Source organism: Bacillus sp. SIMBA_031 (assembly GCF_046535225.1).
In the GTDB taxonomy this organism is placed as follows: Bacteria; Bacillota; Bacilli; order Bacillales; family Bacillaceae; genus Bacillus; species Bacillus velezensis.
On record NZ_JAWRXC010000008.1, the window covers coordinates 1 to 57,671 of the forward strand.

The following is a 57,671-nucleotide window of genomic DNA, read 5'->3' on the forward strand; positions in this document are numbered from 1 at the left end:
ACGGGAGCCGCTGGAGTAACAGGAGCGACCGGAGTAACGGGCGCAACCGGAATAACGGGAGCCACTGGTGTAACGGGCGCGACAGGAGTAACGGGCGCCGCCGGAGTAACGGGAGCAACTGGTGTAACAGGCTCCACTGGAGTAACAGGAGCGACAGGAGATACTGGGGCGACCGGAATAACCGGAGCCACGGGAGCGACCGGAGCGACCGGAGTAACAGGCGCAACTGGTATAACGGGATCAACCGGTGTAACAGGAGCGACAGGAGATACTGGATCCACTGGTGTAACGGGAGCCGCTGGAGTAACAGGAGCCACCGGAGTAACGGGCGCCACCGGAGCAACAGGCGCAACTGGTATAACGGGAGTAACTGGAGATACTGGAGCGACCGGAGTAACAGGTGCTACCGGTGTAACCGGGGATACTGGAGTAACAGGAGCGACGGGAATAACGGGAGCCACCGGGGTAACAGGCGCAACCGGAGTAACCGGCGCCACTGGAGTAACAGGAGCAACCGGTGTAACGGGAGTAACCGGAGCTACTGGAGCGACGGGAATAACGGGAGCCACTGGAGTAACCGGAACGACCGGAGTAACCGGCGCAACTGGGATAACCGGCGCAACCGGAGTTACAGGAGCCACCGGTGTAACGGGAGTAACCGGGGATACTGGAGTAACCGGAGTAACGGGGGTAACCGGGGATACTGGAGCGACCGGAATAACAGGAGCAACCGGGATCACCGGCTCGACCGGAGTAACCGGCGCAACTGGGATAACGGGAGCAACCGGAGTAACCGGGGTAACCGGAGCAGGCGCGATCATTCCTTATGCTTCAGGTCTTCCAACTGCCGTGACGACCATTGCCGGCGGATTAATCGGAACGGTGAGCCTTGTCGGGTTCGGCAATTCTGTGACGGGCGTCAATGTCGGAGGGGGAGGTGCAATTGATCTTACCGGGGCCGGAGGAACTCTGCTGAACTTTGCTTTTTCTGCTCCGAGAAGCGGAACCATTACATCAATTGCCGCCTATTTCAGTACAACCGCAGCATTGTCGCTTGTCGGCTCGACTGTTACGATAACCGCACAATTATACAGTTCCACTGTGCCGAACAATACGTTCACGCCGATCCCCGGAGCATCCGTCACTTTAGCTCCTCCCCTCACCGGCATATTGTCAATCGGCAGCATCAGCAACGGAATCACGACAGGGCTGAACATTGCGGTAACTCCTCAAACCCGGCTGTTAATGGTATTCTCTGCCACTGCGACAGGCCTTTCGCTTATTAATACAGTGGCGGGATATGCAAGCGCGGGAGTTACGATTTCTTAAGTGAAAACGGCCAGACTGGTGCGTATCATTTAAGCTTGGAGAAGATATCACTTTTTCTTCAAGCTTTTTTGTTTTTACTTTTTGGGTAAATAAAGGCTGACGGGAATTTCCCGACAGCCGGCAGAAGTATTTACAAGCCTTCTGAAGTTAATCAGTATCTTAATGAAGACGTTTTTAGTGAGTTCGAATCATCTGTTGTGCCGGGAGTGTGAATCATCATCGAAACAGCGGTGCCCTCATCCGGGGTGCTGGTGATCGTCAATTCGCTTCCGCAAAAATGCTTCAGCCGCCGATTGATATTTTTCAGGCCGACACTGCGATTAACATCAGAAGACAAAATATCTTTCTGTATGTTCGGCATGATGCCGGTTCCATTATCCTCCACTTTGATTAAATATGTGTTTTCGCCTTGTTTTTTCGCTGTCAGCTTTATCCGTCCGCCGCCTCTTTTCTTACTGATCCCGTGATGAACGGCGTTTTCCACCAATGGCTGTATCATTAAAGGCGGAAGGGGGAAGTCAATGTCCTGTTCAATATCAAAAAGGATATCAAGCCGTTTGCCGAAGCGTGTTTTTTCTATAGAAAGATATGACGTAATGATAGAAAGTTCGTTTCTGAATGAGCTGATGTCCGAAGTGTTTTGAAAATCAAAACTCATCCTTAAATAGTTTGTAAATGCAGCAGTCGTTTCCCGTGCTTTTTCAATATCCAAATGGCTGAGCGCGATGATCGTATTTAATACATTGTAAAGAAAATGAGGCTTAATCTGCGACTGAAGAAACGCCATTTCTAAATTTGTGGCTTGGTGAGCCGTATGCTTCATCAAAATTAAATTTTTAATACGCGCGGTGAATTCAGAGTAATGATAAGGCTTTTGTAAGATGTCGTTTGCTCCGGCATGAAACGCCTTGTATTTGTCATGGCTGATAATGGCTGCTGTAACGATAAGAACCGGCAGATCGACCATGCTGAATCTTTCGCGGATGTTTGTGCAGACTTCAAAACCCGTCATGTCGGGCATCATCAAGTCTAATATGACCAAGTCAAGCTTCGAGGAAGAGACAGCTTGAAGCGCCTCTTTTCCGCTTTTTACTGCGATTACGTTATAAGGAACACCTTCCAGCATATCCGTTAAAATTTTCAAACTCTCGATGTTATCGTCGACGATCAGAATCGTCGGAGCATCGATTTTTTCTGAGTGATAAGGCGTGACCAGCGAAATATCCGACATTCTCTGTCCGGGCTGTGATTTAGGAAGTTCGGTCTTTGCTTCCGGTAAAGAATCAATTTGAGCGGCGGGTAACGTAAAATGAAAGGCTGATCCTTGCGCCGCCGCTGACTCCGCCCAGATGTCCCCGTTTTGGAGCTTGACGAGCTGTTTCACAATACTTAAACCTAAACCCGTTCCATCTTCTTCCGTCCCTCCCGCTTGCTGAAAAGAATCAAAAATGGTTTCAAGATCAGCCTCAGGAATGCCGCTGCCGGTATCGGCCACCGTGATTTGAATCATTTTGTCATTCAGGCTTTCAGCAGAAAGAATAATATTCCCCTCGGATGTGTACTTGATTGCGTTTTCAATAAGATTGGTTAAGATTTGCCGGAATCGGTTTTCATCTGCAAGCACCAAAGGGAGGCCGTCCGGCACATGATTAAGAATGGCAAGTTTTTTATGTTTGGATAAAAGCCGGTAGAAGTTCATCTCACTGCATATGACGGCATGCACATCGACGGGAACCGGACGAATTTGCAGCATACCCTGCTTCATTTTTTCCAAATCAAGAATATCATTTACGAGATCAGAAAGTCTGTAGCCCATACGGATGATCAGCTGCATATTTTCTTTCTCTTCCTCTATCGTCTTCTTTTTTCTGCCGGCTACAAGGGTTTGGCATATATTAATAATGCTGTTCAGCGGCGTCTTGAATTCGTGTGAAGTTTTGGCGATAAATTCATCTTTCAGTTGGTCCATTTTGACTAATTTCCGTGAGAGGACTTCATTGTCCCGGAAAGCTCCGGCGAATTGCTGCGCCATCAGAAGAACCACCGCCAATAAAGCGATGACTGTCGGCAATGAATAGAGCGAATTAAAAGAAAAAGCCGTTTTGCCGCTGTAAGCTGAAATGGTCGTAAGAATCACAAAAGCGCTCATCGAGACGGATGCGAGTGTAAGGTACGTGCTTCCTTTTATTTTTCTTATGGCGGCAATCGTAAAAATATATGTAATATAAAACAGAGTCGTAACGGCAAGCACAGAATGTAAAATGTATGAGAGATGGTCAATGAAACTTCCGGACATAAAATCAGTGATCAAGATGGTCCCGGATAAAGCGGTTAAAATGGTGATCGTCGTTTTTGAGACAATTTCTCTGTATGCATAAAAGAGATAAAGAAAAACCGCTATGCTGACAAGCACGGTTGAGATGATACGCAAGGAATTCAGCAATGAAAATGAAATAGACGGAAAGAGGAGAAAGATAATTCTTTCTTTCCCGATCATAAGAATAATGGCAGAAAAAAGCAGACACATCACGGAAAAGAACAATAAATGTTTATCCTTTGTCCGTTGCAGAAAAAAGCCGAGAAAATATAAACCGGTAATGAAAAAAGCCGTAATCATAATGGAATCATTGAAAAAGGAAATTTGATTCTCGCGTATAATTTGTTCCTGAGTCCCAAACGTTATCGGTTTTGCGATCCCCCAGCCGGGAACTTTTCCGAAATTCGAAAAATGCAGGACAAGTTCATTGTCACCCTTGCGAAGCGTGAAAAAGCTGCTGTACGGTTTGTTCTGCGCCTTGAAATCAGCTTTTTCTGAAGGATTGCCGCTCTGTCCGATTACTTTTCCATTAAGATAAAGGCGGTTTGAACTGTAGATAAAAGATGTGCTGATCCCCAGAACCTGATTGTCTTCATTTGAGCGGATTGTCAGTTTGTACGTTCCGTAATCCACGTCGGCCGTTTTTCCGAACAGCTTCACATTGACGGGGACATCAACGAGTACAGGATTTTTTCCTTTTGCTGAATGAAGAGCCTGCGGTGACAGCATCTGATTTGGATAAAGAATCCATTTCCCGTTCAGCTGGACATTTCCATCCTTTTGAAAATCCCACTTTTCCAGATTGATCACGCCCTGTTCCGCTTGAGGGAGGGATGATCCTGAAAAATAATTCAGGACCATAAAAATCATAAAGAAAGCGGCATAGCCGCAAATAATCGAAATCGAAATAAATTTTTCTTTCACATCATTACTCCTTTATCCCATTCAGGGGCATTCTATTATCCTTTGTAATGTATAAATATTGTAATCACAAACGTTATAATACAACAAGAGAAAGAAAAAGAATCCAACTATATAGGGCATTAGGCATGGTATAATTGAAATTATTTTCAGATATATCTATATTGACGGGTGGGATGCGGTTTGAAAGCGTTAATTGTGGATGATGAGGAACTGGCATTGCTTCATTTTAATCGTATGCTTGAGCGGACAAACGCCTTTCAATCTATTATAACGTTTCAAGATCCGGCGGAAGTTCTGGAGCATTCGGAGCTTTCAGCAGCTGATGCGGTGTTTCTTGACATTGAAATGCCCGGGATAAACGGTATTGAGCTTGCTGAATCGATTCAGGAGCTCAATGAAAATATCCAAGTTATTTTTATCACCGCTTATAATGAATTCGCGATCAAAGCGTTTGAATTAAATGCTGTCGATTATCTTTTAAAACCGGTTGACAATACCCGGCTGCTGACAACTGTTGAGCGAATCCGAATGAATAAAAAACTCAGGACGGCAGAAGAGAATACCGGGACGGATTATGTTATACAATGTTTTGGGAACCTGGACTTTTATCAATCGGTAAATGGTGTCAAAACATACATAACAGTCAAGTGGAGAACATCCAAAGCCCGTGAACTGTATGCATTTTTACTTCTTAATCAAGGGCGCACAGTCAGTAAAGACATGCTGATGGAAATGTTTTGGCCTGCTTATGATATATCGAAAGCAAGCACCCAGCTCTATTCGACAATATATCAGATACGGAAATTAATCGGTCAGCTGCCCTTCAGCCAATCAATAGAAAATACCGATATAGGATACATTCTCCGGCTTTCCGGGGTAAAGGTTGATACAGTTGAATGGGAAAAAACATTAAAAGAGGCTCCTCCGCTCAGCGCAGCTGCACTAACCCGGCACATGAACATTATCATGTCATATGAGAACCATTATCTCATGGAGAATGGCTATCTGTGGGCAGAGCCGGAAAAAGCGCGTCTTGCCTATCAGTGGCTCAGCAAAGCGTACGAACTGATTGGTTTTCTCATCCAAGAGAAGAACGATCATCAAGCGATGGACATTTGCCTGCAGGTTGAGAAAATAGAGCCCGGTGACGATAAAATTATACAATACAAACTGCAGTTATTTAATAAACTGGGAAAGGTAGAAGAGGCGATAAAGGAATACGAACGCTATAAACAATTAAAAGATAAAATCAATTGACGATTGAATGACCGGACCGGCTGATGCCGGTCTTTTTTTGTGCGCTATTTCTGAAATGATCCCATGTACAGAATTTGTATAGGCCGATTTCATACAATGTAGTTTGGTTCGGATAAGGAGAATCCCATGCTTACCGGCTTGTTCGAACGTAAGTCTATATAAAAGGGGAGGAATAAGACTTGGGAGTGAGGAACTTTTCGTTCAGCCCGAAAAAAAGCAAAAGGCTGAGGCCGGCATTGATTTCATGCTTCACGCTGTTTTTCATCTTCAGCCAGGTTGTCAGCTTTACTCCGATCGCAGCCGCTTCCGGATCACAACAAAGCGAGAGCGGGTTCTTTGATTCAGTTGCAGTCAAAGACGGCAGACAGCAGACTGTTGACGGGTCAAAAGGGAGTGAGCCCGCTTTAGCACCGGGGGATAAAGTGACACTGACATACGAATGGTCACTAAAAAACAAGGAAGATGCAAGTGACCGGAATATCACCTTAAAGATTCCGGAAAGTTTTACATTAGATAACGATGCCGAAGGTGAGCTGACATCAGCTGATCGGGTGATCGGTATATATAAAGCTGAAGCAAAAAGCAGCACGCTGGAAGTGAAAGTGAACGATGCTGAAGCGGATGCCGGGGATGCCAAAAGCTCCATTACACTGTCGGCGAAGTTTACTCCCGACATAGCAGATGAGACGAAAATGGCAAAAGCTCTTTTTCAACTGGATGCCGGCAAGACCCAGCAGGTGTTAATACCTGTGAAGAAAGACGGAACAACGGATTCCGAAACAGAAAAAAACACCTCTTCAACACCTGCTGAACCTCAGGAAAAGACAGAGAAAAAGTCAGCACCTGCGGACGGCGGGGAGAAAGCAGAACAGACAACGAAATCAAAACCTTCTGCTAAACGCAGTCAATCAAAAATGGTGGTTTCAAGCAAATCTGCCGCTAAAAGCCTTCAATCAGGCGGAAGTCAGATTACGCAAAATATTTTAACTGATGTGAAATTGACGGATGAAAAAGGAAAACCATATGACAAAAACAACCCTGCGAATACGAACTCTCCGGCAAATATCACCATTCAATGGGCGATTCCGAATGAGCTGGGAAAAACAATAAACGACGGTGATCGATATGAATTTGATCTGCCTAAAGAATTTATCATGCATAATGACATTACGAACCAGCCATTGACCGACGGCGATAGTACGTACGGAACTTTTTCCATTAATACGAGCGGCCATGTCATCATGACGTTTAACGGCGAGGTAAAAGAAGATACTAACGTCAAGGGGTCATTGTATGTAAACACCCAATTCAATCAGAAAGAAATAAAAGGATCAACCACACAAAAGATTAAGTTTCCGGTTAACTCTGATACGCCGGACGTAACGGTTTATTTTAAACCGAATGTCAATAAAACCATTGAGAAATCAGGGTCATTGGATAAAGGTATTAATCCTGGAAAGGTAACGTGGACGGTTGATCTTAATAAAAAGGAAGAAGAAGTTAAACATGCGAAATTGACTGAAAGCCTTCCGGACGAATTGACTTTCCGCTCTGTGAAAGTGTATGAACTTGATGTGAATATTGACGGCTCGGTGAGTCAGGGAAATGAGATAACTTCAGGTTATACCGTTGACGAAAACGGTAATGTCACCTTCGCCGGGACAATTGATTCAGCCTACCGGCTCATATATGATACGGAAATTAAAGATGAGGCAAAGCCGGGTAAAGGCGGGAACATCACGCTGACAAACAAGGCGGCATTCAGCGGAGAAAATGCGGAGCCGATTTCTGCGGAAGCTTCCGTAACAGCGGGTTACGGAAAAATGATAGAAAAATCTTCGACAGGTTATAAAGGAGAAACCCAAACGTTCAGCTGGGCTGTTATGTACAACTACGGTGGGAAAAAGATTGATCAATCCAAAGCCGGCATCAAGGATACGTTCGGATCAGACGATCTGCATCTTGTTCCCGGTTCATTGAAAGTCCTTCCGATTACATTCAGCCAGAACGGCAGCGAACAAGAGGGCGCCCCATTAAAAGAGGGCGAGGATTATACGCTGACTGATAACGGGAACGGCTTTGACATAAAATTCAAGCAAACTGTCACAGGAGCATATAAGATCATTTATCAATCTCAAGTCAACGATGGGGTCATTATTGACAGTCCTGTCAAATACACCAACACAGCAGTGACAGATACAGGGGAATCAAAGGAAACTCCGGGAACCGCCATTCAGCAGAATCTGATTAAAAATTATTCAAACGCAGACTATGAGAAGAAGACGGTTGATTGGACAATCACAGTTAACAAAAACGGTTACACAATGAAAAACTGGACGCTGGATGATCAATTTACCAGCGGAGGCCTGGCGCTCATTGACGATTCATTTCACATGCAAGACACGACTGATAACAAAACGCTGAAAGAAGGAACAGACTATACATTAACAAAAAAATCCGGAAATCAAGGCTTTACAATAGCATTGATCGGGGATTATGCAGAAACAAACAGTCAGTTTAAGATCACGTATACGACAAAATTCAACGCTGACTTTTCAAACGAAACGATTAAGAATACGGCGGAGTCGACATGGACGGATAAAAACGGCGGCAAACGCACAAATAAGGAATCAAGCGGTTTCACACCGAACAATCAGACGTCCCATAACGGATTCAAAAACGGCTCATACAATGCCGTTTCAAAAGAAATCACATGGAAAGTCGGCATCAATTACAATGGCGAACCTTCAAAGAATCCTTATATAAAAGATACGATCACAGATGGTCAGCAATTTTTGCATGGGTCGGTTGCTGTTAAAACGTATACCATCAGCAAAAACGGTTCCATCACTGAAGGAGAGGCGCTGGATCCTTCAAAATATGAAATAGAAGAGCCGTCAGACGGCAACAAAAATACGTTAATCGTACGTCTCAAAACAGATGACGCTTTACCATACCTGATTGAATTTAAAACGTCATTAAAAGGCCAGGTCATTAAACAGAATCAATACACAAACAAAGCAGAGTACTTTAATAATGACCATGCAGACCGAACGCTGACGGGTTCAGTTTCCATCGCAAACGGAGGAAACCTGATTTCGAAAGGCGGCAAGCAGAACGGAAACAATATCGATTGGAACATTAATGTCAATGCCAGCCAATCGACACTGGATGACGTAAAAGTCAAAGACACCCCGGATGAGAATCAAATAATAGATGAAGATTCTTTTAAAGTATATCAAGCAAAATATAATGAGAACGGCGTTATGAAAGACAGCAGCGGAAATCTTATTCCGGGTGATGTGAAGCTTGAAAAAGATAAGGACTATAAACTAGATATAAAAACTGACAATGCCACCGGTGAACAATCATTTGTCCTCACCTTTACAGGCAGCTATAAACAAATCGACCGCGCGTATGTCATACAATATCGTTCTCTCATTAATATTGCCGGCAGCAGCGGTCAGGTCAGCAACAAAGTGTCGATATCAGGGACAAATGTTGAGGAGCAGACCCAAGAGAACAACAGCTCAGTGTTTGTCGCCATTTCAAGCGGCGGCGGCTCAGGATCAGGAGAGAAGGGAAGCCTGACGATATCTAAAACAGGATCAGACGGAACATCTCTTTCAGGAGCAGATTTTCAATTATGGTCTAAAGACGGCAAGCAGCTGCTGCGTACGGGCACAACAGACGATGCCGGTAAACTTACGTTTGGGAATATCCGTTACGGAACCTATGTACTGAAAGAAATAAAAGCTCCGGACGGCTACACCATCAGTGATGCTTATGTAAACGGGGTCTCCGTTGCGATTGACGGCAAATCCTCCGCAGCAGGAGCATTCTATAAAGTCATAAATCAAAAAAATAAGGTGACGCTTATCAAAAAAGACGAAAACAACAAGCCTTTGGCCGGTGCTGTATTTAAGCTTGAGAAAAAATCAAGCGACGGTACCTATACTCTGATAAAAAATAATATTGAAAGCGATAAAAATGGGAAAGTTGAGATCAACGGTTTGCCCGCCGGATACTATCGGCTGATGGAGACGAAAGCCCCATCAGGGTTTATCGTAAACACAAAAGCCATTCACTTCTCAATCGCAAAGAACGAAAAGAATCAAGTACCTGATGTTGAATTGGGATCAATGGTGAATTATAAAGGAAAAGCCGCATTAACGAAGAAAGATGCAGACGGCGGGAATCTTGAAGGCGCAGTTTTCAAAATCATCGACAGTGATGGTAAAACGGTTCAGGAAGATCTGGTTTCAGATAAGGACGGAAAAATAGAAACATCCGGCCTTGCACCCGGTCATTACGCCTTCATTGAAACGAAAGCGCCCGACGGCTATGTGTTAAATACGGAGAAAGTGGAGTTTACCATCTCAGAAACAGCGGAAGGAAAGCCGGAGTCAATTGACGCAGGAACGGCCGTCAACTATAAAGGCTCTGTCCGGCTGACGAAGGAAGATGCGGAAGGCCGAAACCTTGAAGGTGCAGTCTTCAAAATCGTCGACAGTGATGGAAACACGGTTAAAGAAGATCTGGTTTCAGATAGTAACGGAAAAGTAGAAACATCCGGCCTTGCACCCGGTCATTACGCCTTCATTGAGACGAAAGCGCCCGACGGTTATGTGTTAAATACGGAGAAAATAGAGTTTACTATCTCAGAATCGGCGGAAGGAAAGCCGAAGCCGTCTGACGCCGGCACCTTTGTCAACTATCAAGGCTCTGTCCGGCTGACGAAGGAAGATGCGGAAGGCAAGAAGCTTGAAGGCGCAGTCTTCAAAATCGTCGGCAGTGATGGAAACACGGTTAAAGAAGATCTGGTTTCAGATAAAGAAGGAAAAGTAGAAACGTCCGGTCTTGCACCGGGGCATTACGCCTTCATTGAAACGAAAGCACCCGACGGTTATGTGTTAAATACGGAGAAAAAAGAGTTTACCATCTCAGAAACAGCGGAAGGAAAGCCGAAGCCGTCTGACGCCGGCACCTTTGTCAACTATAAAGGTTCTGTCCAGCTGATCAAGAAGGATCAAGACGGAAACGTTTTAGACGGTGCAGTATTTAAAATCATTGACAGTGATGGAAAAACCGTAAGAGACGATCTGATGACAAAAGAAGGCGGCAAAATTGACGCCGGCGGTTTGGCGCCCGGAAACTATCAATTTGTTGAAACAAAAGCGCCGGATGGTTATCTGCTGTCAACAACCCCTGCGCCGTTTACGATTAAGGCTGAGAACAGCGGAAAACCGAATCAGGCTGCCCTGACTGCAGTTAACATCAAGAACAGCGTTGTTCTTACAAAATTGGATCAAGGTGACAAACGGAAAGTCCTGCAAGGTGCGAAGTTTAATCTGACAGATGCAAACGGCAAAGTGCTGAGAGAAGGTCTGACGACAGATGAGCACGGACAGATTATCGTACGGGGACTGAAAGCAGGCGAATATCAATTTATCGAAACAAAAGCGCCTGAACTTTACAGTTTGGATCAAACGCCAATATCATTCAAGATCACAAATACCGACATAAAACCAGTCGAAATCAGTGCGGAGAATACACTGACGCCTGGTGATGTCACACTGACAAAAGTGGATCATGACGATAAAAATAAGGTGCTGGAAGGTGCTGAATTCAAGATCACGGATTCTGCCGGACATCCGGTAAACACCGGCGGCAGCAAAGAACGGCCGGCGGTATGGAAGACGGATCAAAAGGGCCGGTTTACGGTGGAAGGATTAGCGCCCGGGCAGTATCAATTTATCGAAACAAAAGCGCCTGACGGCTATCAGCTGAACGAAAAACCAATTGAATTCACCATTGAAAAAGGACAGTCAAAAGCTGTTGAGGTCGTCGTTTCTAATAAGAAATTAAAAAATCCCGCACCTGGGAAAGACACACCGAATCATCAAACGAATCAAGGCGGGCATCACCCTGATACCAATGGTAAAACCAATCACTCGGATACAGGCAAAAACCTGCCGAAAACCGGTGATACGGATGGTATGATACCGGTCACGGCCGGTATTCTGCTGCTATTAGCCGGCGGAGCCGCGGCTGTTGTATCAAGAAAGAAGAAAGCAAGGAATAGATAGACGTTATCGCACCTGATCATGTAAGAATCGATCAGGTGCTTTTTTAAAAAGAGAATCATTACTCACCAAATACTCACCGCATGACGTACAAGAAAGGAATTTTCTTCATGGTTAAAAAAATGATCATTGCCGTTCTTATTTTATCCGGGCTGCTTCTCATTTCCTCTCCTCTCATGAAAGGCTGTTTGATCGCGTACCTCAGTAAAAGCCAAATTGAATCGGAATTGACCGCAGAACAAGCGCGGAAAAATAACATGAAAAAAGCGGACTATAATTTTGAATCCATTCATCCGCCCGGTTTCAGGGAAACAGTTCAGTCAAGTTTTAATCGCAAACCAAAACCGATAATCGGACGGATAACCATCAGCAGCATCGATTTAGACCTTCCGATTTTAAAAGGCACAACCAATGAAAACCTGCTGATCGGCGCGGCAACTATGCGTCCGGATCAGAAAATGGGCGAGGGAAACTACCCGTTGGCAGGCCACCATCTGAAGCAGGAGAACCTCTTGTTCGGCCCTCTTTTACACATAAAAAAAGGCGCGCAAATCGTGATGACCGACTTTAGAAAAGACTATATTTATTCTGTAACATCAAAAACCATGATTTCAGAAATAGAAGCAAACGCAATTCAGGAGACAAAAGATAAAGAGATTACATTAATCACATGCGACAAAGCGGTAAGAACCGAAGGACGCCTGGCCGTCAAAGGAAAATTGATTGATATTTCGGGTCATTCAAATATATCTCAGCCATCATAAAGAATCATTCTGTCAACTGAATATATGTCCGTTGTTAAACATCCCGAGACTGGCTTCTGTCAGTCTTTTTTTTGCGCAGCGATTATAAAAAGTTCATCCTTCTTATCTCCCTTGAGGGAAATTATACCAGACTGCACTTTTTGAAAGAAATGACAAGAGAAAAAGATCACGAAAATTCTCAAAAATGAGAAACAAAGATTTAAAAAGTGGTATGATTTTAGGAGGAAAGGACGGCTGGTGCTGTGTTGGAAGCGAAGCGGTTTTATGTCTCTCTGCAAATGAAAATCGCCGGATTAATTGCGGCTTTATTAATACTTGTCATCGGAACGCTCACAGTTATATTTGCCTTTCAGCAATTAAAGGAAGGCCAGAAGCAGGCTGAACAGCTGGCGGTGCAAACGGCAAAAACCATTTCATACATGCCTCCTGTAAAAGAGGCGTTCCGGCTTGCGGATCAAGAAGCTTTTACAAAGTTAGACGTTATTGAACAAATGAAAGAACAGGCAGGCGCGCACGCTGTCTATATTACTGATCAAAAAGGGCATGTTGCATTTCATTCGGCCCGCAGCAGCATTCCGAAAGAAAATCAAAATCTGCAAAATAAAACCGTCATGTTCGGCGGGTCTCCGGTTTCCGACGGAATGACGGCGGTCCGGGGAAGCGCCCCGATTATTCTGGAGGAAAAAAATCATAACGAAGTCGTCGGAACGGTGACAGTCGAGTTTTTACAAGATGAGATAGAAAAAGATATGAAAGCGCATCTGCGGCATTTAGGCTATTTTGCATGCTTGGTGTTTCTTATCGGCATCGGGGGAGCGGCAGCGCTCGCAAAAAGCATCCGTAAAGATACACTCGGCCTTGAACCGCATGAAATTGCAGCGCTGTACCGGGAGCGCAATGCGATGCTCCTTGCGATGAAAGAAGGGATTATCGCCGTAAACAAAGAAGGCGCGGTAACCATGATGAATTTATCTGCGGCTGATATGCTGAATCTTCCGGAACCGATGATCGGAAGGCATATAAAAGAAATCATGCCGGGCGCAAATCTCATGCCGGTTTTGGCAGGGGGAGAATTACCGCCGAACGTGGAGGTGCGTGCCGGAGATAAAGTATTTATCTTAAACGTGAAAGAAATGAAGCAGACCGGGCAAGTATACGGAGCGGTGATCAGCTTCCGCGAAAAAACGGAGCTCAAGAAACTGATTAACAAGCTGACTGAAATGAAAAAATACTCGGAGGATCTCCGGGCGCAAACGCATGAATTCTCGAATAAGCTTTACGCGATCCTCGGTCTGTTAGAGCTGGGAGAATATAATGAAGCCATTGAACTGATAAAAGAAGAGTACGCCATCCAGAATGAACAGCACGAAATCCTCTTTCAAAACATTCATTCACAGCGGGTTCAGGCCATACTATTAGGAAAAATGGGAAAGGCGTCTGAGAAGAAAGTGAAGCTTTCAATAGATGAAAACAGCTTTTTAGAATCGCTGCCGGAGCATGTGGGTTCATCCCAGCTCATTACGATCATCGGAAATCTTATTGATAACGCTTTCGAAGCCGTCGCCGAAAAAGAGAAAAAAGAGGTCGCCTTTTTTATGACCGATATCGGCAGGGATATCGTCATCGAAGTGGCGGATTCAGGAGACGGCGTGCCTCAGGAAAAAACAGAAACGATATTTGAAAAGGGCTACTCTTCAAAAGGGACGAGGAGAGGATACGGCTTAGCCAATCTGAAAGAAGCCGTCAGTGAATTGCAGGGATCGATAGAGATTTCGCAGCAAAAGAGCGGCGGTGCCGTATTTACGGTGTTTATACCGAAAGAAAGGCCAAAGGGGGAATCGGTGTGATTAACATCGCGATTGCAGAGGACGACTTTCGAATAGCGCAAATTCACGAAAAATTTATCGAACATCTTGATGGATTCAATGTCATCGGCAAAGCAATCAATGCCAAAGACACCATATCGCTGCTTGAGAAACGGCAGCCTGATCTGCTGCTTTTGGATATTTATATGCCGGATGAGCTGGGGACAGATCTGCTTCCCCTTATCCGCGGCCGTTTTCCTTCCGTTGATATCATCATTATTACGGCTTCTGCCGAAACAAGACTGCTGCAGGAAGCGCTCAGATCAGGCGTTTCTCACTATGTCATAAAGCCGGTGTCGGCACATAAATTTACAGAAGTGCTTTTGCAGTACCGGGAAAAAAGAGAATGGCTGCACTCACAGCTGGAGCTGAGCCAGTCCGTTATCGACATGTTTTTCGGAAGCGGTCAGAAAGAACAAAAACAGCTCAATGATCTTCCGACCGGGATTAATTCGATTACACTTCAAAAAATCAAAAACGCGCTCAGGGCAGCCCAAAAAGGGATGACGGCTGAAGAACTGGGCGAAAAAATGGGCGCCTCCAGAACAACGGCGCGGCGCTACGCCGAGTTTCTCGTTTCTCGGGAAGAAGCGCTCGCTGAATTAGAGTACGGCATTATCGGCAGGCCGGAACGGAAATATTATTTAGCACATGAATAAGGGATGGGAGAAATGAAGCGGTTGGGAGTGCTTCTTGTCATGCTGGCGGCGCTGGTTTCTTTTGACGGACGGCAGATGGCGGGCATCCGTTCAGCTGAAGGGCCGGTTGAAATTGTCGTCCCGGCAGCGCCTCAAGGGGGCTGGGACGTAACGGCAAAAGCTTTGCAATCGGTAATAGAGCGGAAGCAAATATTAGGCCGGCCCGTAAAGATCGTCTATAAACCCGGCGGAGGCGGAGACAGCGGCTGGAAATATGTAAACGAACGAAAAACGGATGTCATCAGTATGAATTCAAGCCTGCTGTTAAGCAATGAAATTTTGGGACAAAGCCGGCTGAAGGCAGCTGATTTTACGCCTTTGGCCATTATCGCAAAAGAGTGGCAGACCGTCGCTCTTCCGAAGGATTCAAAGATAAAAAGCGGAAAGCGGCTGCTCGGCGATATTAAAGCACATCCGGGCGGCATAAAAATCGGATTTGCGCCCGGCCTCGGAAATGATGACCAGCTCTCCTTTGCGAGAGCGGCGGAAATGGCCGGAATTTCTCCGTTTGATATCCGCTTTTTTCAATACGGGAGCAGCAATGAAGTCATTGAAGCTCTTATCAGCCACGAGATAGACGCCGCTTCAATGACCATTTCAGAAGCGAGAGACGCCTATCGGAAAGGGAAAATCACATTGGCGGCCGTTACGTCTGACAAAAGGCTCTCCGGCTTCAGCGATGTGCCGACATGGAAAGAACAGGGGGTGCCGTTTGTCTTTGCGCACTGGAGAGGCATCATGGGGCCGAAAGACATGACCGAAGGCGAGATCGCCTATTGGGATCAGGCTTTGAAACAGATTACCTCATCCGCGGAGTGGAAGCAAATGTTGAAAAAACGGGATTGGGAGAGCTTTTATAAAAACAGCAGCGGCGCAAAACGCTTTTTAGAAGAACAGACCGAGTTTTATAAAGAGATGATGAGCAGCGAAAAATAAGCCTTCCGCATATTTGCGGGGGGCTTTTGATTTATAAATGAACAAAATGAACGAAAAGGTTATAAAAAATTAAAAATCTTTAAAATCCAAAATATTTACTTCAATATCCAATTCTCATAAGATAGCAAAAAGGCGGATAAAGGGGATCGGGCCTTTAAAATGTAAGCGTATTCATAATAAGGGGGACATACTGTGTTAGCAATCTTAGGCTTTCTTATGATGCTTGTTTTTATGGTGCTGATTATGACAAAGCGGCTTTCCGTGTTAACGGCGCTCGTATTAACGCCGATCGTGTTTGCGCTGATTGCCGGGTTTTCTTTTAACCGGGTCGGCGAAATGATGATCTCCGGTATTGAACAGGTGGCGCCGATCGCAGTCATGATTATGTTTGCGATTCTTTATTTCGGCATTATGATCGATACCGGTTTATTTGATCCGATGGTGTCGCGTATTTTAAAGCTGGTTAAAGGCGACCCGCTCAAAATTGTAGTCGGAACAGCCGTCTTGACCATGCTTGTCGCACTGGACGGAGACGGCTCGACGACGTATATGATTACGACAAGCGCAATGCTGCCTTTGTATATTATGCTCGGAATCCGTCCGATTATTTTAGCGGGAATCGCCGGTGTCGGCATGGGTATCATGAATACGATCCCATGGGGCGGCGCGACGCCGCGTGCGGCGAGTGCGCTCGGCGTTGACCCGGCAGAGCTGACGGGGCCGATGCTGCCTGTCATTGCCAGCGGAATGGTGTGTATGATTGTGGTCGCTTATGTACTCGGAAGGATGGAAAGGAAACGGCTCGGGGTGATCGAATTAAAGCAGCCGTCCCATACAAATGAAACGGCTGCGGCTGCGGAAGATGAATGGAGGCGGCCGAAACTATGGTGGTTCAATTTACTGTTAACGCTTTCTTTAGTGGGATTTTTAGTGTCAGGAAAAGTGAATTTAACCGTGCTGTTCATCATTGCGTTTTGTATCGCGCTGATTGTCAACTATCCGAAGCTTAACGATCAAAGGGAGCGTATTTCAGCCCATTCGAGCAATGTGCTTGCGATCGGTTCGATGATTTTTGCCGCAGGCGTGTTTACCGGAATTTTAACGGGGACGAAGATGGTTGATGAGATGGCCATTTCCCTCGTATCGCTTATTCCGGAACAGATGGGGGGTTTTATTCCGGCGATTGTTGCCTTAACGAGCGGTATCTTTACGTTTCTGATGCCTAATGACGCCTATTTTTACGGCGTGCTGCCCATTTTATCCGAGACCGCCGTGGCGTACGGTGTAGATAAGGTGGAAATCGCCCGCGCTTCGATCATCGGCCAGCCGATTCATATGTTAAGCCCGCTCGTGCCGTCGACACATTTATTAGTCGGGCTTGCCGGGGTCACGATTGATGAACACCAGAAGTTTGCGATGAAATGGGCGGTTCTTGCCGTTATCGTCATGACGGCCTTTGCGCTCATCATCGGCGCAATCACGATTTTTTAACATAAAACACCCGGTTCGTCGCACACTAAAGGCATCAGAGGAGGTGCCATGATGAGTGATCCGTTTATGCCGCTTTTTTCAGTGAGAAGCGGCGCCGGTTTTAAAGCGGCGGACGGCGTTTACGGACTGACCGTGCAGATTGCGAATGTTTACTTTATCGAAAATCCCTCAGCTCCGCGGGAAATCATTCTGGTTGACGCGGGAATGCCTCAATCGGCGGAGATGATAACAGAAGAAATGAAACGCCGATTCAAAGAGGGGTATCAGCTGAAGGCGGTCATTTTGACACACGGCCATTTTGATCATGTCGGTGCGATTGAAGAACTGCTTGAGCTTTGGGATGTGCCGGTTTACATTCATGAAAAGGAGCTCCCGTACGTCACGGGGAAAGCGGATTATCCGCCTGCCAGGCCCGATGCGAAAAAAGGGCTTGTCGCAAAGCTGTCACCGCTGTTTCCGCGCCATACGATCCGCATTCCGTCCGTTCAGGCACTGCCTTCAGACGGTACCGTTCCGTTTCTTGAAGAATGGAAATGGGTGCATACGCCCGGTCACACCCCCGGCCATATTTCATTATTCCGGGATAAAGACCGCGTTCTGCTTGCCGGTGATGCCGTGATCACTGTTGAACAGGAATCGCTTGCGGACGTTGTCATTCAAAAACAAGAGCTTCACGGGCCGCCCGCCTATTTTACAGCGGATACGCAGACGGCGGCCGCGTCCGTTCAGAAACTGGCCGAACTGGAGCCGGAAGCGCTTTTGACGGGTCACGGAATTCCGATGACGGGAAAAAACTACCGTGAGGATTTGCTTAAACTGGCTGAAAAATTGCATTCGGTTTTGTAAAACACCTGCGAAAATCACAGGTGTTTTTTCTATGCAGTTTCCAGTATGATACAAAAAAACCATTGTGTTCACTCCTAAAAACGATACAATGGGAAACAGATGTAAATTGAAGGAGAGAGTTTTTTGAAACATACGGAAATACTTTGGGATGAGGCGAAGGATTTTATTGATGTCTGCTATCAGGAACTCGGAATGGAATCGCAAATCAACGCGCGTCTTCACGCGATAAAAGATGAGATAGATCGGACGGGAAGTTACGTCCATACGGCGGAAGAGCTTGAACACGGGGCGAAAATGGCGTGGCGCAACAGCAACCGCTGTATCGGCCGTCTGTTCTGGCAATCGCTGAACGTCATTGACCGGCGCGATGTGAACACGAAAGAAGAGGTGCGCGACGCATTATTTGAACATATTGAAATCGCCACGAACGGCGGAAAAATTAAACCGACGATTACGATTTTCCCTCCTGAGCAGAATGGCGAGAAACAAGTGGAAATCTGGAATCACCAGCTCATCCGCTATGCGGGATATGAGACTGAAAAAGGAAGAGTCGGTGATCCGGCATCATATGAACTGACGGCTGTCTGCGAAAAACTCGGCTGGCGCGGGAAGCGGACCGATTTTGATATTCTGCCGCTGCTTTTCCGGATGAAAGGGGACGGGCAGCCGGTCTGGTATGACCTGCCTCAGACGCTCGTGAAAGAAGTGCCGATCACCCATCCGGATATTGAAGAGTTTGCCGATTTAAATCTCAGATGGTACGGGGTTCCGATTATCGCCGATATGAGGCTTGAAATCGGCGGGCTGTCGTACAACGCGGCGCCTTTTAACGGATGGTATATGGGAACCGAAATCGGCGCAAGGAACCTTGCTGACGAAAAACGGTATGATATGCTCAAAAAAGCCGCTGCAGTCATGGGGATTTCCGCCAGCCTGAATACCGACCTATGGAAAGATCAGGTGCTGGTGGAACTGAATAAGGCAGTGCTCTATTCATACAAAAAACACGGTGTCAGCATTGTCGATCACCATACGGCGGCGAATCAATTTAAACGCTTCGAAGAACAGGAACAAGACGCGGGCAGAAAGCTGACGGGCGACTGGACCTGGCTGATTCCGCCGATCTCGCCGGCTTCCACCCACATTTTCCATAAATCATATGACAATACGATTGTGAAGCCGAATTATTATTATCAGGACAAGCCTTATCAGTAACTGATGGAAAAGGTGCGGTACCCTTTCAGACGGTGTGATTCTTCGATGGTTACGCCTGTGACATTTGAGAAGGGGCTGCCTTTTCTGACTGCTTCGGCAAATTGTTTTAACGACTCTTCAGGACCTTCGGCAAGGATTTCCACCCGGCCGTCATCACGGTTTTTTACCCAGCCGGCTATCTTATGTCTGTCGGCTTCCATCTGGACGAAGTAGCGAAAACCTACGCCCTGAACCCGGCCGTCTGCAATCATATGATATTGAAGCATGGAAAAACCACCTTTTTCTTACTATGATAAAGGAAAGATATGAGATTTCGCAAAGGATGTGAACGAGGTGACGCAAGACTATTCTGTCTTATCTATCAATCTCGGAAAGCCCGCAATTCATGAATTTGCCGGCAGACAAATCAATTCCGGCATCATAAAGCGGCCCGCAGATTCTCCCGTCATGCTGTATAAAACCCATTTTGACGGGGACGGGCAAGCCGACTTGAAGCATCACGGAGGTCCCGATAAAGCGGTGTGCGTGTATCCCGCCGAGCATTATTCATATTGGGAAACAACGCTCGCAAGAAAACTTCCCGCCGCCGCGTTCGGGGAGAATGTAACGGTCAAAGGACTGGCCGAACAAGACGTGTGGATCGGAGACGTCTTTCAGCTGGGGGAAGCCGTCGTTCAAGTAAGCCAGCCGCGCCAGCCCTGCGTCAAACTCGCGCTCAAATATGGCATCAAAGATATGGTGCTCCGTGTACAGCAGACGGGATTTACCGGCTTTTATTTCAGGGTGCTTGAAGAAGGATATGTCGATCCGCGTCCCGTCCTCAAGCGTCTGTCGAGAGGCAAAGAAAGCATTTCCGTCTGGTATGCGAATGAAGTGAAATATCGTGATTCCGGCAATCTGTCAGCGATTGAAGAAATACTGCGGGAAGAAGCGCTGTCAGAAAGCTGGAGGGAGTCCTTCCTTAAAAAAAGAGACAGGCTCACTAATGTATAGAAAAAAAGCCGTGCTGCACTGACAGCACGGCTGATTTACGTTATGCTTGTTTTTTTGTTTCCAGCAGATTGGCAAGGAAGTACTTTTTGAAGCTTTGAAGCTTTCTTCCTTCATAGTGGGTAATTCCTTTTTTCTTTAACTCTTCTACATACCAGCCTTTACTGCCATAATGCATGTCAGAAAACTCCTTTCTCCGCTCTCCCGCTGGGGAGGTTTCTTCAGTTTTTGCCAAACTTTTGGCATTGTAACATCTATAAAAAGACGATGAAAAGGGATAACGCAAAAACTGAGACTTTCGATTCAGAGATGTAAAGCTTTCTTACATATATATGTAAAGGGCGGTCTTTTCATGCTTAATGGCCGGTTAATTTTAACAGCACCGTTCCGAGTGTCATGATTCCGAAAACGACGCCGAAATAAATCAGCATCCCCTTCTTTTTCTTCACTCCGTAAACGGTGAGAATGATGCTTTCAATAAAGAAAATAAACCCGAAGATAATAAACCACATGTTGAAAAATGGCTCCTTTCACAGACATATGTCCAGTGTAGCACAACTCTTATAACGGAGCATAAAAAAGCCGGGCACTGTATCAGTGTCCGGCAAGTTTGACGAGAAGCTGGGCCAAATGGTGTTTTTCATTGTCATCCGCAATGTCCCACAGTTCTTGTAAGAGTTTTTCTTCCGCATTGCGGGGCTCCTCGTGTTTGGTGAGATAGTCCCCGAGGATGGCGGCGCTTTTGATGATTTTGCTGTCATCCAGACCCAGTTTTTTTCCGGCGGAAATTTTCTGATGAAGGTACGCCTTAAATTCCTCGAAATCCTCTAAAATCTGCTGTTTCGTTACGCCGTGCATGGCGTGTATTTCGTTTTCGATTTTGATTTTTTCTTTATCTTTTTTCATGCGTCTCCCTCCTTCGGGTTAGTTGTTGTATACCTGTTTGGAAGGGAGATGAAACATTACAATGCAGTTAAAATAATCGGTTTATCTTTTGTGATCACGATGGTGTGTTCCACTTGGGCGACAAGGCTTTTATCCGGCGTTTTAAACGTCCAGCCGTCTCCCGCTTCAACAATCGTTTCCGCTTTCGTGGAAATAAACGGCTCAAGCGCGATCACGGTTCCGTTTTTAAACAGCGCGTTATCAAACGGATCGTAGTAATTCATGATGTGGTTCGGCGCTTCATGGAGGTTTCTGCCGATTCCGTGGCCCGTCAGCGTTTTAATGACGGTAAATCCGTTGGAGCGGGCTTCATGATAGACGGCTCTGCCGATCTGGTTTTGGCGTTTGCCGGCTTTTGCCTGATCCAATCCTTTCTGAAATGCGGATGCTGCGCAGTTACAAAGCTTTTGCAGACGTTCATCGCCTTCTCCGAGTACAAATGAAATTCCCGTATCGGAATAAAAACCGCCGAACTCCGCCGAAATATCGATATTTACAAGATCTCCGGCTTTTAAGATTTTAGAGGCGCTCGGGATGCCGTGAGCGACTTCGTCATTTACGCTGATGCATGTCACGCCCGGGAAATCGTATTCCTTCTCCGGAGCGGAAGCGGCTCCGTGCTCGTCAAGCACCGCCTTTCCGATCAGGTCAAGATCTTTCGTGCTCATGCCGGGCTCGGCTTTTTTCTTCATTTCTTCACGCGCCAGCGCGACGATTCTGCCGATTTTTTTAAGGCCTTCTAATTCTTGATCGTTCGTTACAATCATTGTCATTCCCGCTTTCTATTTTTAATCATCTGATTCAAGCTTACCACAACTGGTTTATAAATAGAAAACCAACAAGCCTTATGTGAATAAATGAAGGAAAATTGGTATAGATCACTAGATAACTTATGTGGTATATTTAAGAAAAAAGAAGGGGGATGGGTAAAATGCTTCAATTTTTGCAAAAACTCGGAAAATCATTTATGCTTCCGATTGCCGTTCTGCCCGCCGTTGGTATTATTTTGGCCATCGGCAGAGAGGACTTATTAAATATTCCGTTCATTTACGCGGCGGGGACCGCGGTATTTGATCATCTGCCGCTGATTTTCGCGATCGGAATCGCGATCGGGATTTCCAAAGACAGCAACGGGGCCGCCGCTCTGTCGGGAGCAATTTCTTATATCATGCTGGACGCGGCTGTAAAATCAATCAATTCGACAAATAATATGGCCGTTTTCGGAGGGATTATCGCGGGGTTAATTGCGGGATACACGTATAACCGCTTTAAGGATACGAAGCTGCCCGAATATCTCGGCTTTTTCAGCGGGCGCAGGCTCGTTCCGATTGTAACGGCGCTGATTACCATTATTTTGGCGGGGATCTTCGGATTTGTGTGGCCGCCGATTCAGTCGGTGATTACGTCTTTCGGGGAATGGATGATCGGGCTTGGCGGAATCGGCGCGGGGATTTACGGGATTTTTAACCGGCTTTTGATTCCGTTCGGTCTTCATCATGTGCTGAATAATATTTTTTGGTTCCAATTTGGCGATTTTCACGGAAAAACGGGAGATCTGGCCCGCTTCTTTGCGAAGGATCCGACGGCGGGAACTTATATGACGGGATTTTTCCCGATTATGATGTTCGGGCTTCCGGCCGCATGTCTGGCAATGATTGCCGCGGCTAAGCCAAGTAAACGCAAAGCGACGGCCGGAATGATGATCGGTCTCGCGCTGACGGCATTTATTACCGGAATTACAGAGCCGATTGAATTTGCATTTATGTTTTTATCACCGCTTTTGTACGGGGTTCATGCTATATTAACCGGGTTCTCTTTATTTATCGTGAATGTTCTCGGAATCAGGTCAGGTTTTTCATTCTCGGCGGGGGCGATCGATTATCTCCTCAGCTACGGGATTGCCGAAAAACCGCTTTTGCTGCTCGTTGTCGGGCTTTGTTATGCGGTGATCTATTTTGTCGTCTTCTATATGCTCATCAAAACGTTAAACTTGAAAACGCCGGGACGGGAAGATGATGAGGAAGAGGAAGAAGTGCTTAGTGAAGATACGGCCGGTTCCGTCGAAGAACATGCCATGCTCAAGGGGCTCGGCGGCAGGCAAAACCTCGAAACGATTGATCACTGTGCGACCCGCCTCAGGCTGACCGTGCAGGATACGTCTCTCATTAATGAGGCGGCGCTTAAAAAAGCGGGAGCAAAAGGGGTTATCAAAACGGGGAATAAAACGGCGCAGGTCATTATCGGGCCGAACGTCGAATTTGTCGCGGAAGAGCTGAGAGAAGCCGTCCGCCGTGACGACCAGAAGCAGACTTGAAAAACCCGGATCACCTATGTGATCCGGATTTTTTTTTGAACATATATCAAGTTTCACATAATGTACAAAAAACAACGTTTTCTTCTATGTTAAGATTCATGTAGAACAAGTATGGAGATGATGTAAGGTGACATGGATTGCAGTTGTTTCAATTGTTGTCATAAGCCTGATTAAGATTGTGCTGACATGCCTTCCTACCGGAGCGGTGGAATGGATCCTCCGCAAGTTTGAAACCCATTCAAAGCTCAGTGACGCGTCCGCTGCCGTTTCCCTCGGCGGAAAACGTCTGGAAGGCGAAGACAAACGCCGGGTGATTGATGATTTTAACGAAGCCGTGTTTATCGAACGGCATTATATATACCCAGGGGATGAAGAGCGTTATCTTCATCCGCAAAACGGAGCCGATCCGCTTGTCATTAAGACGAGAAAAGGAAAAAAAGATGTGACGGTGTTTGTATACAGCTACGAAGACCATGTAGATGTCGTCAAACAGCAGAAAAAGAAAGTCGTCGCTTATTCAGTTCTTTCCGACAGCCTGCAAAAGCGCTCTATGGCCGCCGCCGGGAGCTGAACATAAAAAAGCCAGATCATTGATATGATCTGGCTTTTGTTTATTCTTTTTGATCATCTGCTGAGGAATCTTCACGCTTCGTATAATCGAATTGTGAAGGGTCCACTTTCTTAAAGCCTTTCGGCTGATAGAAACGAAGCAGATCGCCGTTGATGATCTTATCAGACATTTCAAGCTCAGTCTTGACGAGAGAGTCTTCTTTTTTGTCGACTTCTGAATCATCTAAAAGTCTTCCGGTTTTCGTATCGTAATACTTGCCGGACACTTTCGTATAGTTCGGCGAGATGAAGTCTCCGTTACGGAACGGAATGACTTCTCTGTGCTCTTTCGATAAGATATCTGAACCTGACATGAGATAATCTTTCGTATCGACGCCGAGCAGATGAAGAACGGTCGGCGCGACATCGACTTCACCGGCAAATTTATGATTGCGGCCGCCTTTCACGCCGGGAGCGTGGATAAAGAGCGGCACCCGCTGAAGCTGGGCATTGTCGTATTCATTGATCTCATCTTTGCCGAGCACTTTCGCCATCGCTTTATTATGGTTTTCGGAGATGCCGTAGTGGTCTCCGTACATCACGATAATCGACTTATCGTACAGGCCGTCTTTTTTCAGGTCATGAAAGAACTGTTCGATTGATTCATCCAGATAGTTCGCGGACTGGAAGTAATTATTGACGACTGAATCGCCAAAGTCTCCCGCCGGGAAGTCCGTGTCTTCTTTATCCATCCCGAACGGGAAGTGGTTTGACAGCGTAATGAACTTCGTATAGAACGGCTGCGGCAGGCTCTTTAAGAGCGGCATGGATTCTTTGAAATACGGTTTGTCTTTCATGCCGTAGTTTTTCGTGTTTTCTTCGCTCATGTCATAATAAGCGGAATCAAAAAACTTATCGATGCCTTCCGCTTTGTACATTTCGTTACGGTTCCAGAAAGTCTGCGTATTTCCGTGGAAAGCGGCAGACGTGTACTTTTTGCCTTTTAGGATCGCAGGAACGGACTGCAGCGTGTTTTGCGCTTTATTGACGAAAACCGAACCTTGCGAAAGCGGGTACAGAGAGTTCTCCATCATAAATTCCGCATCAGATGTTTTACCTTGTCCCGTTTGGTGGAAAAAGTTATCAAAGTAGAATGTTTGATTATCGTGCGCCAGTTTGTTTAAAAACGGCGTCACTTCCTTGCCGTTAATTTTGTAGTCAATGATAAAGGATTGCAGAGACTCTAATGAGACGTAGATGACGTTTTTTCCTTCGGCTTTTCCGAAGTAGACGTTGTTCGGCACGTCATAGTTGGCCTTCATATAGTTTTCCACATCCGTTACATCGCTTGAATCGGCAAGCGCGCGCTGGCTGTTTGATTTCACATTCTGCACGGCATCGTAAATCGTAAAGTTGTACGTGCCCAAGTATTTCACCAGATAGTTTCTGTCAAATGAGCGTGTCAAAAGCTCGGGACGGTCGGATTCCGCGACGGCGAGGTTGATCAGGAACATAAGCACGGCGGAAGCCAAAACGATTCTGAATGATTTCTTCGCCGGTTTTTCAGCCGGTTTTTTCATCTTAAGGGCCAAAATAATCAAAATGACGGTATCCAGGAAGTAGAAGGCGTCTGTCCATCTCATTAACGAGAACGCGCTGTCTCCGAGCTGGCCGCCGTTTGTCTTTGCCTGCATCATGACCGGGATGGTAATGAAATCATTAAAGAATCTATAATAGACGATGTTTGCAAAAAGCAAAAAAGACAATAAAAAATGAATCACAATAATGGCTGTCTGCTGTAATTTTTTCTTGAAAAGAAGCCCAAGTCCAAGAAAGAACAAGCTGGAGCTCAGCGGATTCACAAAAAGCAATATTTTCTGGATCGTGTTGTCTATGCCGAGGTTAAAGTTTAAAATATAAGCGACATATGTTTTCACCCACAATAACACGACCGCTATCAAGAAGAAGGCAAGTCCTCTTTCTTTTATAAATGTTTTCATTGTTACACTCCTTTTTTCCGATCACGGTTTACACGGAACGATAGAAAAAACGAACGTAATCAATATACCATGAAACCAGCAAATAGAAAAGGTGGAAAAGGCTCATCGGAAAAAGGGCGAAAAACGCTGTCGCAACGGCGGTTGATCTGTTGAATGACAGCTTTAAAACATATAAATGGAACAAACTGGGTCCTGTGTTTCCGTATGATCACACCCGGTTCTATTGAAAAAAGAGGTGAACAGTGATGGATATTGCCCATATCGTGGCTGAAGATAAAATCAAGCGCGCCATTAAGGATGGAGAGTTCGCCGGCATCAAAGGAATGGGAAAGCCCCTGCCGAAAGACGATGCCGCACATCTTCCGGAATCGCTCAGAATGGGCTACCGCATATTAAAAAACGCCGGGATCGCCGAGGATGAGGGCGCGCTGAAGAAAGAGCTGATGACGCTCGATTATTTGATCGCCAAGTGCCGCAATGAACAGGAGCGGGATCACTTGCGGAACAAACGGACGGAAAAACAAGTCAGACTCGACAAACTGACGGAGGAGAAAGCCATGTTCTCAAAACCCGCATCTTCTCATTATAAGGAGAAAGTGTACAGACGGCTGGGCCGCCCGTAAGCCGGCTCTTTAGATTTTTTTCTGAAAAGGAATGTGCTCCATAAGGCGCGGGTAGGAAATGTGGAGCAGGCCGTTTACGCACTGCGCCTGTAACAGGTGGGGCTCAGCCGGTTCAGGAAGCTCAATCGTCTCATCGATTTCCCCGTAATACCGGTTTTGGCAGACGCCCATGTTCTTTGGAAAAAGGGGTGTGATGTTTCCTCTGATATGCAGCCGTGTTCTTGACAGCAGCCTCAATGTCAATTCTTCTTCGTAAACGCCGGGCATTTCCACAATGACGAATGTGTGCTGTTCATCCTGATAAATATCATAAGTCAGGGTGTTTTTTTGTAAGGAGAAAAAATCTTCGGGAGATTTCCGTTTCAGGACATTGGTCCAAAAGTCGCTGGGCTTGTGCTCGTTCGTAATCTCAAGCCACTTTCTCATTTTTTCGATATCCACTTCGGCAGAACCTCCCTATATTTGATTTGCGATCGGCATTGACGGGTTGGCGATCTGATCCTGATCGCTCACGTCAGGGTCAAGATGGCCCGAATTCAAACATCCGGCGGCCGGCGAAAAATCCCCTAAAGAAAAGTTCGCGCCGACAAATTTGCTGTTGGCGGTGTGGCTGTTTTGTACGGTCTGACCGATATCGACGTTTCCGTTTTGCGTTGCTCCGTTTACTTTTATATTGACGACGTTAATTTGGTAAGGCATTCATAAAAACCCCTTTAATCTATAATGGGCGGCACCGGCGTAATATTTGCGGTATCTGCGGTTCCGATGGCTGTCTGGTCGTTGACATCAGGATCATTTAACAAGTTCTCCATCATCGATTCTATAGGTGACGTATCGCCGAATGAAGAGTTCAGTCCTTGTGATTTGTTATTTGTGGTGGGACTGTTGTATGCCGCTTCCCCAATCGTAATAGATCCGTTGCCAGAAATACTGTTAATCTTCAAATAGTACAGGTTGATAACAGTGGATGGCATCTCTTCACACCTCTTTAACTTAGTTGTACAGTACTGTATGCTTTTTGTGCTCCTGTTGTGAATTCCGCCCGGACATGTTCCCGATAAAACAAGAAGTCAAGGCCCGGTTCCGGCGGGGCTTTTTTTGTTTCAGGGTCTTTCGCAGTATATTTGTGATGAAAGCGCTATAAAAATAGATTGACGACATGTATATACATCATTACAATAGAGTCATAAACATGTATATACAAGTTCGCAAGACAAAATGAAAACGGTTACGGAGGGGTTGGCATGGGTGAGTTTAACCGGGCTGCGCGGCAGATCGCTGAAGCTGTCGGCGGAATCGAAAATATTGAGGCGGCGACTCATTGTGTGACGCGTTTGCGGTTTGCATTAATAGATGAAACCAAAGTAAACCAAAAAATGCTTGATGCAATAGACATTGTCAAAGGATCTTTTGCGGTAAACGGGCAGTTTCAAGTCGTGATCGGGCAGGGGACGGTCAACAAAGTATATGCGGAATTAGTGAAGGAAACGGGGATGGGTGAAGCGTCCAAGGATGACGTGAAGAAGGCGGCAGCGCAAAAAATGAATCCTTTACAGCGTGCTGTGAAAACGCTTGCGGACATCTTTATTCCGATCTTGCCGGCGATCGTCACGGCCGGGCTGTTAATGGGTCTGAACAACATTTTAACGGCGGAAGGCATTTTCTACAGCGCCAAATCGATTGTCCAAGTATATCCGCAATGGGCGGATCTCGCCAATATGATTAATCTGATCGCGGGGACGGCTTTCGCTTTTCTGCCGGCTTTAATCGGCTGGTCGGCAGTGAAGCGGTTCGGAGGAAGCCCGCTTTTGGGCATCGTGCTCGGGCTGATGCTGGTGCATCCTGATCTGTTAAACGCATGGGGCTACGGGGCTGCCGAGCAGAGCGGCGATATTCCGGTGTGGAACCTGTTCGGCCTTGAGGTGCAGAAAGTCGGGTATCAAGGTCAGGTGCTTCCGATTCTGCTGGCGTCTTATTTACTTGCCAGGCTTGAGCTCTTTTTGACGAAACGGACGCCGGAGGGCATTCAGCTGTTAGTCGTCGCGCCGGTGACGCTTTTGGTCATCGGTTTTCTATCCTTTGTCATCATCGGTCCGATCACCTTTGCGATCGGTAACGCGCTGACTGCGGGATTGATTGCCGTTTTCGGCCAATTCTCCGCCATCGGAGGCCTGCTGTACGGAGGGCTGTATTCGGCGCTTGTGATCACGGGGATGCACCATACGTTTCTCGCGGTCGATCTTCAATTAATCGGATCAAAGCTCGGCGGCACATTTTTATGGCCGATGCTCGCATTGTCAAATATCGCTCAAGGATCGGCGGCTTTGGCCATGATGCTGATCACAAAAGATAAAAAACAGCGGGGGCTTTCACTGACGGCCGGCATTTCCGCATATTTGGGCATTACCGAACCGGCGATTTTCGGCGTGAATCTGCGTTACAAATTTCCGTTTGTGATCGCCATGATCAGCTCGGGAATCGCGGGGATGTTCATCTCCGTCAAAGGCGTTCTCGCAAGCTCGGTCGGAGTCGGCGGCGTGCCGGGGATCTTCTCCATTATGAGTCAGTACTGGGGTCCGTTTGCGATCGGAATGCTGATCGTGCTGATTCTCCCGTTTGCGGGAACATACGGGTATGCGCGGCTGAAACGGCAAAAATAAAAAACCTGCGGGGCGCCTTCTATCAGGCTGTCCCTTTTCCCTTTCAATTCAAAACATTACAGGCGGTGAAGAAAAATGAAAACAGACAGCACACCATGGTGGAAAAAGGCAGCGGTATATCAAATTTATCCGAAGAGCTTTAATGATACGACGGGAAACGGGATCGGTGATCTGAACGGCATTATCGAGAAGCTTGATTATTTGCAGAAGCTTTTGATTGATGTCATTTGGCTTACGCCGATTTACGATTCGCCGCAGAATGACAACGGTTATGACATTCGCGATTACTGCACCATTTATGAAGAATACGGAACGATGGAGGATTTTGAACGCCTTCTCGATGAAGCGCACAAAAGAGGAATCAAGGTCGTCATGGATCTTGTCGTAAACCATACATCAGTCGAGCATCGGTGGTTCAAAGAAGCGGTCTCGTCACCCGACAGTCCGTATCGGGATTTTTACATTTGGAAAGACGGAAAGGAAGACGGCCGGGCGCCGAACAACTGGGAATCAAAATTCGGCGGTTCCGCTTGGGAGCTCGACCCGGCGTCAGGCCAGCACTATCTGCATTTATTTGATGTGTCGCAGGCCGATTTGAACTGGGAAAATGAAAAGATGAGAAAAAAGGTCTACGACATGATGCATTTTTGGTTCCGGAAAGGGATCGACGGCTTCCGGCTGGATGTGATCAACCTCATTTCTAAAGACCAATCGTTTCCTGATGCCGAGGATGGGCGTGACGGCCGCCCTTATTATACGGACGGGCCGCGCGTGCACGAATTTCTCCATGAGATGAACCGGGAAGTGTTTTCGAAATATGACAGTATGACGGTCGGGGAAATGTCCTCGACAACGGCTGACCACTGCATCCGGTACACAAACCCTGAGAATAAAGAACTCGATATGACCTTTAACTTTCATCATTTAAAAGTGGATTATCCGAATGGTGAAAAATGGGCGCTCGCTCCGTTTGATTTTCTGAAGCTGAAACGGATTTTAGCGTTTTGGCAGACGGAGATGCAAAAAGGCGGAGGCTGGAACGCATTATTCTGGTGCAACCATGACCAGCCGCGGGCCGTATCCAGATACGGAGACGACGGCGTTTACCGGACGAAATCAGCCAAAATGCTGGCGGCGGCCATTCATATGATGCAGGGCACGCCTTACATTTATCAAGGTGAGGAGATCGGCATGGGCAATCCGAAGTTCGATGACATAGGCTCATACCGCGATGTCGAATCATTGAACATGTACAAAAAGATGAAGGAAGAGGGCGTGCCCGAAAAAGACATTATTGCCATTTTAAAAGAGAAATCAAGAGACAATGCAAGAACCCCCATTCAGTGGAACAGCGGGCCGCACGGCGGTTTCACGACGGGCACGCCTTGGATTCCGTCGGCGGATGATTATCGGGACATTAACGCGGAAGCGGCTTTGCGGGACCCGGATTCAATTTTCTACCATTATCAGAAGCTCATCAAGCTCAGAAAGGAATATGACATCGTGACTGAAGGAACGTTTGAGCTGCTCGCTGAAGACGATCCGGCAGTTCTGGCGTACGTCAGACACGGCAAGGATGAAAAACTGCTGTGCATCAACAACTTCTACGGGAAAGAAGCGGACTTTACGGTTCCGCTTAAAGACACGGACGGCTGGCGGTTTACGGTGCTGCTGACGAATGATGAACCGAGGGAAGGGCGGCCGGAACGATTGACGCTCCGTCCGTATGAATCGATCGTTTATCATCTGACAAAAGCGTGATACACTAATCTGGGTGGTCAAATGAAAGTGAATAAATACATCACAATCTATAAAGATATGGTGCGGCAGATTGAAAGTGGCCAGCGGAAGGCTGAAGACGTTCTTCCGTCTGAAAATGATTTGTGCGATCAATACGGCACATCACGAGAAACCGTCCGCAAAGCGCTCAATATGCTGGCGCAAAACGGCTACATCCAGAAAATCAAAGGCAAAGGCTCCGTCATATTAGACAGAGAAAAAATGCGTTTTCCCGTCTCAGGCCTGATCAGCTTCAAAGAGCTTTCGGAAACGCTCGGAAAAGAGACGAGAACGACGGTTCACCGTCTCGGGCTGATCCTGCCTCCCTCAGAAGCCGCAAAAGAGCTTGGTACAGAAGCGGATGAAAAGGTGTGGGAAGTCGTCAGATCAAGACGGATTGACGGAGAACATATTATTTTGGACAAGGATTACTTTGTAAAAAAACACGTGCCTCTATTGACGAATGCGATTTGTGAAGATTCGATCTATGAGTATCTCGAAGGAGAGCTCGGCTTGTCCATCAGCTACGCGCAAAAGGAAATTGTCGTGGAGCCGGCGGGGGAAGAGGACCGGAAGTATTTGGATCTCGGCGGATTCAGCCATATGGCGGTCGTGAAAAACCGCGTCTTTTTGGAGGATACCAGCCTCTTTCAGTACACGGAAAGCCGGCACAGGCTCGATAAATTCCGTTTCGTCGACTTTGCGAGAAGAGAAAAATAAAAACGGACTGCCGCGGCAGCCCGTTTTTTTTGTCAGTATCAAAATGAATACTATCCAACAAAAATGTGCGTACTGGTACTTTCAAAAATAATGGCTACAATAGTACATAACGATTGAAAAGGAGAGATCATGAATGTCAGATAAAAAACAGCAGATCATCGAAGCGTATCAATTCAGACACGCCACAAAGGAATTTGATCCTGAGAAAAAAATTTCAGAAAGCGATTTTGAATTCATTTTAGAAACGGGAAGATTATCCCCAAGCTCGCTCGGTTTGGAGCCTTGGAAATTTGTCGTCGTTCAAAATCCGGAGCTTCGTGAAAAACTCCGCGAGTTCACATGGGGCGCGCAAAAGCAGCTGCCGACCGCAAGCCATTTCGTACTTCTGCTTGCCCGGACGGCAAAGGATATCCGTTTTGACGCCGACTATGTCAAAAACCACCTGCGGGAAGTCAAAAAAATGCCGGAAGATATGTATGAAGGCTATATCAGCAAAACGGAAGACTTCCAGAAAAATGATTTCAATCTGCTTGAATCAGATCGCGCACTGTTTGACTGGGCATCCAAACAGACTTACATCGCCCTCGGCAATATGATGACAGCCGCTGCGCAGATCGGAATCGACTCCTGCCCTGTAGAAGGCTTCAACTACAAAGAAATTCACCGGATTCTTGAAGAAGAAGGGCTTCTGGAAAACGGAAGTTTCGACATCTCTGTTATGGCCGCATTCGGCTACCGTGTCAGAGACCCGCGCCCGAAAACAAGATCTGCCTCAAAAGACGTTGTAAAGTGGGTATAAGATAAAAAAAGCTGCCGGGCGTGTTCCGGCAGCTTTTAATGTTTATTTGGTTTTGCTAAAAAACAGGCGGTGATCCAGGACGTAACGGGAATGATGATGCCGATCCCGATTCCGGCACAAAGAATGGTGACGGCTTCCGCACTGAATACTTTTGAGTTCACTATTTTTTCAGCTGAGTATGATAAGTCTTTAAACCAGATAATTAAAGCCAAATAGCTGCCGAAAAAAGCAAAGAATAACGTATTCGTATTCGTTCCTAAAATATCTCTCCCGATGCTTAATCCGAATGTGTATAGATCTTTTCTGCTCATGGACGGATTATGACTGTAAATTTCCCGCATGGGTGAAGTAATGGAAATCGCGACATCGGTAATCGCCCCTATCGTGCCCATGATGATCATAGCAGCGGTAACCTTCACAAAATCCACCCCGACAAACAGTGTGAATATGCCGATATCACCCAATTCTTCTTCACCGAATCCCTGAATCGAAGTATGTTTTGTTACGGACATAATAAAAAACAGCAGCAGTACAATCGTCAGCATTACAGAAATAAAGGCGGTTACGGTTTTGACGTTTCCTCCATTAATATAAAAAAGAGTAATGCTGCAAATCGCGGCTGAAGAGAGCAATGTTAAAACAATCGGATTGATATGCGGGTCTGTCATGAAAATGATGGTGAGAAAGAGAACGCCGAAATTTAAGAATAACGCAATAAAAGACCTCGCTCCTTTTTTTCCGCCGATGATGACCATCAATAGAAATAAAATCGCCGCGAGAATTACGATGACATTCATGAGCTTGCCTTCTTTCGTTTAATAAAAAAGATAGAAGCATACAGACTGGCGGGTATAGCTAATACGATTCCGATCCCTCCGGCCAATGCTCTGGCTATTTCCAAGGAAATGTTCATAGAAAGAGTGAATCCTATCGGGGAATCATTTTTCAAATACAAAAGCATCATCGGAATAGAGCCGCTTATATAAGCAAAAAACAGAATGTTGGTCATCGCCCCCATGATGTCTTTTCCGATCTCCATCCCTGAACGTCTGAGAGCTTGTAATGAGATACCCTTGTTTTCTTCATATAATCCGAAGACAGATGACGTCATGGTAATGGCTACATCCATGACCGCTCCCAGTGATCCGATAAATACCCCGGCCATGAACACCGTGTGATAAGGGCGGGTTAAATACTGCATTTCCTCATATCTGAGGCCTTTCTCTCCGGTTGCCAGCATCACCAGATACGTAATCAGCAGGGAAACGAAAGTGCCTGCGAGCGTCGCGGCAATGGCGGCGTATGTTTTCGCGTGAAAACCGCTGACAAGCAGCAATGAGATAACAGTAAAGATGAGAATACAGATACCGCAGATGAAAATTAACCCTATATTAGGATGCTTCCGGTACAAATCTAATGCAAACGACAGTAAAACGGCGTTAAACATCAGGCTGACGATCGAAAAGAAGCCTTGTTTTTTGCCGACGATAAGCAAGGTGAAGATGAAAACCCAAGCGATCAGCAAAAGCTGTTTATCCCGTTTTTTATCTATAATGCTTCCCGATATATCCTTGTTTGATGGTTTCCCTTTATCAATAGAAACGAATACTTCATCGCCAATCGAATATTTCTGATCATTCGCTCCGGATGATGAATACTGATTGGACAAATGAATGAGCTGTCCTTTCTGACTGCCGTTTTCAAGTCTGGCAGTGATCGTCTGATTGAAAATCTTATCTTTGTTTTTATGCATGTCCTGTACGTCAGACTGATGTTCCAATGTTGTTTTCGTCACTTTGGCAATCGGCCGCTCATAAAAAGAAGCGTTGTGAGTGACGAAAATGAGCGAGCTGATAAAACAGAGCGCTGTTATCACGTAAAACAGCTTTTTCTTGTAAGACATGCGGTTTCGTTTGTTTCCTGTTATCTTCAAAAAAAGTCCTCCAAACAGGCGGCGCCGTGTGAAAGAGAGGCCCTGCCGTGAAGTGTTAAACGATGCGGATGCAGTCTTTCGCGAATAACGGTCATATTTTATCACTCGGCCGTACGGCTGTCGACTCAGAAGGGGACCGAGAGAAAAAGCTCCCCTGATTTCAGATCAGGAGAGCTTTTGGGATGAACCGCCCGATAAAAGCGGTCTTTTTACGCTTCGTTCACTTTTTTTGCTTTTCTTCTTTGATGCAGATACAGTGCCGTTCCGAGCGCGCTGATGAGTAACCCGGCAAGAAGGATGGAATACATCGTTGTGGCCGTATCAGGAAGCAGGCCGCCCGGCGATACCCCGTCCTGCGCAGGGCCGGATGACGGTTTTTGTCCGCTTGGCTGCTTTCCGGAGCCGTGGTCTCCGCTTGTCGGCGGCGCGCTCTTCGTGTTTGCGTTTAATATGGTGTATTCACTGAAATGATTTGTATAGCCCGTGACGAGATCGTGTGAAACCGAACCGTTGTCTGTTTTTGTATAGACGTTCTTTTTCCGGTCTACATGGTAAATGCCGGGCTGTTTCGCCTTTTTCATATTCTCAATGCGCAGGGTGAGTTTTACCGGCGCTTTGAATGTTTTGATGTCTTTGTTTTTCTGCTTCATTGTAAAGTCGTATACATTTGAAAGCGCCCCGCTAACTTTTCCTTTCGGCGTCACGCCGAATCGTGTATCAGCTGAAGCAGCGTTTGTCATCGGCATTTTCATGCTGAACTTGTCATGCAGGATCGTAAGGGAAGAATCCGATGTTCTGTCCTTTAACAGGCCGATTTGTTTTTTGGTCACGCTGAGATCAATCGGCTTTTTGGCGCCGTCATTCTTATCGTAATACACGATCGGCGTGTTGGCGTTTTTGGCATAGACGGCAAATGCGCTGTCATCTTCAAGCGTCCAGGAGCCGTTTTTTTGTTTCGTCGGCAGGTACACTTCCTGCGCGCGGCCGTCAACTTTCGGTTCCACCGCTTTTCCCGCTTTTTCAAGCTGCTCGGTGAAGACCTCATAGTCGACAAAGCCAAGGTCTTCTTTATGGGACGCTTCGTTAAAGACGGAATATCCGTCTCCGCCTTCACCGACAAAGTTACTGGTGGCGACTCTGTATGTCTTCTTATCAGAAATCGGCTTTACGCTGCCGTCATCCTGTACGGCCGCAGCTTGAAGAACGCGGTGTCCCGGCTTTTTATTCAGTGTAAACGTGTATGTTAAACCGGCAACTTGAGGGAAGGCGCCGCCTTGAGCCTCAATTCCGCTTACCCCTTGTTCCAAGGCTTGTTTGATCTGTTTTCCGGTTAAATCCGCGACGTAAAGCGTGTTGCCGAACGGCATCACATTCAGCACATCGCCGAGTGTGATGTCTCCTTTATCAATGCCCGCGCGGATGCCGCCCCCGTTTGTGATCGCGATTTGGGCGCCGGCCGCTTCCTTCGCTTTTTGAAGCATGCCGTCCGCGATGAAGTTTCCGAGATTGGTTTCTTTGGAGCGGACATGCTCGCGCTGGCCGTCAAGTGCGACCTTCGTTGAGCCGACTTTTTCATTTTTGACTGAGACGAGCTCTTTTTTAAACGGATCAAGCTCTTTTTTCAGACCCGGGTCTTCTTTCGTCTGCTCGTTCACCGGCAGCGCTTGAAGAGAGGATTGTTCCGGCAGAACGACGCCGTTTTTGTCAAATGCGACATCGACACGGCCTAAATATTCGCCGTATTCTTTTGCCTGGGCGACGATGGTCGGCTCTTCGTCTTTAACAATTTCCATTTTATCTACAAGCGTATGCGTATGTCCGCCGACGATTAAGTCGATGCCTTTTACTTTTTTGGCGAGATCGAGATCACGCTGATGCCCGATATGGGTCAGGGCGATAATTTTATTGACATGTTCCTTGTTCTGTATTTCTTTTACCGTATCTTGTGCGGATTGGAAGGCATCATGAAAGACTATGCTTTTTCCCGGGCTTGATGTGACGGACGTATCTTCTGTCGTTAAGCCGAATACGGCGACTTTTTCTCCGTTTACATCAAGCAGAATGTATGGATAGATGCCTGCTTTTTTCTTTTTCCCTGCCGTAAATGTGTCTGCTTTTTTCATGAATGGTCTGAGTTTTGACTCTTTGGACACATCGACATTTGAGCTGACGAGCGGAAAGTCAGGCGCTTGGAAATTGTATTTTCCGGACGGGTCCGCCGCGCTTCCGTTACCGCTCAGGAAGCTGGCGAGAGCACCCGGTCCTTTATCAAACTCATGATTTCCGAAGGTCATGGCGTCGTAGCCCATGCTGTTCATCAATTTTAAATCAGCCAGCCCCTGCCACTTTGTGAAATAGAGATCGCCTGAGAAAACGTCTCCCGCATCCAGTAAAATGCTGCGGTCGGTTTCGCTTCTGATTTCTTTGATTTTCGTCATCCGCCTCGCCGCGTTATCAAGGTGGGCGTGCGTGTCGTTTGTATGCATAACGGTGAGTTTCCATGCATCATCTTTCGGCGGATCTGTGCCCGGTTCATCATCTTTGAATTGGAGCTTGTACTGTCCGTAGCCCGCGTTTTGTGATTCACCGATATAGGCGACGTCATCTGCGCGATCGGCAAACGGCTTTGCGGCCAAGGAAGATTCAAATGTCAGGTTTGTCCCTTTGACCGGAAGGATGGACCAGTTATGATCAGCCTGCGGATTAATCGTTTTCTGCTGGATGATGTAATCCATTAAGACCTGCCTGTTCTCATCGGCAGAAGAGTATACGATTTTATCATTGCTTAAGTGAGGGAATCCTCCGCCGCCTGAAGCGCGGTAATTATTTGTGACGATCAGAAATTCCTGCTTGGCGCTGACGGGCTTTCCTTGATAAGAAAGGTTGACGATCCGGCTTGCATCGGGATGAATGACTGTTCCGTTTTCGTTGTATTTCGCCGGTTTTGTGACATCGACCTGATAGGTGACACCGTCAATGACATCAAAATTGTATGAGCGGTAGGCGTCATTTAAAAGCGCTTGGCTGCCGCCTTTTGCCTGATCGATCTGATTAAATTGCCCTGCGGACATTTCGAGCCAGTCTTTCACTTCGCTTCCGTTCAGCTTGACGATCTGAACCGTGTTGTCATACAGGTACAAATCGCCGATGTTTTTGATGGCGAGGTCGCCAGCGGAAATGTTTGTATAGTAATTTGAGCCGTTCCGCCCGCCGGCTTTAAACGGGGCGCCCGCCGAGAGGATAGGCAGATCTTTGTATTCCGTATCCTTCATCTTATTTTCGGCGTACCATTTTTGTGCATCCGTTACGATTTGAATGGACGGATCATCTTTGACTTGGGCGAAGAAACTGTTGATATCGGCTTTTGTCTGGCCGACGGGTTCTCTGATGTATTTCAAAGTGCCTTCGTGCGCTTTTTTGACGGTATTGACGACGGTTTCGTTTTCCGACGTCACATTGCCGGCAATCGGCTCGATGCTTCCCTTTGCATCTTCGACATGCCACGCGCTGTCTGTTTTTTCAAGCCGGAGGTCGATGACGCCCGCATATTTGCCCCAGCTGCTTGACATAACAACGGGGATGCCGTTAATCGTGCCTTTATCGACGTCGAATTGATCAGCGCCTTTGTATTCGGCATCAGGGAAAAGCCCGTGCTGATGGCCGGATACGATCGCGTCAATTCCGCCGACTTTCGTTGCCAGGTCAAAAACGGCGTTTTCCGCTCCGGAAGACTGTGCTTTTTTTTCGATGCCGCTGTGGGCGAGGGCGATGACGATATCGGCTCCTTCAGCTTTCATTTTCGGAACGGTTTTCTTTGCGGATTCCACAATGTCTTCGACCTGAACGCGGCCTTCGAGATTTTTCTTATCCCACGTCATGATTTGGGGAGGAACAAAGCCGATGTAGCCGACTTTTATCTGATGCTTGCCGCCGTTTTGATCCGTGACGGTTTTGTCTTTTATGACATAAGGCGTATAACGGTTTTCGCCGCTTAATGTTTTCACATTGGCGTTGACGATCGGATAATCAGCGCCTTTGATTGTCCCGTCCAGAAATTCAAGCCCGTAATTAAATTCATGATTGCCGAGTGTTCCTGCGTCATAATGCAGACTGTTCATCACTTCAATGATCGGATGGGTCTTTGCGCCTGAAATGATATCATTTTTCTCATATTTTACGGCGTATTCTCCGAGGGGATTCCCCTGAATCAGGTCTCCGTTATCGACAAGCAGCGTATTCGGGTTTTCGCGCCTGTGCTTCTCAATAAGCTGAGCCGTTCTGGCCAGCCCGAATTCCGTTGTCGGTTTGTCGCTGTAGTAATCGTAGTCCATCATGTTAGCGTGAACGTCAGTTGTGGCTAAAATGCTGAGATTCACACTGGAGGATTTGTTTTCTTCTGCTTTAATGGGTGATGTTGGGAGGATTAGACTAAGTATCATAACTAGGGGCAGCAGAATACGGAGTGTCATATTGACGCTGCATCGTCTTTTCTGTATTCTCACCTGTTCTCCACCTTTCAACAAATTTTGTCATGCAGTACCATTGTAAGAATATTTTGTGAAAGTTCATATAGATTTCATGATGATTCTTGTAAAAAGATGAAAAATGAGGATAATGACCTATGTAAAACGGATGAGCGGCAAACGCGTTACCTATGTTTGATGTTAGTGTGGCTGGGGTACATAGATTTATGTAGACTTCATCAAGCAGGAGGTAGTAACTATGGGTAAAAAAATTGCAGTTGTATTAACGGATTATTTTGAGGATGTCGAGTATACTGAACCTGCGAAAGCTTTTAAAGATGCGGGTCATGAATTAACCGTAATTGAACAGGAAAAAGGAAAAACAGTCAAAGGCAAACAAGGGGAAGCGGAAGTGAAAGTGGACGCGTCCATCGATGATGTGAATCCGAAAGACTTTGACGCATTGCTGATCCCGGGCGGATTCTCTCCTGACATGCTGCGTGCGGATGACCGTTTCGTCCAATTTGCCAAAGCGTTTATGGATGATAAAAAACCGGTGTTCGCCATCTGCCACGGACCTCAGCTTCTTATCAACGCGAAAGCATTGGACGGGCGCAAAGCGACAGGATTTACTTCTATCCGAATCGACATGGAAAACGCGGGCGCGAATGTTGTGGATGAAGAAGTCGTCGTCTGCCAGAACCAGCTGGTCACAAGCCGCACACCGGATGACATTCCGGCATTCAACCGCGAATCATTAAAACTGCTTGCGTAATATAAAAGCGGAGCGCCGTATCAGGCGTTCCGCTTTTTTTGTGAAGATTCCCGGATGACCAGCTCAGGCGCCAGAATAATGCGTTGTTTTTTGTGCTGGGAATTGGTGATTTTATGATGCAGCAATTGAGCCGCTTCTTTTCCTGACTGCCGCGGAAAGGAAGAAACGGTTGTAAGCGGGGGATAAGAAATTTCAGCTTCCGGCACGTTATCAAAGCCGACAATGTCAATATCTTCGCCCGGAACGAGCCCGGCTTTTCTGATCCCTTGCATGACGCCGAACGCGACCAAATCACTGAAGCAGAAAATCGCGGTCGGGCGCTCAGACCGGCGGAGGAGCTCCGTCACGGCTTCACAGCCTGCTTCGCGGGTCGGCGCGCTGTCAATGACATAGTCATTTTTTACTTCCAGATCCGCTTCACGGAGCGCTTTTTTAAACCCTTTCATACGCTTCGTCCATGTTGATGAGTGCTTCACGCCGCCCAGAAACGCAATCTCCTGATGGCCTTTCTCAATGAAATGACGCACTGCCTTATAGGTGCCTTCCTCATAATCGGCTCCGACAAAATCACAGTCGGCATCGGCAATCTCCCTGACGGCGAGCACGACCGGAATGTCAAGCTGCTCAAGGCGGGAAAGGGTTTCCTCAGCCGTACCTGAAACCGGACACAAAATCAATCCGCCGACCCTGTGCTCCAGCATGGTCGAGATCAGCTGCTCCTGCTTGGCGACGGAATCAAATGTCGTGCCTAACAGCACCGTTAATCCGACTTCCTCAAGCGTATTCTGAACGCCGATCAGAAACTCTGAGAAAAACGTATTGGAAATGTCAGTGATAATCAATCCTACTGTTGTAGACGTCTGTGATCGTAAATTCGCGGCAACCCGATCATATACGTACCCCAGTTCCCGCATGGATTGCAGCACTTTCTCACGGGTCGCTTCGGAAATTCGCGGATTATTGCGGACGATTAATGAAGCGGTGGATGTTGAGACGCCGGCATGCTCAGCGACCTGCTGCAATGTCACCCGGCGTTTTTTTTGCTGTTTCATACGTCGCATTCCTCACTTGGTTTTTATTCGTTACATCCATTATAAGCGTTTTGGCGGCTGAGAAGAAAGAGAGAGGGGGAGAAAATGATAAAGCGCCGGAAGACGGATTGTCCTTCGGCGCTTCTGTCACAATAGGTTATTCAAACATTTGCTCTTTAATATACTGAACCGGCATTTCACGGCCTGTCCAATATTCAAAGGCCATGGCGCCCTGCCAAAGCATCATGCCGAGGCCGTTAATGGTGTTGCAGCCGGCCGCTTGAGCTTGTTCAAGCAATTTCGACGTAACGGGGTTGTAAACGACGTCTGTCACTATCAAATCAGGACGGAGCATGGATGTATCTTCAATGACGCTCAAGCCTTCAAGCGGTTTCATGCCGACACCCGTTCCGTTTGTGAAAATATCGCTTGAAGCGATTTCAGCACGCAGCGCATCTTGATCTTCGAGGGGGAAGACTTTCGCTTTGCAAGAAGATCCCTTCATTTCTTCATTGATGATGCGGACGTTTTCTTCCGCTTTTTCGAAAAACGCGTCATTGCGGGCGAAAATAGAGATTTCTCCGAGGCCTTCCAATGCGGATTGAATCGCTATCGGAGTGGCGGCCCCGCCGGAACCGACCAGCGTCATTTTTTTGCCTGTGATATCGATGCCGTGTTCTTTTAAGTTGCGGACGTATCCCATACCGTCAGTGGAGTGTCCGATCAGCCTGCCGTTTTCATTAACGACTGTATTCACCGCGCCGGTGAATTTCGCTGAATCCGCGAGTTCATCGAGGTAAGGGAGAATGTTCATCTTGTTCGGCATCGAGACATTGAAGCCTCTGACGTTTAAGGCGCGCATTCCCGTTACCACATCTTCCAGCTGTTCATTGCCGACTTCAAACGCGAGGTAAGCGTAGTTCAATCCTAATTTTTTAAACGCCAGGTTGTGCATCGCCGGAGATAAAGAGTGTCCGATCGGTGTCGCGAATAATCCGATAAGCTGAGTTTTTCCGTTAATCCGTCCTAATTCTTTCTTCATGATGTATTCCTCCGTTAGTCCATTCATTTGTTTTTCATCCCGCTTTGAGGGCAGAAAAACGCTGATTACATATGTTTATTTAAAATGCTGAGTACGCTGCGCAATTCTTCAACGGGAATCTGTCCGGGCGCTGATGCTTCTTTGCCCGCGCCGAACGTGCACGCTGAGCCGAAGACTTCGCCGGCCAGGCGGCTGATCAGGCCTGTCCCCGCCATTGACATTGTGATGATCGGCCGGTCTGCGTATTGTGTTTTCATCGTGTGAGTGGCATCCAATAAGACGAAAACATCTTCAGTGCTTTGCGGCATTACCGCGATTTTCGGAATGTGCGCGCCGTACGCCTGCATGTTCCGCAGCCGGGAAATGATTTCTTCTTTTTTCGGTGTCTGATGAAAATCATGATTGGACATGACGACATATACGCCGTTGTCTTCAGCGGTTTTCACAATTGATTTGACTTCCGCTTCTCCCGTAAACAACTCAACGTCTGCAAGGTCAATGTGTTTTGTTTCGATGGCGGTTTTAAGCAATTCAATGTAAAAGCGGTCATCAATAACTTTATTTCCGCCTTCTTTATGAGTTCTGAATGTGAAAAGCAGCGGTGTTGCGCCTGCGGCTTTCCGCAGCTTTTCAAGCATGCCTATTACGGCGTCCAGGCTGTCAACATGCTCATATACATCCGCCCGCCACTCAATGATATCCGGGCGAAGCCTGTTGACGGCTTCAATTTCTTCGAGCAGTTCTTTCTCTCCGGCCGCCATCAGCGGCACAATGATCTTCGGAAGCCCTTCGCCGATGACCGTGTTTCTGATCGTGATAGATTGCATGATAAATCCTCTCCCTTAAAAAATAGTCAGGCTTTCATCACTTGCTTAAAGCGGATTCCGATAAACAATGCGAGAAGGGCGCTGACGGCCGCAATTCCGATATCAAGCAGAAAAACAGGCGTCAGGCCGGCCGCTTTGGATATCGCTCCCGTTACAAGCGGAATGACAATAAAAGATAAGCTTGATGCTATATTAACAAAAGATGTGATCGTACCTTTATTTTTAGGGAATAAAACAGCCATAACCGTCATCGCCAATTGCAGAATGCCCGCAGTTGAAAGTCCGATGACAAAGGAGCTGATGACTGATACGGCCGGCTGATGAATGAAAATCAGAGCAAGCAGCGCGATTGCCGCGATCACAGGGTACAGCACCATTACCGTAATCGGCTGAATCACTCTGTTTAACAGCACGGCCAGCAATAATACGGACACAAGCGCACCGATGCTGTAATAGCTCAACAATTTGACGGCTTGCACCTCAGGCATGCCCAAAACGGTTTGCCCGAACTTAGGAAGCCATACTTGAACGAGCATAAACAGCGCCGTAGATGAAAAGCCTAACAGAATGATCGCAAGGCCTTCGCGCCATATCGACGGCTGTGATGTGAACGCGTCATCAGACGGAGAGGCTTTCGTCCGGCCGCCGTCTTCTTTTTGCTTATGATTCGGAAACGGAACTTTCAACAGGAAAAAGCCGTTCAGAAAGAAAATAATGCCCGGTACGAAAAACGTCCAGCCGTAAAACAAATGCCTGTCCGCAATAAACGCGATAAAAAACGGAAGCACCGTCGCGCCGATGGATACAAACGCTTTGATTAACACGGTTGCAGAGCTTGCGTTTTTCGGAAATCCTTCAATAAGCGCCGGATATGTCCCGGAATCCAAAAAGGAATTGGCGATCCCGGCGAAAATGGCGAAGATAAACGCGGCCGTGTAGTTTGTCGAAAGCGGAATTCCGATTAGGAAAATCAGATACAGAAAGGCGCCCGACACGATAAACGGCCGTCTCCCGAACGTATCCGAAAGCTTCCCGGCAAAGAGAAGCGAAATCAGCTTCCCGATCCCGATGGCAGAGACCAAATAGCTGACCCCGGCTGCGGATGTATGAAGCTGTTTTGATAATGCCTCCATATTGGATGCGATAATAATATTGATCATGCCCAGCAGGAAATAGTTAATATAAAGACCCGCTGCCATTTTGGTGTATATGTTTTTCATGATGACATCCCCTAATGCGGTTAATAAAGAATTAAATTATTTTTTAAATTGATAAAAGCGCAGCACCATTCCCCTTTATTGAACCACTGCCTTTCTTTGAAAACTGTTTGATAAAACGGTTGCAGAGACAAACTTGAATAACGCTGATATCACAGTGAGTATATCGTTCTACTAAATAAAAAAAGATAAGGCGGCCCGCTCATTTAGTATATCGTTCTACCAAGTTCACAGTTACTATACTCCTTCTTTTTATATGTGTCAAACCGATGAACTTTTATTTTTTACTTTTTTAAATCAAAAAAAGACCCGCCGTTTTTCGGCAGGTCGGACATGGGTTTATTTTCTGAGAGAGGCGAGCTCCTCGGCAATGGCCTGCATTTCACTCGGGCTGAATGATGCTTTTTTCATGACCATTTGATGAAGGTATGTAAGATCTTCTATTTTTTCATCACTGAAATCTTCCGCTCTGATGACACCGACATTGAGCATGTTGAGCTTTTGCGAAATGTCTTCAATCATTTTGTTTAACGTTTCTGTTTGTTGGCTCGGCAAATTCATGCATCCTTTCATGACCGTTTTCGTACCCTTTATTCTAACAGAATTCATTTAGAATAAAAGCTTATTTCCACAGCCGCAGAAAAGTTGCTAAGATGATGATAAGGTTTTTGATCCGCAAAATGCGGGGAAAGAATAGGGAGGTTATTGATATGATACATGTGCTGTTTGTCTGTCTGGGAAATATTTGCCGGTCGCCTATGGCAGAGGCGGTATTTTCTGATATGGTGAAGAAAAACGGGCTGAACGGGCAGATTAACATTGATTCAGCGGGAATCGGCGCCTGGCATGCGGGAAATCCGCCGCATGAAGGGACAAAGGAGATCCTAAAGAAGAAAGGGATCAGCTCAAGCGGCATCACGGCGAGGCAGGTCCGTGAGTCTGATCTGACCGATTTTGATTACGTCATCGCGATGGATGCAGAAAATATCGGACATCTGCGCAGCATGGCCGGTTATAAAAAAGCGGCGCCGCGTATTGCAAGGCTGCTTGATTATGTACCGGAGTCGGACCTTGCGGACGTGCCCGATCCGTATTATACCGGGAATTTCAGCGAGGTGTACGCTTTGGTCGAATCCGGGTGCCGTCATTTGCTGGAGACAATAAAGAAAGACCATCATTTATAAGGGGGATTGACCGATGAAGCATACACGCATCATGACAAAAGCGATTCTGATCGGCGCTGCCGCCGGCGGAGCACTGTCCTTATTACATAAGCCGACGAGAGAGGGATGTTTCCGGAACATGGACGCGTGCAGGCGCCGTGCGGCATTTTACCGAAAACATCCTGAAGCCCTGAAACAGCAGGCTTCTGCAAAACTGGATCAAGTGAAAATCATCGCCAATAGCGTATCGGAAGATCTGAGTTTTTTAAATGGGCAGATCACCAAGCTGAAGCAGACGACGCCGCAGGTCATTGACCTGTTAAAAGAAACGAAGGAGCATTTTTCGAAAAACGATCATTGAGGTGGGATGTCATGGGTTTTATAAAAGAGCTGTTTGCAAGGTTTTCACTGCATGAAGGACAAAGTAAATCGGCGGAGCTGGCGTATTTTTTCCTGCTGTCATTGTTTCCGTTAATGATTTTCATGCTGACGCTCACCGCCTATCTTCCCATATCGGCAGAAGACGTGCTCGGGGCGGTCGATCAATACGCGCCCGACAGCGCCATGTCCATGGTGAAATCCATAACGGAGCAAACGCTGAACAAGCGCAGCGGCGGGCTTTTGTCATTCGGGATTATCGCCGTCATCTGGTCGGCTTCGAATGGCATGAACGCGATTGTCAGAGCATTTAACCATGCCTACGAAGTCGAGGAAAACCGCTCATTTATCATCATTCGCCTGACCTCAATTTTTTTAACCATCGCGATGGTGGTTACGATTTTAATCGCACTGCTTCTGCCGGTGTTCGGCAGAGAAATCGGAATGCTGGCCGCAGATTTCATCGGCGCCTCCGGCCTGTTTTTGCAGGTGTGGTCGGTTGTCCGCTGGGGTATCAGTCCGCTTATCCTGTTAATCGTGTTTACCGCGCTTTACATTTTCGCGCCGAATAAAAGGCTTTCCCTCCGTTTTGTGCTGCCGGGAGCCGTATTCGCGGCAGCCGGCTGGATTATCGTCAGTATGCTGTTCTCATTTTACGTCGGCACCTTTGCCAACTACAGCGCCACATACGGGAGCATCGGGGGAATTATCGTCCTTATGATCTGGTTTTACCTTACGGGAACACTGCTGATTTTAGGAGGAGAAATCAACGCGCTTTTACATAAACGTAAAAAGCTTCCTGATGAAAATCCGTACCGCGGGAGCAAGCTATAGAGGAACGGAGACGTTCAAGCTGAAAAACGGAGGGGAATCGATTATGACCAAGCATACGAAAAAAGGCGGAAGCCATAATAAACAAAACTCAAAAAACGGCCCGAAGAATAAAACAAGCGGAAGCGCTAACGGGCAGAACGGATACCACTAGAAAGAAGCCGCCTGACTTAGATCAGGCGGCTTTTTTTATGAGGCCGGAAAAGAATGGGATTCGGATGCGGGACTGTGCTTTGTTTTCCCGAAGACGAGCGCAAGCCAAATACAGACCAGAATCACCGTAATAAAGTAAAACAAATTGGCGCTTTCAAACCGCTGCATATACCAGCCGCCCGCCACCGGGCCGATCATGCTGCCGAGGCTGAAGGAAATGCCGCAAAGCAGATTGCCCGCCGGCAGCAGATGGGACGGCAGCAGGTCGCTCATATAGCTGATGCCGAGGGAAAACATACTGCCGACCGCCATTCCCGCCGTGAAAAAGCAGCAGCCGATGACAGAAGGCGACGGAAACAGTCCGGCCGTCAAAAAGCAAAGGGCACCCGTTAATAAGATGACGAGCAGGACACGTTTTCTCCCGAATCGATCGCTTAATAAACCGAGAGGGAACTGGAATACAATACTTCCGATGGCAAAAGCGGGCAATATCAGCGCGACGGCATCGACGGATATGCCTAAACGCAGGGCGTACACGGGAAAGCTTCCGTTCAGCGCCGTTTCTAAAAAACCGTACCCGAAAGCCGGGAGAAAAGCGACCCAGCCGAAAAGAAGAGCGCGGTAAAACCGTTTTGCGCTGTTGTCCCCGGATGTTTCATCCGGACCTTGCGCCGGGTACTCATTACGTAAGACAAATACAAACAGCCAGGCGGCAAGACTGATACAGCCGGATACGATAAACGGAAGGGACGGACTTGTTTTCACAAGAGGGACCATGAACGGACCGACAGCGAATCCAAGCCCGAAGGACAGTCCGTACAGCGAAATGTTTCTTCCTCTGTTTCGGGGCGTTGACTTTGACGTCACCCACGTTTGGGTTGAAAAATGCAGCATATGATCCCCGATTCCGATAAAGAGCCGAAGAAAAAACCATAACCATATGGATTGAAGCCAAATAAAACTGAATAAGCTGATGATAACAAGAAATCCGCCCATGACCATAAGAGGTTTGAATCCGAGTTTTCTCAGCGGCGCTTCCATAAACGGCGACGCCAGGAGCACACCGATATAAAGGCCGGTTGCGTGAAGTCCGTTTATGGCTGCTGATTCTCCGTTCGTTTCAAAAATGACGGAGATCACCGGCAGAAGCATGCCTTGGGAAAATCCGGAGATGGAAACAAGCAGAACCAAAATAAAGAAGTACAGTCGTGACATCGCGTATTTCTCCTTCTTCAGTATCTTTCTTGATCGTACACGGATTTGCTGCGTCCGGCAACCTGAAAATGCCAATTCGGGCTGCCGCGGAAGTGTAATTGAGGGAGTTTTTGAGAAGGATATAAAAAGACTCATTCGAAAAAAGGAGCCAGGCAGATATGAATCGGATTTTTTTCTTTACGGCTGCGGCGGGAGTGCCGCTTTCAGTCATCGGCGGCCTGATGCACTGGCCGTCAGCGGTTTTGTTTATTATTTATTGCTTGACGATTATTGCGCTTGCAAGTTATATGGGGAGAGCGACTGAATCTCTGGCCATTATCGCGGGACCGCGGATCGGCGGTCTGCTGAATGCCACGTTCGGCAATGCGGTAGAGCTGATTATATCGCTTTTCGCCTTAAAAGAAGGGCTTACGGGCATCGTGCTTGCTTCACTGACCGGTTCGGTGCTCGGCAATCTTCTGCTCGTCGCGGGATTGTCGTTTTTTATCGGCGGTTTGAAATACAAGCGGCAGGAATTCAATATTCATGATGCCCGGCATAATTCCGGCCTGCTGATTTTTGCCATTATCGTTGCTTTTGTCATTCCCGAAGTGTTTTCCATGGATATGGGGGAAAAAAACAAGCTTGATTTGAGTGTCGGCATCAGCATCATCATGATCCTTTTGTACGTGGCAGCTCTTTATTTCAAGCTCGTCACCCACCGCGGTGTTTATCAGCCGAATCAGCCGGAGGCAAAGGTAGAAGAGGAGCAGCCTGAATGGTCGGGGAAAAGAGCGACAGCCGTCTTATTTATTTCAACCATTATCGTCGCCTACATATCTGAAAACCTTGTCCATACGTTTCATGCGGTGGCTGAACAGTTCGGCTGGAGCGAGCTGTTTATCGGAGTGATTATCGTCGCAATCGTCGGAAATGCCGCAGAGCATGCGTCGGCGATTATTATGGCGTACAAAGACAAGATGGATGTCGCCGTTGAAATCGCGGTAGGCTCGACTTTGCAGATCGCCATGTTTGTGGCTCCGGTTCTTGTGATCTGTTCCATCTTTTTTCCGGTCAATATGCCGCTTGTATTCACATTGCCCGAGCTTGTCGCGATGATCTCATCCGTCCTTTTGATGACGATGATTTCAAATGACGGTGATTCGAACTGGTTTGAGGGGGCTACGCTCCTTGCCGCTTATGTCATCATGGCGATCGGTTTTTTCCTGCTTTAACCTGTAAAAAATGCGGATAACAACGATTGCGGAGGAAAAGACTAAAGGAAAATGCTATAGAAAGAGTGATATGATGAGAAAGCTGTTTCATGCCACACTGATTCTGCTGTTATCCTTTAGTTTTTTCGCAACGCCGTCTGCCGGTGCAAAAAAACCGTTTAAAGTTCCCAACTCTGTCGTAAGCATTTCAAAGGAAAATACGTATCCGAATGCTTCACAGGATCAGCCGATGCTTCAGCCGAGCAAACTGGCGAAGGAATTGTTAGATACATCCGAGATCAACATCGAAAATCCGCATCTGATAAAGATGCTGAATGAATCCTCGGTTTCCGGTTCACCGCTTGCCATCGGATACCGGGCGACAATATTTCTCGGGAAATGGGCGCTTGGCTATCAATCGAACGAAACGGTCGCCAACTGGGAATATAAAAAAATCAACACGAACAGAGCGGATAACCGGGGCGGGCAGCAAACCGCGGTTATCTCATACGCCCAAGAGCAGCAATACAAAATCAAAGGCGGGCTCACAGCGAAGGTGCCGAACGCAGAAGATGTAAAAAGCATGATGATGCAAAAAGCGATGAAGAAAACAAAACTGCCGCTCGCGTTTGAAACGGTCATCGGCGCAGGCACAAAACGCGATCAAACCTACAAAATTTCTCCGCAGCGGCTCGGCTACCTGCACGCCTACGCTCCGGCCGTTAATGAAAAAGGAAAAGTAACATACGGTGAAGTGTATTTGGTGCTGAAAGGCAGCAAGCGGAAACTTGTCGTCAAAAATGTGACTTCGCAAGGAATCGGGGCTTGGATTCCGGTGCAGGATCACGTCACATTCGGTTTTCAAATGACAGCGCAGCCGAGATAAATAAAAAAAGCTGATTCCGGTTCGGGAATCAGCTTTTTTGTGTGTGATACATTTCCTCAAGCAATTGCACATTGTTGTTGTACAGCTCCCGGGCAAGAACGCGTCTCACCGCAAGGCTCACCGAGAAGTATTCTGTGTCTTGAACCATGCCTTTCACTGTAAATTCAATGCCTCTGGTTAATTTGTTCAGGCTCATGATTCCATGCACTTGAAACGGCTCCGTCGCATTGAGAAATTCATCCCGCTTCAGTGAATCGCGAAGCTCATCATTGAGCATGTCGCAGGCTTTTTCTAACACGGCATATACCCGCTCGGGATCTTCCTTGTAACTGATCACGACGGATTCGGTAATCCGCATAAAATCAATGTTATAGTTTTGAAGCTGTCTGACCTCACCGTTTGAAATGGTAAGCAGCTTGCCGGTCCACTCACGGATCTGAAGGGAACGGAGTCCGATTTCTTCGACTGTGCCGTTGAACAGATTGTTAATCGTCACGTAATCGCCTTTATGAAGCTGGCGTTCGTATATTAAAAAGACACCGGCCAAAATGTCCTTGATTAACGACTGGGCGCCGAAACCGATGACGATACCGGCAACACCCGCCCCGGCTAAAATTCGGCCGAAATCATGAACGAATAAAGAAATGACGTAAAAGATAAAACCGATCGTCGCCGTATACTGGGTGATGGACCGGACGAGGCTTTCAATCGTTTTCCCTTTCCGTTCCTCTAAGAAATCCGTGCGTTTAAATAACACCTGGACAAAGCGGTTGATCAGAAAAACACCGGCGTAAAGCACGAGAGCGACGATGATGATCTCAACCACTTTGCTTTTCAAAATGTCCGTAATTGTCGTTTCCATCTTCTGTTAACCTCTGGCTTTTCGTAATGAAAAATCCGTGTCCTGATAATAACTGTTTTTGACAAGGACGTTCGGGCCGAGGCACCGGACGTTTGTGCAGCGGCAGTTCAGCTCTTTGCTCAGCTTCGTCTGTCTCCACTTGTCATATGCTTCAGGAAGGCTGTCTGTTTTAATATTGCCGAGCGGCGGTGTATCGCCGAAATCCGTGACAATGATATTTCCGTCAAAAATGTTGACATTCAGGCGGGAGCGGCCGTCAGGGTCGTTTCGCACCGTAACGTTTTTCGCTTCCCGCAGGCGGCGGAGGAGCTTCTGGTCTTCTACATCAGGGCTGCATGCGTAAAACGGGAGCGTACCGAACAGCATCCATGTCTCTTCATCGCGAATGTCGAGCAGATGATGAATGGCCTGTCTCATGTCCTTCAGGCTGAGTGATTCAAGCGCGCTGGCGAAATCACTCGGATACATCGGATGGACTTCGTGCCGCTGGCATTTCATTTCTTCGGTAATTTGCCGGTGAATATGTTCAATATGCGGCAGCGTCCGTTTGTTCAGCATCGTTTCCGCTGAAACCATTACGCCTGCTTCGACCAGCGTGCGGCTGTTTTCAATCATTTTGTCAAAATAGCGCGCCCGCTGTTCAAATGTCGGTTTCTTCTCCATCATCGCAAATCCGATGTCGGCAAAGTCCTCGACCGTTCCCCAGTTGTGAGAAATGTGAAGAACGTCCAAATAAGGAATAATCCGTTCGTAGCGCCCGATATCAAGCGTCAGGTTTGAATTGATCTGGGTGCGCACCCCGCGTTCATGCGCATATTTTAAAAGCGGGACGACGTATTCCTTTACCGATTTCAGCGAAAGCATCGGTTCGCCGCCCGTAATGCTGATAGAGCGTAACAGAGGAATTTCATCAAGCCGCTTTAATAAAAGGTCGATCGGCAGCGCATCCGGGTCTTTTGGCTGGAGCGTGTACCCGACGGCGCAGTGCTCGCATCTCATATTGCACAAAGTCGTCGTTGTGAATTCAACGTTCGTCAGTTTCATATCTCCATACTGGTCGACATCCATGTACGCTTCCCAAGGATCGTACTCCGGTGTGATCGGACGCAGTGTTGTGTTTTGTGTCATGACTATCTAACTCCTTTATAAATGGGGCATACTAACGTCTGCCAACTGTTAATTTTAGACCTGATCTGCCAAGATCGCAAGTAGCGGAACCATTGAAAAACGGCAAAAAATACGCTACCATTATAAAAAATGAATGGAGTGGAAGTATGGGGAATGCAGTAAACAGCAAAGATCAGCAGCTCGATTACCTGAAGAACAGACTCGATATGTTTATGAATGTCATTGATTCATTAGACCCTGAATCAACGGACGTTGAAGATATAGACCGGCTCATCGGCATGCTTGATGATCTGGAAGCAAAATACGAACGCTTTAAAAAGGATTGGGAATAAACCCCGGGCGGATGCCGGGGTTTTTCTTTTTCCATAATGCGGCTGTATAAAAGGGCAGGGCCTACTGCAAAATAAGGAAAAATGCAGAAGGAGTGCTGGTCATGAAATGGTTTTGTTCAATTTGCTGCATGGCCGTTTTACTTGCGGGAGGCATCAACAGTGCAGAAGCCGTGCCGAATGAACGGATAAACTGGGGCTTTAAACGCAGCGTCAATCATCAGCCGCCGGATGCCGGCAGACAGCTGGACAATCTGGTCAAAAAATATGATGCCTTTTATTTGGGCAATACGAAAGAAAAGACCATCTATTTAACGTTTGATAACGGATATGAAAATGGGTACACCCCGAAAGTGCTTGATGTGTTAAAAAAACATCACGTCACGGGCACTTTTTTTGTCACGGGTCATTTTGTGAAAGAGCAGCCTGATTTGATTAAACGGATGTCAAAGGAAGGCCATATCATCGGCAATCATTCTTTTCATCATCCTGATCTGACGACAAAAACGGGCGATCAGATTCAAGACGAACTCGATTCCGTCACGGAAGCTGTGTACAACATTACCGGAAAGCGGGACAACCTGTATCTCCGTCCGCCGCGCGGCGTATTCAGCGAATATGTCCTCAAAGAAACGAAGCGCCTCGGCTACCAAACCGTTTTCTGGTCCGTCGCATTTGTCGACTGGAAGGTTAACGAGCAAAAAGGGAAACAATATGCCTATGATCACATGATAAAGCAGGCGCATCCCGGCGCGATCTACCTTCTTCACACCGTTTCAAAGGACAATTCAGAAGCTCTGGACGATGCCATTACCGATTTGAAAAAAGAAGGCTACACGTTTAAAAGCATAGATGACCTGATGTTTGAGAAAGAAATGAAGCTGCCGTCTTTGTAACGGGAAGCGCCTCATCATATAGTCTTATCTTGATGCAGGCGTCAAAACCCTTACGCCATAAACATCACTGAGATGAAACCTGCTCCCAGTTAAAGGGGGCAGGTTTTTTTTGCCCCTCTAATTAAGAGATAGTTAAGAAATAGTTAATCCCCAGTTAAAAACGCATTCCTATACTATTGTACATAAGCATTAGGAAAGTAGGTCTGGATCAATGCCGGAAATAATTAAAACGACGAATTTAACCAAAGTTTATGGAAAACAAAAGTCAGTGGATAACCTCAACATAACAGTTAATGAAGGTGATATTTACGGGTTTCTGGGGAGAAACGGGGCAGGTAAAACAACGACAATAAGAATGCTGCTGGGGCTGATAAAGCCTACTCATGGAAAGATTGAGATATTCGGTGAGGATTTACATACGAATAAGAAAGACATTCTAAAAAGAATTGGTTCAATTGTAGAAGTACCAGGATTCTATGGAAACCTCACGGCTAAAGAAAACCTTGAAATAAATGCCAGGATCGTTGGAATTCACAAAAAAAATGCAATTGAAGAAGCATTAGAAATTGTGGGATTAGAGAATGAAACCAAAAAGCTTGTAGGCAAATACTCTTTAGGAATGAAGCAAAGACTTGGCATCGCCCGATCTCTTCTTCACTATCCGGAATTACTAATATTAGATGAACCGACGAATGGTTTAGATCCGATTGGGATTAAAGAGATGAGAAGGCTCATTAAAACATTAGCTGAAGAAAGAAAAATTACTCTGCTGATATCGAGCCATATCCTGTCTGAGATTGAACAATTAGTTGATCATTTGGGCATTATTCACGAGGGAAAACTGTTAGAGGAAACCGAATTTGATACTCTCCGGAAGAGAAATCGAAAGTTTCTTGAGTTTCAAGTTTCGAATGATAATAAAGCTGCGATGCTTTTAGAGAAACATTTTCAGATCTTTGACTACGAAGTACATGGTGACGGAATTATCCGCATTTTCTCGCATATTGGACAACAGGGAGCCATTAATAAAATATTTGTTCAGCATGATATTGAGGTGTTTAAAATTTTGATGAGTGAAGACCGTCTGGAGGATTATTTCACAAAATTGGTTGGGGGCGGAACCATTGGTTAATCTGTTATATGCAGAGTTACTAAAACTCAGAAGGTCTGCGATGCTTCTAATAAGTACGATAGGAGCTTCGGTCGTCCCATTTATGGTTGTCGTTGCATCCTATGTACAGATAAAGACTGAGAATCCCGCTCCTGTCATAAAATTTCATGAACTTTTCAGCAACGCTAACTTATATACAGTCTTGGTAGTGGGGGTTCCGCTGTATGGAGTTGTTGCCGCTTATATTTTTAACAGGGAATACATGGATGATACACTGAAAAACCTTTTAACCATACCCGTTTCCAGAATCAATCTGATACTTAGTAAACTATTGCTGCTATTTATCTGGATATTCTTTTTAACTTTAGTCGCGTGGGGGCTTACTTTATTACTGGGTGTGATCTTGCAATTCCCGGGTCTCAGCCAATCACTCATACTCAAATCATTTTTGCACTTTGTAATTGGGGGAGTTTTACTATTTGTTTTATCAACACCTATTGTTCTGATCACAGTTGTTCTAAAGAATTACGTACCCACCATTATTTTTACAATCCTAATTACTTTGATAAATATTATGACAGCTAACTCAGAACACAGAGGATTGTTCCCATGGGCAGCGGCCGGAGATATTTCAATGAATACGCTTCTCCCTACTTATCCTCCGGAGTACTCCTATTTGGGAATTGCTTTAGTCTCAATAGTAGGATTTGTTTCCTTAATAATCTATTTTAACAAGGTGGATATCCATTAATGTTTATGAAAGACTTTCAAGTGAAAAGCCGATTGATTTGTGCCGCATAAATCCCGTGAAAATATAAATGAGTGTTTAAATAGGAGGATGGTATAAGTGTCTTTCTCAGAGATGAATATGACCGCTTTTCGTGCTGTGAACGATTTAGGTAAAGAATTTCCATTTCTAAACTCAGCAATGGTCATGCTTGCTGAATATGCAGTGTTTATTTTAGCACTCGTTATGCTTGTTTTCTGGTTTACCCGAAATGACAAAAACAGGATGATGGTCATACAGGCGGGAGCGGCATTCATTATAGCAGAGATGATTGGGAAAATTGCCGGTCAACTCTATTCCAATCATCAACCATTTGCAGTTCTTTCAAATGTTAACAAACTGGCAGATCATGCGGTGGATAATTCATTTCCAAGCGATCACACCATCCTATTCTTTTCTATCTCATTTTCTTTTTGGCTTGTATATAAAAAAACAGGCTGGATTTGGATCATGCTTGCACTTAGTGTAGCTGTTTCACGCATATGGGTAGGTGTACACTATCCTTTCGATGTTGCGGCCGGAGCTCTTTTCGGAATGACTTCAGCGGTGTTATCGTATTGGATTGTACCAAGGCTTGCATTGACTAAAAAAGTTCTTACTCTTTATGAAAAGGGGGAGGGCTGTATTTTACCCCGAAAAGAGAGGTCGAAAAATGTTTAGGCGGATGAGAAACACCTGTATGAACCAGGTGTTTTTGTTCGTTCGAGCACAAACAAAAAACTCATATTGATGATTGATCAACAGGTAATAATTTAGCGGTTAGGGGACAAATTCCCGACATAAAAACATAATCGAAATACTGATCTTGTTGGAATTAGGGCTTACTCTTTAAATATCATGACGTTTGTGTCAAAGTTATATTTGGAAGCTGAGCGTTACAATTTTCATAAGCCGACAATTTGAATACATCTGTGTTTATATAAAATACTGAAAATTGGCTAAAAGATCATATGATAGATTGCATATCATGTAATAATGAATATTTGCTGTCACTTACATAAATACAAAAAATATGAAGGCGGGTGTCATGAAGTGAAAGAAATTCGTGTCCTTATCGCTGATGATGAAAAAGTGATCAGAGATTTATTAAAAAAATACATTGAACGGGAACTTTATTTAGCAGATGTTGCAAAGGATGGACAGGAAGCTTTGGCATTATTTGAACAAAATACTTATCACCTCGTAATATTGGATCTCATGATGCCAAAAATGGATGGGATTGAAGTATGCAGAAAACTAAGAGAAAAAACCAATGTGCCAATACTTATGCTTACTGCAAAGGACCATGAAGCTGACAAAATTGTAGGGTTGAGTATAGGAGCAGATGATTATATTACAAAACCTTTTAGCGTAAACGAGGTTGTGGCCAGAATTAAGGCTCTGATGAGAAGGTTTTTCATTTTAGGGAGCGGCAGCGGAACAGAAGAGAAGCCGCTGCTGAAATATAAAGGTTTATCAATTGATGTGAAAAGATATATCGTATGCGTTGCAGGTGAAGAAATATCATTAACCGCAAAAGAGCTGGAGCTGCTGAAATTTATGGCTTCCAATCCGGAACAGGTATTTACGAAGGCTCAGTTGTTTCGGAATGTTTGGGGCAATCATTACTTAGAAGATGACAATACCGTGATGGTTCACATAAGAAAGCTGAGAAAAAAAATAGAAAAAGACCCATCTAATCCTCAATTTATACAAACAGTTTGGGGAATAGGATACAAATTTGCAGGTGAGAAAGATGAGTCGTAAAATCATATATCTTATGTTTCTGCAGATTACACTGATTTGCCTCAATTGTTTATATGACTGGCAGCACCAAGAGCTTAACACTGTTAAATTGGTTGTCTATGGTCTGCTGATCGGTTTGTCTGTAATCCTTATTACAATTTACTGCAAATTCAACAATGAGCTCATTCAAATGATCCATGCGGTTAAGCGGACATTAAATGGGAACTTAACGACAAGAATATTTGCGAATGGGGCTCCGATATTTAATGAAATGGTTTTTTCAATAAACGAATTGATCGAGAAGTTAGAGAAAATACAGGTGGAAACGATTCAAACGCACGCAGCGAGAAAAAGCCTGTTATCAAGCATATCACACGATATTCGCACACCGCTTACATCAATTATAGGATATTTAGATGCGTTGAAAGATGATATTGCAGCCTCGGAAGAAGAAAAGAAGGAATATGTAAACATTGTTTCAAAGAAGTCGAATCATTTAAAGCAGTTAATTGATGAAATATTTAACATGGCTAAACTGGATGCAGATGAAATGCCGATGCAGCCGGATATTATTGACCTTTCTGAAATAACCAGAGAGTTATTGATTGAATACTTGCCG

53 protein-coding genes and 1 pseudogene (1 of these 54 running past the window's edge) are annotated in these 57,671 nt (G+C 46.2%); 32 read left to right on the forward strand and 22 right to left on the reverse strand.

Features of this window, described 5'->3' with window-relative positions; genetic code table 11:
• Positions 1 to 1,329: exosporium glycoprotein BclB-related protein (locus SB724_RS16700; RefSeq protein WP_410572009.1), on the forward strand; the 1,329-nt coding region annotated here is incomplete at its 5' end.
• A gap of 151 nt (positions 1,330 to 1,480) precedes the next feature.
• Here SB724_RS16700 and SB724_RS16705 read toward each other — a convergent pair.
• Positions 1,481 to 2,560 carry a response regulator gene (locus tag SB724_RS16705; protein ID WP_410572097.1) on the reverse strand — a complete coding sequence of 360 codons (1,080 nt, stop codon included), beginning with the start codon at positions 2,558 to 2,560 and terminating at the stop codon, positions 1,481 to 1,483.
• 72 nt (positions 2,561 to 2,632) lie between these two features.
• Positions 2,633 to 4,516, reverse strand: a pseudogene (locus tag SB724_RS16710) (sensor histidine kinase); the annotation flags it as partial.
• A 234-nt stretch (positions 4,517 to 4,750) separates the two neighbouring features.
• Here SB724_RS16710 and SB724_RS16715 point away from each other — a divergent pair.
• From SB724_RS16715 to nosA, 9 genes are all read left to right on the forward strand, one after another.
• Positions 4,751 to 5,827 (forward strand): response regulator, encoded by a 1,077-nt coding sequence (locus tag SB724_RS16715; RefSeq protein ID WP_410572011.1) that lies wholly within the window; start codon positions 4,751 to 4,753, stop codon positions 5,825 to 5,827.
• Between the two features lie 179 nt (positions 5,828 to 6,006).
• Entirely contained in the window at positions 6,007 to 11,916 is a 5,910-nt protein-coding gene (locus SB724_RS16720; RefSeq protein WP_410572013.1) for a SpaA isopeptide-forming pilin-related protein, read from the forward strand.
• A gap of 107 nt (positions 11,917 to 12,023) precedes the next feature.
• Positions 12,024 to 12,677 carry a class A sortase gene (locus SB724_RS16725; RefSeq protein ID WP_410564861.1) on the forward strand — a complete coding sequence of 218 codons (654 nt, stop codon included), beginning with the start codon at positions 12,024 to 12,026 and terminating at the stop codon, positions 12,675 to 12,677.
• Between the two features lie 242 nt (positions 12,678 to 12,919).
• Entirely contained in the window at positions 12,920 to 14,524 is a 1,605-nt protein-coding gene (locus tag SB724_RS16730; protein WP_224182406.1) for a sensor histidine kinase, read from the forward strand.
• Positions 14,521 to 15,201: a response regulator gene (locus tag SB724_RS16735; RefSeq protein ID WP_410572016.1), complete on the forward strand. Its 681-nt coding sequence runs from the start codon at positions 14,521 to 14,523 to the stop codon at positions 15,199 to 15,201. Before SB724_RS16730 ends, SB724_RS16735 begins: the two co-directional genes overlap by 4 nt.
• Positions 15,202 to 15,213: 12 nt before the next feature.
• The gene (locus SB724_RS16740) at positions 15,214 to 16,176 is read left to right on the forward strand and encodes a tripartite tricarboxylate transporter substrate binding protein (RefSeq protein WP_012117061.1); all 963 of its coding nucleotides are present in this window, start codon (positions 15,214 to 15,216) and stop codon (positions 16,174 to 16,176) included.
• Between the two features lie 192 nt (positions 16,177 to 16,368).
• Positions 16,369 to 17,667: an Mg(2+)/citrate complex secondary transporter CitM gene (citM, locus tag SB724_RS16745; RefSeq protein WP_044802019.1), complete on the forward strand. Its 1,299-nt coding sequence runs from the start codon at positions 16,369 to 16,371 to the stop codon at positions 17,665 to 17,667.
• Positions 17,668 to 17,718: 51 nt separating this feature from the next.
• The gene (locus SB724_RS16750) at positions 17,719 to 18,513 is read left to right on the forward strand and encodes an MBL fold metallo-hydrolase (protein WP_163114126.1); all 795 of its coding nucleotides are present in this window, start codon (positions 17,719 to 17,721) and stop codon (positions 18,511 to 18,513) included.
• A 123-nt stretch (positions 18,514 to 18,636) separates the two neighbouring features.
• Positions 18,637 to 19,728 carry a nitric oxide synthase gene (gene nosA, locus SB724_RS16755; RefSeq protein WP_082999126.1) on the forward strand — a complete coding sequence of 364 codons (1,092 nt, stop codon included), beginning with the start codon at positions 18,637 to 18,639 and terminating at the stop codon, positions 19,726 to 19,728.
• Here nosA and SB724_RS16760 read toward each other — a convergent pair.
• Positions 19,722 to 19,994: an acylphosphatase gene (locus tag SB724_RS16760; protein WP_032872286.1), complete on the reverse strand. Its 273-nt coding sequence runs from the start codon at positions 19,992 to 19,994 to the stop codon at positions 19,722 to 19,724. The two genes, nosA and SB724_RS16760, sit on opposite strands and share 7 nt — an antisense overlap.
• 67 nt (positions 19,995 to 20,061) lie before the next feature.
• On the opposite strand from SB724_RS16760, the gene SB724_RS16765 reads away from it, so the two are divergent.
• The gene (locus SB724_RS16765) at positions 20,062 to 20,721 is read left to right on the forward strand and encodes an MOSC domain-containing protein (protein WP_015239385.1); all 660 of its coding nucleotides are present in this window, start codon (positions 20,062 to 20,064) and stop codon (positions 20,719 to 20,721) included.
• A 40-nt stretch (positions 20,722 to 20,761) separates the two neighbouring features.
• On the opposite strand, the gene SB724_RS16770 is transcribed toward SB724_RS16765, so the two are convergent.
• From SB724_RS16770 to map, 4 genes are all read right to left on the reverse strand, one after another.
• A complete protein-coding gene (locus SB724_RS16770) occupies positions 20,762 to 20,896 on the reverse strand; it encodes a YflJ family protein (protein WP_003155609.1) in 135 nt (44 codons plus the stop codon).
• Positions 20,897 to 21,074: 178 nt separating this feature from the next.
• On the reverse strand, positions 21,075 to 21,230 hold the full coding sequence (locus tag SB724_RS16775) for a hypothetical protein (RefSeq protein WP_003155608.1): 156 nt from the start codon (positions 21,228 to 21,230) through the stop codon (positions 21,075 to 21,077).
• A gap of 82 nt (positions 21,231 to 21,312) precedes the next feature.
• Complete coding sequence (locus SB724_RS16780) at positions 21,313 to 21,624, reverse strand: DUF3243 domain-containing protein (protein WP_410572020.1); 312 nt, start codon at positions 21,622 to 21,624, stop codon at positions 21,313 to 21,315.
• A 56-nt stretch (positions 21,625 to 21,680) separates the two neighbouring features.
• Positions 21,681 to 22,430, reverse strand: a complete 750-nt coding sequence (map, locus tag SB724_RS16785; protein ID WP_007408490.1) for a type I methionyl aminopeptidase — start codon at positions 22,428 to 22,430, stop codon at positions 21,681 to 21,683.
• A gap of 164 nt (positions 22,431 to 22,594) precedes the next feature.
• Here map and nagE point away from each other — a divergent pair, with 164 nt between their 5' ends.
• Together nagE and SB724_RS16795 are read left to right on the forward strand one after the other, a co-directional pair.
• Entirely contained in the window at positions 22,595 to 23,977 is a 1,383-nt protein-coding gene (gene nagE / locus SB724_RS16790) for an N-acetylglucosamine-specific PTS transporter subunit IIBC (protein ID WP_015239387.1), read from the forward strand.
• A gap of 127 nt (positions 23,978 to 24,104) precedes the next feature.
• Positions 24,105 to 24,548 (forward strand): YfmQ family protein, encoded by a 444-nt coding sequence (locus tag SB724_RS16795; protein WP_007408492.1) that lies wholly within the window; start codon positions 24,105 to 24,107, stop codon positions 24,546 to 24,548.
• A 40-nt stretch (positions 24,549 to 24,588) separates the two neighbouring features.
• Here the strand turns inward: SB724_RS16795 and ltaS are convergent, their stop codons facing one another.
• Positions 24,589 to 26,526, reverse strand: coding sequence for a lipoteichoic acid synthase (gene ltaS / locus SB724_RS16800; protein WP_032872293.1), 1,938 nt, complete (start codon positions 26,524 to 26,526; stop codon positions 24,589 to 24,591).
• Between the two features lie 245 nt (positions 26,527 to 26,771).
• On the opposite strand from ltaS, the gene SB724_RS16805 reads away from it, so the two are divergent.
• Entirely contained in the window at positions 26,772 to 27,149 is a 378-nt protein-coding gene (locus SB724_RS16805; protein ID WP_007610033.1) for a DnaJ family domain-containing protein, read from the forward strand.
• Between the two features lie 9 nt (positions 27,150 to 27,158).
• Here SB724_RS16805 and SB724_RS16810 read toward each other — a convergent pair whose 3' ends face one another.
• Genes SB724_RS16810 through SB724_RS16820 form a run of 3 tightly spaced genes read right to left on the reverse strand, consistent with a single transcriptional unit; the run spans position 27,159 to position 28,123 of the window.
• The gene (locus SB724_RS16810; protein WP_003155596.1) at positions 27,159 to 27,590 is read right to left on the reverse strand and encodes an Hsp20/alpha crystallin family protein; all 432 of its coding nucleotides are present in this window, start codon (positions 27,588 to 27,590) and stop codon (positions 27,159 to 27,161) included.
• Positions 27,591 to 27,605: 15 nt separating this feature from the next.
• Positions 27,606 to 27,848: a spore germination protein gene (locus tag SB724_RS16815; RefSeq protein WP_003155595.1), complete on the reverse strand. Its 243-nt coding sequence runs from the start codon at positions 27,846 to 27,848 to the stop codon at positions 27,606 to 27,608.
• 14 nt (positions 27,849 to 27,862) lie between these two features.
• Complete coding sequence (locus tag SB724_RS16820) at positions 27,863 to 28,123, reverse strand: spore germination protein (protein WP_007408496.1); 261 nt, start codon at positions 28,121 to 28,123, stop codon at positions 27,863 to 27,865.
• Between the two features lie 270 nt (positions 28,124 to 28,393).
• Between SB724_RS16820 and treP the strand changes: the two genes are divergently transcribed.
• The 4 genes from treP to SB724_RS16840 all read left to right on the forward strand — a co-directional run bounded on the left by treP (position 28,394) and on the right by SB724_RS16840 (position 33,107).
• Positions 28,394 to 29,809 (forward strand): PTS system trehalose-specific EIIBC component, encoded by a 1,416-nt coding sequence (gene treP, locus SB724_RS16825; protein ID WP_021493878.1) that lies wholly within the window; start codon positions 28,394 to 28,396, stop codon positions 29,807 to 29,809.
• 75 nt (positions 29,810 to 29,884) lie between these two features.
• A complete protein-coding gene (gene treC, locus SB724_RS16830; RefSeq protein WP_130571746.1) occupies positions 29,885 to 31,570 on the forward strand; it encodes an alpha,alpha-phosphotrehalase in 1,686 nt (561 codons plus the stop codon).
• A gap of 21 nt (positions 31,571 to 31,591) precedes the next feature.
• Positions 31,592 to 32,308 (forward strand): trehalose operon repressor, encoded by a 717-nt coding sequence (gene treR / locus SB724_RS16835; protein ID WP_410572025.1) that lies wholly within the window; start codon positions 31,592 to 31,594, stop codon positions 32,306 to 32,308.
• 133 nt (positions 32,309 to 32,441) lie between these two features.
• The gene (locus tag SB724_RS16840) at positions 32,442 to 33,107 is read left to right on the forward strand and encodes an NAD(P)H-dependent oxidoreductase (RefSeq protein WP_029974056.1); all 666 of its coding nucleotides are present in this window, start codon (positions 32,442 to 32,444) and stop codon (positions 33,105 to 33,107) included.
• Positions 33,108 to 33,142: 35 nt separating this feature from the next.
• Here SB724_RS16840 and SB724_RS16845 read toward each other — a convergent pair whose 3' ends face one another.
• The 3 genes from SB724_RS16845 to SB724_RS16855 form a co-directional block, all read right to left on the reverse strand.
• Positions 33,143 to 33,904, reverse strand: coding sequence for a YibE/F family protein (locus SB724_RS16845; protein WP_410572027.1), 762 nt, complete (start codon positions 33,902 to 33,904; stop codon positions 33,143 to 33,145).
• Complete coding sequence (locus SB724_RS16850) at positions 33,901 to 35,040, reverse strand: YibE/F family protein (protein ID WP_045206975.1); 1,140 nt, start codon at positions 35,038 to 35,040, stop codon at positions 33,901 to 33,903. The genes SB724_RS16845 and SB724_RS16850 overlap by 4 nt, the downstream gene beginning before the upstream one ends.
• A gap of 209 nt (positions 35,041 to 35,249) precedes the next feature.
• Positions 35,250 to 39,542 (reverse strand): multifunctional 2',3'-cyclic-nucleotide 2'-phosphodiesterase/3'-nucleotidase/5'-nucleotidase, encoded by a 4,293-nt coding sequence (locus tag SB724_RS16855; protein WP_410572029.1) that lies wholly within the window; start codon positions 39,540 to 39,542, stop codon positions 35,250 to 35,252.
• A 220-nt stretch (positions 39,543 to 39,762) separates the two neighbouring features.
• On the opposite strand from SB724_RS16855, the gene SB724_RS16860 reads away from it, so the two are divergent.
• Positions 39,763 to 40,278 carry a type 1 glutamine amidotransferase domain-containing protein gene (locus SB724_RS16860; RefSeq protein ID WP_003155578.1) on the forward strand — a complete coding sequence of 172 codons (516 nt, stop codon included), beginning with the start codon at positions 39,763 to 39,765 and terminating at the stop codon, positions 40,276 to 40,278.
• A gap of 20 nt (positions 40,279 to 40,298) precedes the next feature.
• Here the strand turns inward: SB724_RS16860 and SB724_RS16865 are convergent, their stop codons facing one another.
• From SB724_RS16865 to SB724_RS16885, 5 genes are all read right to left on the reverse strand, one after another.
• Complete coding sequence (locus tag SB724_RS16865; RefSeq protein WP_007408503.1) at positions 40,299 to 41,330, reverse strand: LacI family DNA-binding transcriptional regulator; 1,032 nt, start codon at positions 41,328 to 41,330, stop codon at positions 40,299 to 40,301.
• 136 nt (positions 41,331 to 41,466) lie between these two features.
• Positions 41,467 to 42,351 (reverse strand): shikimate dehydrogenase, encoded by an 885-nt coding sequence (locus SB724_RS16870; RefSeq protein ID WP_003155575.1) that lies wholly within the window; start codon positions 42,349 to 42,351, stop codon positions 41,467 to 41,469.
• A gap of 65 nt (positions 42,352 to 42,416) precedes the next feature.
• Positions 42,417 to 43,178, reverse strand: coding sequence for a type I 3-dehydroquinate dehydratase (gene aroD / locus SB724_RS16875; protein ID WP_080130738.1), 762 nt, complete (start codon positions 43,176 to 43,178; stop codon positions 42,417 to 42,419).
• Between the two features lie 26 nt (positions 43,179 to 43,204).
• A complete protein-coding gene (locus SB724_RS16880; protein ID WP_265973517.1) occupies positions 43,205 to 44,398 on the reverse strand; it encodes an MFS transporter in 1,194 nt (397 codons plus the stop codon).
• Positions 44,399 to 44,734: 336 nt separating this feature from the next.
• Positions 44,735 to 44,950, reverse strand: coding sequence for a DUF1128 domain-containing protein (locus tag SB724_RS16885; protein WP_003155571.1), 216 nt, complete (start codon positions 44,948 to 44,950; stop codon positions 44,735 to 44,737).
• 155 nt (positions 44,951 to 45,105) lie between these two features.
• Between SB724_RS16885 and SB724_RS16890 the strand changes: the two genes are divergently transcribed.
• The 4 genes from SB724_RS16890 to SB724_RS16905 are packed head-to-tail and all read left to right on the forward strand — an operon-like array spanning position 45,106 to position 46,921.
• Positions 45,106 to 45,579 (forward strand): low molecular weight protein-tyrosine-phosphatase, encoded by a 474-nt coding sequence (locus SB724_RS16890; RefSeq protein ID WP_044802008.1) that lies wholly within the window; start codon positions 45,106 to 45,108, stop codon positions 45,577 to 45,579.
• Between the two features lie 13 nt (positions 45,580 to 45,592).
• A complete protein-coding gene (locus tag SB724_RS16895; protein ID WP_265973518.1) occupies positions 45,593 to 45,919 on the forward strand; it encodes a hypothetical protein in 327 nt (108 codons plus the stop codon).
• A gap of 11 nt (positions 45,920 to 45,930) precedes the next feature.
• Complete coding sequence (locus tag SB724_RS16900) at positions 45,931 to 46,770, forward strand: YihY family inner membrane protein (RefSeq protein WP_032872320.1); 840 nt, start codon at positions 45,931 to 45,933, stop codon at positions 46,768 to 46,770.
• Positions 46,739 to 46,921: a hypothetical protein gene (locus tag SB724_RS16905; protein WP_023356781.1), complete on the forward strand. Its 183-nt coding sequence runs from the start codon at positions 46,739 to 46,741 to the stop codon at positions 46,919 to 46,921. The genes SB724_RS16900 and SB724_RS16905 overlap by 32 nt, the downstream gene beginning before the upstream one ends.
• 35 nt (positions 46,922 to 46,956) lie before the next feature.
• Here SB724_RS16905 and SB724_RS16910 read toward each other — a convergent pair whose 3' ends face one another.
• Positions 46,957 to 48,135: an MFS transporter gene (locus SB724_RS16910; RefSeq protein WP_029326001.1), complete on the reverse strand. Its 1,179-nt coding sequence runs from the start codon at positions 48,133 to 48,135 to the stop codon at positions 46,957 to 46,959.
• Between the two features lie 158 nt (positions 48,136 to 48,293).
• On the opposite strand from SB724_RS16910, the gene cax reads away from it, so the two are divergent.
• Together cax and SB724_RS16920 are read left to right on the forward strand one after the other, a co-directional pair.
• Positions 48,294 to 49,349 carry a calcium/proton exchanger gene (gene cax / locus SB724_RS16915; protein ID WP_007610064.1) on the forward strand — a complete coding sequence of 352 codons (1,056 nt, stop codon included), beginning with the start codon at positions 48,294 to 48,296 and terminating at the stop codon, positions 49,347 to 49,349.
• A gap of 70 nt (positions 49,350 to 49,419) precedes the next feature.
• The gene (locus SB724_RS16920) at positions 49,420 to 50,214 is read left to right on the forward strand and encodes a YfkD famly protein (RefSeq protein WP_094031586.1); all 795 of its coding nucleotides are present in this window, start codon (positions 49,420 to 49,422) and stop codon (positions 50,212 to 50,214) included.
• A gap of 28 nt (positions 50,215 to 50,242) precedes the next feature.
• Here SB724_RS16920 and SB724_RS16925 read toward each other — a convergent pair whose 3' ends face one another.
• On the reverse strand, positions 50,243 to 51,076 hold the full coding sequence (locus SB724_RS16925) for a mechanosensitive ion channel family protein (RefSeq protein ID WP_410572035.1): 834 nt from the start codon (positions 51,074 to 51,076) through the stop codon (positions 50,243 to 50,245).
• A gap of 6 nt (positions 51,077 to 51,082) precedes the next feature.
• Positions 51,083 to 52,204: a radical SAM/CxCxxxxC motif protein YfkAB gene (yfkAB, locus tag SB724_RS16930; protein WP_410572037.1), complete on the reverse strand. Its 1,122-nt coding sequence runs from the start codon at positions 52,202 to 52,204 to the stop codon at positions 51,083 to 51,085.
• A 146-nt stretch (positions 52,205 to 52,350) separates the two neighbouring features.
• On the opposite strand from yfkAB, the gene SB724_RS16935 reads away from it, so the two are divergent.
• From SB724_RS16935 to SB724_RS16965, 7 genes are all read left to right on the forward strand, one after another.
• Positions 52,351 to 52,536, forward strand: coding sequence for an SE1561 family protein (locus SB724_RS16935; protein WP_003155558.1), 186 nt, complete (start codon positions 52,351 to 52,353; stop codon positions 52,534 to 52,536).
• Positions 52,537 to 52,637: 101 nt separating this feature from the next.
• Positions 52,638 to 53,429 (forward strand): delta-lactam-biosynthetic de-N-acetylase, encoded by a 792-nt coding sequence (gene pdaA / locus SB724_RS16940; RefSeq protein ID WP_014417202.1) that lies wholly within the window; start codon positions 52,638 to 52,640, stop codon positions 53,427 to 53,429.
• A 211-nt stretch (positions 53,430 to 53,640) separates the two neighbouring features.
• Positions 53,641 to 54,561, forward strand: a complete 921-nt coding sequence (locus SB724_RS16945) for an ABC transporter ATP-binding protein (protein WP_410572039.1) — start codon at positions 53,641 to 53,643, stop codon at positions 54,559 to 54,561.
• Complete coding sequence (locus SB724_RS16950) at positions 54,554 to 55,291, forward strand: ABC transporter permease (protein ID WP_410572041.1); 738 nt, start codon at positions 54,554 to 54,556, stop codon at positions 55,289 to 55,291. The genes SB724_RS16945 and SB724_RS16950 overlap by 8 nt, the downstream gene beginning before the upstream one ends.
• A gap of 96 nt (positions 55,292 to 55,387) precedes the next feature.
• Positions 55,388 to 55,987, forward strand: a complete 600-nt coding sequence (locus SB724_RS16955; protein WP_410572043.1) for an undecaprenyl-diphosphatase — start codon at positions 55,388 to 55,390, stop codon at positions 55,985 to 55,987.
• 372 nt (positions 55,988 to 56,359) lie between these two features.
• Positions 56,360 to 57,073, forward strand: coding sequence for a response regulator transcription factor (locus tag SB724_RS16960; RefSeq protein WP_014417206.1), 714 nt, complete (start codon positions 56,360 to 56,362; stop codon positions 57,071 to 57,073).
• Positions 57,063 to 57,671, forward strand: partial view of a sensor histidine kinase gene (locus SB724_RS16965; RefSeq protein ID WP_486304053.1) — the 5' portion only. The gene runs 417 nt beyond the window's last position; only the first 609 of its 1,026 coding nucleotides appear in the window; it begins with the start codon at positions 57,063 to 57,065; its stop codon lies off the right edge, out of view. Before SB724_RS16960 ends, SB724_RS16965 begins: the two co-directional genes overlap by 11 nt.

Excerpts from the sequence above, each read along its gene's own strand:
- SB724_RS16805 (WP_007610033.1), top strand. The coding sequence starts at position 26,772 with ATGGATATTGCCCATATCGTGGCTGAAGATAAAATCAAGCGCGCCATT.
- SB724_RS16760 (WP_032872286.1), bottom strand. The coding sequence starts at position 19,994 with ATGCTTCAATATCATATGATTGCAGACGGCCGGGTTCAGGGCGTAGGT.
- SB724_RS16725 (WP_410564861.1), top strand. The coding sequence starts at position 12,024 with ATGGTTAAAAAAATGATCATTGCCGTTCTTATTTTATCCGGGCTGCTT.
- map (WP_007408490.1), bottom strand. The coding sequence starts at position 22,430 with ATGATTGTAACGAACGATCAAGAATTAGAAGGCCTTAAAAAAATCGGC.
- SB724_RS16900 (WP_032872320.1), top strand. The coding sequence starts at position 45,931 with ATGGGTTTTATAAAAGAGCTGTTTGCAAGGTTTTCACTGCATGAAGGA.
- SB724_RS16775 (WP_003155608.1), bottom strand. The coding sequence starts at position 21,230 with ATGTGGTTTATTATCTTCGGGTTTATTTTCTTTATTGAAAGCATCATT.
- cax (WP_007610064.1), top strand. The coding sequence starts at position 48,294 with ATGAATCGGATTTTTTTCTTTACGGCTGCGGCGGGAGTGCCGCTTTCA.
- SB724_RS16865 (WP_007408503.1), bottom strand. The coding sequence starts at position 41,330 with ATGAAACAGCAAAAAAAACGCCGGGTGACATTGCAGCAGGTCGCTGAG.
- SB724_RS16705 (WP_410572097.1), bottom strand. The coding sequence starts at position 2,560 with ATGTCGGATATTTCGCTGGTCACGCCTTATCACTCAGAAAAAATCGAT.
- pdaA (WP_014417202.1), top strand. The coding sequence starts at position 52,638 with ATGAAATGGTTTTGTTCAATTTGCTGCATGGCCGTTTTACTTGCGGGA.
- nagE (WP_015239387.1), top strand. The coding sequence starts at position 22,595 with ATGCTTCAATTTTTGCAAAAACTCGGAAAATCATTTATGCTTCCGATT.
- yfkAB (WP_410572037.1), bottom strand. The coding sequence starts at position 52,204 with ATGACACAAAACACAACACTGCGTCCGATCACACCGGAGTACGATCCT.
- SB724_RS16925 (WP_410572035.1), bottom strand. The coding sequence starts at position 51,076 with ATGGAAACGACAATTACGGACATTTTGAAAAGCAAAGTGGTTGAGATC.
- SB724_RS16935 (WP_003155558.1), top strand. The coding sequence starts at position 52,351 with ATGGGGAATGCAGTAAACAGCAAAGATCAGCAGCTCGATTACCTGAAG.
- SB724_RS16910 (WP_029326001.1), bottom strand. The coding sequence starts at position 48,135 with ATGTCACGACTGTACTTCTTTATTTTGGTTCTGCTTGTTTCCATCTCC.
- treC (WP_130571746.1), top strand. The coding sequence starts at position 29,885 with ATGAAAACAGACAGCACACCATGGTGGAAAAAGGCAGCGGTATATCAA.
- SB724_RS16860 (WP_003155578.1), top strand. The coding sequence starts at position 39,763 with ATGGGTAAAAAAATTGCAGTTGTATTAACGGATTATTTTGAGGATGTC.
- SB724_RS16770 (WP_003155609.1), bottom strand. The coding sequence starts at position 20,896 with ATGCATTATGGCAGTAAAGGCTGGTATGTAGAAGAGTTAAAGAAAAAA.
- SB724_RS16815 (WP_003155595.1), bottom strand. The coding sequence starts at position 27,848 with ATGCCTTACCAAATTAACGTCGTCAATATAAAAGTAAACGGAGCAACG.
- aroD (WP_080130738.1), bottom strand. The coding sequence starts at position 43,178 with ATGCAATCTATCACGATCAGAAACACGGTCATCGGCGAAGGGCTTCCG.
- SB724_RS16870 (WP_003155575.1), bottom strand. The coding sequence starts at position 42,351 with ATGAAGAAAGAATTAGGACGGATTAACGGAAAAACTCAGCTTATCGGA.
- SB724_RS16890 (WP_044802008.1), top strand. The coding sequence starts at position 45,106 with ATGATACATGTGCTGTTTGTCTGTCTGGGAAATATTTGCCGGTCGCCT.
- SB724_RS16740 (WP_012117061.1), top strand. The coding sequence starts at position 15,214 with ATGAAGCGGTTGGGAGTGCTTCTTGTCATGCTGGCGGCGCTGGTTTCT.
- SB724_RS16820 (WP_007408496.1), bottom strand. The coding sequence starts at position 28,123 with ATGCCATCCACTGTTATCAACCTGTACTATTTGAAGATTAACAGTATT.
- SB724_RS16750 (WP_163114126.1), top strand. The coding sequence starts at position 17,719 with ATGAGTGATCCGTTTATGCCGCTTTTTTCAGTGAGAAGCGGCGCCGGT.
- SB724_RS16895 (WP_265973518.1), top strand. The coding sequence starts at position 45,593 with ATGAAGCATACACGCATCATGACAAAAGCGATTCTGATCGGCGCTGCC.
- SB724_RS16905 (WP_023356781.1), top strand. The coding sequence starts at position 46,739 with ATGAAAATCCGTACCGCGGGAGCAAGCTATAGAGGAACGGAGACGTTC.
- SB724_RS16840 (WP_029974056.1), top strand. The coding sequence starts at position 32,442 with ATGTCAGATAAAAAACAGCAGATCATCGAAGCGTATCAATTCAGACAC.
- SB724_RS16945 (WP_410572039.1), top strand. The coding sequence starts at position 53,641 with ATGCCGGAAATAATTAAAACGACGAATTTAACCAAAGTTTATGGAAAA.
- ltaS (WP_032872293.1), bottom strand. The coding sequence starts at position 26,526 with ATGAAAACATTTATAAAAGAAAGAGGACTTGCCTTCTTCTTGATAGCG.
- SB724_RS16880 (WP_265973517.1), bottom strand. The coding sequence starts at position 44,398 with ATGAAAAACATATACACCAAAATGGCAGCGGGTCTTTATATTAACTAT.
- SB724_RS16920 (WP_094031586.1), top strand. The coding sequence starts at position 49,420 with ATGATGAGAAAGCTGTTTCATGCCACACTGATTCTGCTGTTATCCTTT.
- SB724_RS16780 (WP_410572020.1), bottom strand. The coding sequence starts at position 21,624 with ATGAAAAAAGATAAAGAAAAAATCAAAATCGAAAACGAAATACACGCC.
- treR (WP_410572025.1), top strand. The coding sequence starts at position 31,592 with ATGAAAGTGAATAAATACATCACAATCTATAAAGATATGGTGCGGCAG.
- SB724_RS16845 (WP_410572027.1), bottom strand. The coding sequence starts at position 33,904 with ATGAATGTCATCGTAATTCTCGCGGCGATTTTATTTCTATTGATGGTC.
- treP (WP_021493878.1), top strand. The coding sequence starts at position 28,394 with ATGGGTGAGTTTAACCGGGCTGCGCGGCAGATCGCTGAAGCTGTCGGC.